General features: G+C 58.5%; 55 protein-coding genes and 2 tRNA genes (2 of these 57 running past the window's edge). 23 read left to right on the top strand and 34 right to left on the bottom strand.

The features are described from left to right. On the bottom strand, window positions 1-40 hold the 5' end (the start) of the coding sequence (locus ACUY2Y_RS02545) for a DUF3052 domain-containing protein (protein ID WP_259900852.1). The gene continues 371 nt to the left of window position 1, outside the view; only the first 40 of its 411 coding nucleotides appear in the window; its start codon is at window positions 38-40; its stop codon lies beyond the left edge, outside the window. 200 nt (window positions 41-240) lie between these two features. Between ACUY2Y_RS02545 and aceE the strand changes: the two genes are divergently transcribed. The 3 genes from aceE (at window position 241) to ACUY2Y_RS02530 (ending at window position 4,239) form a co-directional block, all read left to right on the top strand. Continuing rightward, window positions 241-3,003 (top strand): pyruvate dehydrogenase (acetyl-transferring), homodimeric type, encoded by a 2,763-nt coding sequence (aceE, locus tag ACUY2Y_RS02540; RefSeq protein ID WP_448324677.1) that lies wholly within the window; start codon window positions 241-243, stop codon window positions 3,001-3,003. Window positions 3,004-3,216: 213 nt separating this feature from the next. Beyond that, window positions 3,217-3,804 (top strand): excalibur calcium-binding domain-containing protein, encoded by a 588-nt coding sequence (locus ACUY2Y_RS02535; RefSeq protein WP_448324676.1) that lies wholly within the window; start codon window positions 3,217-3,219, stop codon window positions 3,802-3,804. Window positions 3,805-3,903: 99 nt separating this feature from the next. After that, window positions 3,904-4,239, top strand: a complete 336-nt coding sequence (locus ACUY2Y_RS02530; protein ID WP_448324675.1) for an acyl carrier protein — start codon at window positions 3,904-3,906, stop codon at window positions 4,237-4,239. Here ACUY2Y_RS02530 and ACUY2Y_RS02525 read toward each other — a convergent pair. The 4 genes from ACUY2Y_RS02525 to ACUY2Y_RS02510 form a co-directional block, all read right to left on the bottom strand. After that, window positions 4,236-4,559 carry a hypothetical protein gene (locus ACUY2Y_RS02525; protein ID WP_448324674.1) on the bottom strand — a complete coding sequence of 108 codons (324 nt, stop codon included), beginning with the start codon at window positions 4,557-4,559 and terminating at the stop codon, window positions 4,236-4,238. The two genes, ACUY2Y_RS02530 and ACUY2Y_RS02525, sit on opposite strands and share 4 nt — an antisense overlap. Window positions 4,560-4,762: 203 nt before the next feature. Beyond that, window positions 4,763-5,722: a trimeric intracellular cation channel family protein gene (locus ACUY2Y_RS02520; protein ID WP_448324673.1), complete on the bottom strand. Its 960-nt coding sequence runs from the start codon at window positions 5,720-5,722 to the stop codon at window positions 4,763-4,765. 13 nt (window positions 5,723-5,735) lie between these two features. After that, on the bottom strand, window positions 5,736-6,572 hold the full coding sequence (locus ACUY2Y_RS02515; RefSeq protein ID WP_448324672.1) for a serine hydrolase domain-containing protein: 837 nt from the start codon (window positions 6,570-6,572) through the stop codon (window positions 5,736-5,738). 22 nt (window positions 6,573-6,594) lie between these two features. Continuing rightward, a complete protein-coding gene (locus ACUY2Y_RS02510) occupies window positions 6,595-7,275 on the bottom strand; it encodes a hypothetical protein (RefSeq protein WP_448324671.1) in 681 nt (226 codons plus the stop codon). An 81-nt stretch (window positions 7,276-7,356) separates the two neighbouring features. On the opposite strand from ACUY2Y_RS02510, the gene ACUY2Y_RS02505 reads away from it, so the two are divergent. Continuing rightward, complete coding sequence (locus ACUY2Y_RS02505) at window positions 7,357-8,997, top strand: AbgT family transporter (protein WP_448324670.1); 1,641 nt, start codon at window positions 7,357-7,359, stop codon at window positions 8,995-8,997. Window positions 8,998-9,066: 69 nt separating this feature from the next. Here ACUY2Y_RS02505 and ACUY2Y_RS02500 read toward each other — a convergent pair whose 3' ends face one another. Continuing rightward, window positions 9,067-9,330: a hypothetical protein gene (locus ACUY2Y_RS02500; RefSeq protein ID WP_448324669.1), complete on the bottom strand. Its 264-nt coding sequence runs from the start codon at window positions 9,328-9,330 to the stop codon at window positions 9,067-9,069. Window positions 9,331-9,457: 127 nt separating this feature from the next. Continuing rightward, window positions 9,458-10,063: a hypothetical protein gene (locus tag ACUY2Y_RS02495; RefSeq protein ID WP_448324668.1), complete on the bottom strand. Its 606-nt coding sequence runs from the start codon at window positions 10,061-10,063 to the stop codon at window positions 9,458-9,460. A 237-nt stretch (window positions 10,064-10,300) separates the two neighbouring features. Between ACUY2Y_RS02495 and ACUY2Y_RS02490 the strand changes: the two genes are divergently transcribed. After that, window positions 10,301-10,373, top strand: a tRNA-Asn gene (locus ACUY2Y_RS02490). A gap of 153 nt (window positions 10,374-10,526) precedes the next feature. Beyond that, window positions 10,527-11,525 (top strand): NADP-dependent oxidoreductase, encoded by a 999-nt coding sequence (locus ACUY2Y_RS02485; RefSeq protein WP_448324710.1) that lies wholly within the window; start codon window positions 10,527-10,529, stop codon window positions 11,523-11,525. A 15-nt stretch (window positions 11,526-11,540) separates the two neighbouring features. Here ACUY2Y_RS02485 and ACUY2Y_RS02480 read toward each other — a convergent pair. Next, window positions 11,541-11,614 (bottom strand) — tRNA-Ile (locus ACUY2Y_RS02480). 186 nt (window positions 11,615-11,800) lie between these two features. Between ACUY2Y_RS02480 and ACUY2Y_RS02475 the strand changes: the two genes are divergently transcribed. Next, a complete protein-coding gene (locus tag ACUY2Y_RS02475) occupies window positions 11,801-12,061 on the top strand; it encodes a hypothetical protein (RefSeq protein WP_210572769.1) in 261 nt (86 codons plus the stop codon). Window positions 12,062-12,070: 9 nt separating this feature from the next. On the opposite strand, the gene ACUY2Y_RS02470 is transcribed toward ACUY2Y_RS02475, so the two are convergent. The 6 genes from ACUY2Y_RS02470 to eno form a co-directional block, all read right to left on the bottom strand. Continuing rightward, window positions 12,071-13,012: a Ppx/GppA phosphatase family protein gene (locus ACUY2Y_RS02470; protein WP_448324667.1), complete on the bottom strand. Its 942-nt coding sequence runs from the start codon at window positions 13,010-13,012 to the stop codon at window positions 12,071-12,073. Continuing rightward, window positions 13,009-13,557, bottom strand: a complete 549-nt coding sequence (locus ACUY2Y_RS02465; protein WP_448324666.1) for a DUF501 domain-containing protein — start codon at window positions 13,555-13,557, stop codon at window positions 13,009-13,011. Before ACUY2Y_RS02465 ends, ACUY2Y_RS02470 begins: the two co-directional genes overlap by 4 nt. Window positions 13,558-13,594: 37 nt before the next feature. Then, a complete protein-coding gene (locus tag ACUY2Y_RS02460; RefSeq protein ID WP_448324665.1) occupies window positions 13,595-13,975 on the bottom strand; it encodes a type II toxin-antitoxin system death-on-curing family toxin in 381 nt (126 codons plus the stop codon). Continuing rightward, window positions 13,975-14,541 carry a Panacea domain-containing protein gene (locus ACUY2Y_RS02455; RefSeq protein WP_448324664.1) on the bottom strand — a complete coding sequence of 189 codons (567 nt, stop codon included), beginning with the start codon at window positions 14,539-14,541 and terminating at the stop codon, window positions 13,975-13,977. The genes ACUY2Y_RS02460 and ACUY2Y_RS02455 overlap by 1 nt, the downstream gene beginning before the upstream one ends. A gap of 127 nt (window positions 14,542-14,668) precedes the next feature. After that, a complete protein-coding gene (locus ACUY2Y_RS02450) occupies window positions 14,669-15,337 on the bottom strand; it encodes a septum formation initiator family protein (protein WP_448324663.1) in 669 nt (222 codons plus the stop codon). Window positions 15,338-15,386: 49 nt separating this feature from the next. Further along, window positions 15,387-16,664, bottom strand: coding sequence for a phosphopyruvate hydratase (gene eno / locus ACUY2Y_RS02445; RefSeq protein WP_448324662.1), 1,278 nt, complete (start codon window positions 16,662-16,664; stop codon window positions 15,387-15,389). 200 nt (window positions 16,665-16,864) lie between these two features. On the opposite strand from eno, the gene ACUY2Y_RS02440 reads away from it, so the two are divergent. After that, entirely contained in the window at window positions 16,865-17,452 is a 588-nt protein-coding gene (locus tag ACUY2Y_RS02440) for a hypothetical protein (RefSeq protein WP_448324661.1), read from the top strand. Window positions 17,453-17,570: 118 nt separating this feature from the next. Here ACUY2Y_RS02440 and ACUY2Y_RS02435 read toward each other — a convergent pair whose 3' ends face one another. Together ACUY2Y_RS02435 and ACUY2Y_RS02430 are read right to left on the bottom strand one after the other, a co-directional pair. After that, window positions 17,571-17,888, bottom strand: a complete 318-nt coding sequence (locus ACUY2Y_RS02435; RefSeq protein WP_448324660.1) for a hypothetical protein — start codon at window positions 17,886-17,888, stop codon at window positions 17,571-17,573. A gap of 61 nt (window positions 17,889-17,949) precedes the next feature. Beyond that, window positions 17,950-18,690, bottom strand: a complete 741-nt coding sequence (locus ACUY2Y_RS02430) for a lytic transglycosylase domain-containing protein (RefSeq protein ID WP_448324709.1) — start codon at window positions 18,688-18,690, stop codon at window positions 17,950-17,952. Between the two features lie 237 nt (window positions 18,691-18,927). Between ACUY2Y_RS02430 and ACUY2Y_RS02425 the strand changes: the two genes are divergently transcribed. After that, entirely contained in the window at window positions 18,928-19,359 is a 432-nt protein-coding gene (locus ACUY2Y_RS02425) for a hypothetical protein (RefSeq protein WP_448324659.1), read from the top strand. 450 nt (window positions 19,360-19,809) lie between these two features. Here the strand turns inward: ACUY2Y_RS02425 and ACUY2Y_RS02420 are convergent, their stop codons facing one another. The 3 genes from ACUY2Y_RS02420 to ACUY2Y_RS02410 form a co-directional block, all read right to left on the bottom strand. Further along, the gene (locus ACUY2Y_RS02420; RefSeq protein WP_448324658.1) at window positions 19,810-21,228 is read right to left on the bottom strand and encodes an APC family permease; all 1,419 of its coding nucleotides are present in this window, start codon (window positions 21,226-21,228) and stop codon (window positions 19,810-19,812) included. A gap of 40 nt (window positions 21,229-21,268) precedes the next feature. Beyond that, window positions 21,269-22,330 carry a hypothetical protein gene (locus tag ACUY2Y_RS02415; protein WP_448324657.1) on the bottom strand — a complete coding sequence of 354 codons (1,062 nt, stop codon included), beginning with the start codon at window positions 22,328-22,330 and terminating at the stop codon, window positions 21,269-21,271. Between the two features lie 471 nt (window positions 22,331-22,801). After that, entirely contained in the window at window positions 22,802-24,931 is a 2,130-nt protein-coding gene (locus tag ACUY2Y_RS02410; RefSeq protein WP_448324656.1) for a hypothetical protein, read from the bottom strand. Window positions 24,932-25,217: 286 nt separating this feature from the next. Here ACUY2Y_RS02410 and wecC point away from each other — a divergent pair, with 286 nt between their 5' ends. From wecC to ACUY2Y_RS02385, 5 genes are all read left to right on the top strand, one after another. Continuing rightward, window positions 25,218-26,480: a UDP-N-acetyl-D-mannosamine dehydrogenase gene (gene wecC / locus ACUY2Y_RS02405; protein WP_448324655.1), complete on the top strand. Its 1,263-nt coding sequence runs from the start codon at window positions 25,218-25,220 to the stop codon at window positions 26,478-26,480. Window positions 26,481-26,494: 14 nt separating this feature from the next. Further along, window positions 26,495-26,899 (top strand): hypothetical protein, encoded by a 405-nt coding sequence (locus ACUY2Y_RS02400; RefSeq protein WP_448324654.1) that lies wholly within the window; start codon window positions 26,495-26,497, stop codon window positions 26,897-26,899. A 290-nt stretch (window positions 26,900-27,189) separates the two neighbouring features. After that, complete coding sequence (locus ACUY2Y_RS02395) at window positions 27,190-28,533, top strand: hypothetical protein (protein ID WP_448324653.1); 1,344 nt, start codon at window positions 27,190-27,192, stop codon at window positions 28,531-28,533. A gap of 262 nt (window positions 28,534-28,795) precedes the next feature. Next, on the top strand, window positions 28,796-29,098 hold the full coding sequence (locus ACUY2Y_RS02390) for a hypothetical protein (protein WP_448324652.1): 303 nt from the start codon (window positions 28,796-28,798) through the stop codon (window positions 29,096-29,098). Then, a complete protein-coding gene (locus ACUY2Y_RS02385; RefSeq protein ID WP_448324651.1) occupies window positions 29,095-32,799 on the top strand; it encodes a glycosyltransferase family 4 protein in 3,705 nt (1,234 codons plus the stop codon). The genes ACUY2Y_RS02390 and ACUY2Y_RS02385 overlap by 4 nt, the downstream gene beginning before the upstream one ends. A gap of 64 nt (window positions 32,800-32,863) precedes the next feature. Here ACUY2Y_RS02385 and ACUY2Y_RS02380 read toward each other — a convergent pair whose 3' ends face one another. From ACUY2Y_RS02380 to ACUY2Y_RS02370, 3 genes are read right to left on the bottom strand one after another with little or no spacing between them, the layout of a single operon-like run. Continuing rightward, window positions 32,864-34,084 carry a glycosyltransferase gene (locus tag ACUY2Y_RS02380; RefSeq protein ID WP_448324650.1) on the bottom strand — a complete coding sequence of 407 codons (1,221 nt, stop codon included), beginning with the start codon at window positions 34,082-34,084 and terminating at the stop codon, window positions 32,864-32,866. A gap of 24 nt (window positions 34,085-34,108) precedes the next feature. Beyond that, window positions 34,109-34,954, bottom strand: a complete 846-nt coding sequence (locus ACUY2Y_RS02375) for an ABC transporter ATP-binding protein (protein WP_448324649.1) — start codon at window positions 34,952-34,954, stop codon at window positions 34,109-34,111. Continuing rightward, window positions 34,941-35,873 (bottom strand): ABC transporter permease, encoded by a 933-nt coding sequence (locus ACUY2Y_RS02370; protein ID WP_448324648.1) that lies wholly within the window; start codon window positions 35,871-35,873, stop codon window positions 34,941-34,943. Before ACUY2Y_RS02370 ends, ACUY2Y_RS02375 begins: the two co-directional genes overlap by 14 nt. Window positions 35,874-35,962: 89 nt before the next feature. On the opposite strand from ACUY2Y_RS02370, the gene ACUY2Y_RS02365 reads away from it, so the two are divergent. Both ACUY2Y_RS02365 and ACUY2Y_RS02360 read left to right on the top strand, forming a co-directional pair. After that, window positions 35,963-37,855, top strand: a complete 1,893-nt coding sequence (locus ACUY2Y_RS02365) for a glycosyltransferase family protein (protein WP_448324647.1) — start codon at window positions 35,963-35,965, stop codon at window positions 37,853-37,855. A gap of 89 nt (window positions 37,856-37,944) precedes the next feature. Beyond that, window positions 37,945-38,859: a hypothetical protein gene (locus ACUY2Y_RS02360; RefSeq protein WP_448324646.1), complete on the top strand. Its 915-nt coding sequence runs from the start codon at window positions 37,945-37,947 to the stop codon at window positions 38,857-38,859. Here the strand turns inward: ACUY2Y_RS02360 and ACUY2Y_RS02355 are convergent. The 5 genes from ACUY2Y_RS02355 to dnaG all read right to left on the bottom strand — a co-directional run bounded on the left by ACUY2Y_RS02355 (window position 38,832) and on the right by dnaG (window position 45,491). Further along, complete coding sequence (locus tag ACUY2Y_RS02355; protein ID WP_448324645.1) at window positions 38,832-39,977, bottom strand: glycosyltransferase family 4 protein; 1,146 nt, start codon at window positions 39,975-39,977, stop codon at window positions 38,832-38,834. The two genes, ACUY2Y_RS02360 and ACUY2Y_RS02355, sit on opposite strands and share 28 nt — an antisense overlap. Window positions 39,978-40,203: 226 nt before the next feature. After that, entirely contained in the window at window positions 40,204-41,478 is a 1,275-nt protein-coding gene (locus ACUY2Y_RS02350; protein WP_448324644.1) for a glycosyltransferase family 4 protein, read from the bottom strand. 132 nt (window positions 41,479-41,610) lie between these two features. Then, window positions 41,611-42,756 (bottom strand): non-hydrolyzing UDP-N-acetylglucosamine 2-epimerase, encoded by a 1,146-nt coding sequence (wecB, locus tag ACUY2Y_RS02345; protein WP_448324643.1) that lies wholly within the window; start codon window positions 42,754-42,756, stop codon window positions 41,611-41,613. Window positions 42,757-42,877: 121 nt separating this feature from the next. After that, window positions 42,878-43,489, bottom strand: coding sequence for a MazG nucleotide pyrophosphohydrolase domain-containing protein (locus ACUY2Y_RS02340; RefSeq protein WP_448324642.1), 612 nt, complete (start codon window positions 43,487-43,489; stop codon window positions 42,878-42,880). Between the two features lie 112 nt (window positions 43,490-43,601). Continuing rightward, window positions 43,602-45,491 carry a DNA primase gene (gene dnaG / locus ACUY2Y_RS02335; RefSeq protein WP_448324641.1) on the bottom strand — a complete coding sequence of 630 codons (1,890 nt, stop codon included), beginning with the start codon at window positions 45,489-45,491 and terminating at the stop codon, window positions 43,602-43,604. Between the two features lie 42 nt (window positions 45,492-45,533). On the opposite strand from dnaG, the gene ACUY2Y_RS02330 reads away from it, so the two are divergent. Genes ACUY2Y_RS02330 through ACUY2Y_RS02320 form a run of 3 tightly spaced genes read left to right on the top strand, consistent with a single transcriptional unit; the run spans window position 45,534 to window position 46,604 of the window. Continuing rightward, on the top strand, window positions 45,534-45,956 hold the full coding sequence (locus tag ACUY2Y_RS02330; protein WP_448324640.1) for a ribonuclease domain-containing protein: 423 nt from the start codon (window positions 45,534-45,536) through the stop codon (window positions 45,954-45,956). Next, complete coding sequence (locus ACUY2Y_RS02325) at window positions 45,956-46,201, top strand: hypothetical protein (RefSeq protein ID WP_210572637.1); 246 nt, start codon at window positions 45,956-45,958, stop codon at window positions 46,199-46,201. Before ACUY2Y_RS02330 ends, ACUY2Y_RS02325 begins: the two co-directional genes overlap by 1 nt. Before the next feature lie 10 nt (window positions 46,202-46,211). Beyond that, the gene (locus ACUY2Y_RS02320; protein ID WP_210572634.1) at window positions 46,212-46,604 is read left to right on the top strand and encodes a DUF3224 domain-containing protein; all 393 of its coding nucleotides are present in this window, start codon (window positions 46,212-46,214) and stop codon (window positions 46,602-46,604) included. Here ACUY2Y_RS02320 and ACUY2Y_RS02315 read toward each other — a convergent pair. Further along, window positions 46,601-47,866 carry a deoxyguanosinetriphosphate triphosphohydrolase gene (locus ACUY2Y_RS02315; RefSeq protein WP_448324639.1) on the bottom strand — a complete coding sequence of 422 codons (1,266 nt, stop codon included), beginning with the start codon at window positions 47,864-47,866 and terminating at the stop codon, window positions 46,601-46,603. The two genes, ACUY2Y_RS02320 and ACUY2Y_RS02315, sit on opposite strands and share 4 nt — an antisense overlap. Window positions 47,867-47,935: 69 nt before the next feature. Between ACUY2Y_RS02315 and ACUY2Y_RS02310 the strand changes: the two genes are divergently transcribed. Beyond that, window positions 47,936-49,966 carry a TPM domain-containing protein gene (locus ACUY2Y_RS02310; RefSeq protein ID WP_448324638.1) on the top strand — a complete coding sequence of 677 codons (2,031 nt, stop codon included), beginning with the start codon at window positions 47,936-47,938 and terminating at the stop codon, window positions 49,964-49,966. Here ACUY2Y_RS02310 and ACUY2Y_RS02305 read toward each other — a convergent pair. Genes ACUY2Y_RS02305 through ACUY2Y_RS02295 form a run of 3 tightly spaced genes read right to left on the bottom strand, consistent with a single transcriptional unit; the run spans window position 49,963 to window position 52,306 of the window. Continuing rightward, entirely contained in the window at window positions 49,963-50,391 is a 429-nt protein-coding gene (locus ACUY2Y_RS02305; protein ID WP_448324637.1) for a hypothetical protein, read from the bottom strand. The genes ACUY2Y_RS02310 and ACUY2Y_RS02305 overlap by 4 nt on opposite strands. A gap of 11 nt (window positions 50,392-50,402) precedes the next feature. Beyond that, entirely contained in the window at window positions 50,403-50,921 is a 519-nt protein-coding gene (locus ACUY2Y_RS02300) for a hypothetical protein (protein WP_448324636.1), read from the bottom strand. Between the two features lie 2 nt (window positions 50,922-50,923). Continuing rightward, a complete protein-coding gene (locus ACUY2Y_RS02295; protein ID WP_210572611.1) occupies window positions 50,924-52,306 on the bottom strand; it encodes a glycine--tRNA ligase in 1,383 nt (460 codons plus the stop codon). 125 nt (window positions 52,307-52,431) lie between these two features. Here ACUY2Y_RS02295 and ACUY2Y_RS02290 point away from each other — a divergent pair, with 125 nt between their 5' ends. From ACUY2Y_RS02290 to ACUY2Y_RS02280, 3 genes are all read left to right on the top strand, one after another. After that, window positions 52,432-52,725: a hypothetical protein gene (locus ACUY2Y_RS02290; protein WP_448324635.1), complete on the top strand. Its 294-nt coding sequence runs from the start codon at window positions 52,432-52,434 to the stop codon at window positions 52,723-52,725. A gap of 98 nt (window positions 52,726-52,823) precedes the next feature. Further along, window positions 52,824-53,294 carry an ArsR/SmtB family transcription factor gene (locus ACUY2Y_RS02285; protein ID WP_448324634.1) on the top strand — a complete coding sequence of 157 codons (471 nt, stop codon included), beginning with the start codon at window positions 52,824-52,826 and terminating at the stop codon, window positions 53,292-53,294. Between the two features lie 20 nt (window positions 53,295-53,314). Continuing rightward, window positions 53,315-53,740, top strand: coding sequence for a Fur family transcriptional regulator (locus ACUY2Y_RS02280; RefSeq protein WP_448324633.1), 426 nt, complete (start codon window positions 53,315-53,317; stop codon window positions 53,738-53,740). Here the strand turns inward: ACUY2Y_RS02280 and ACUY2Y_RS02275 are convergent. The 3 genes from ACUY2Y_RS02275 to recO all read right to left on the bottom strand — a co-directional run. Then, entirely contained in the window at window positions 53,737-54,816 is a 1,080-nt protein-coding gene (locus ACUY2Y_RS02275; protein ID WP_448324632.1) for a VIT1/CCC1 transporter family protein, read from the bottom strand. The two genes, ACUY2Y_RS02280 and ACUY2Y_RS02275, sit on opposite strands and share 4 nt — an antisense overlap. Next, window positions 54,813-55,490: an isoprenyl transferase gene (locus ACUY2Y_RS02270; RefSeq protein WP_396121742.1), complete on the bottom strand. Its 678-nt coding sequence runs from the start codon at window positions 55,488-55,490 to the stop codon at window positions 54,813-54,815. Before ACUY2Y_RS02270 ends, ACUY2Y_RS02275 begins: the two co-directional genes overlap by 4 nt. 65 nt (window positions 55,491-55,555) lie before the next feature. Beyond that, window positions 55,556-55,722, bottom strand: the end of a protein-coding gene (gene recO, locus ACUY2Y_RS02265; RefSeq protein WP_448324631.1) for a DNA repair protein RecO. The gene runs 571 nt beyond the window's last position; only the last 167 of its 738 coding nucleotides appear in the window; its start codon lies beyond the right edge, outside the window; the stop codon is at window positions 55,556-55,558.

Here is a 55,722-nt window from a genome sequence, read left to right as displayed (position 1 = left end):
CGAGCTTATCCACGTAGTTTGCGGCACCAGCGGCGCTCACTGTCTCCACTTCCTCCTTGAACGGCGAACAAGAATATAGCCAGGATACAGCCACACTTACCCCCGTGGGCGACAGTCCGAAAAAGAACGTATCCTTGAAATCTGTAGGCACCGGCGAGTTCGTGCCGGACGGGCATGTGAACAAACGTCCTGACGTGCGAAAAGCTGGTGGAAAACACACCACGAAATCGGAGGATGGTCTTGTCTGACCCTCAAAACCTGAACGATTCGAACATCCCAGTCATCCGTGACGGCGTCGCGTCGTATCTGCACGACGCCGACCCGGAAGAGACCCAGGAATGGATGGACTCCCTGGATGGTCTCCTCGAGACCTCCGACCCGGAGCGCGCCCGCTACCTCATGATGCGCCTCCTCGAGCGCGCATCCGCACAGCGCGTGCCGATGCCGGCTATGACGTCGACTGACTTCGTCAACACGATCCCGACCAAGCTCGAGCCGGACTTCCCCGGCGACGAGGCAATGGAGAAGCGCTACCGCCGCTGGATCCGCTGGAACGCAGCCATCATGGTGCACCGCGCACAGCGCCCGGGCATCAAGGCCGGCGGCCACATCTCCACCTACGCGTCCGCAGCGGCGCTCTACGAGGTCGGCTTCAACCACTTCTTCCACGGCAAGGACGCCCCGCAGGGCGGCGACCAGGTCTTCATGCAGGGCCACGCTTCCCCGGGTATGTACGCCCGCGCCTTCCTCGAAGGTCGCCTGTCCGAAGACCAGATGGACGCCTTCCGCCAGCAGCACTCCCGCCCGGAGCTGGGCATGCCGTCCTACCCGCACCCGCACGACATGCCGGGGTTCTGGGAGTTCCCGACCGTGTCCATGGGTCTCGGCCCGATGAACGCGATCTACCAGGCACGCTTCAACAAGTACCTGCAGCACCGCGGCATCAAGGACACCGACCAGCAGCACGTCTGGGCATTCCTCGGCGACGGCGAGATGGACGAGCCGGAATCCCGCGGCCTGCTCCAGATGGCGCGTCTGTACGAGCTGGACAACCTGACCTTCGTCGTGAACTGCAACCTGCAGCGTCTCGACGGACCGGTCCGCGGTAACGGCCAGATCGTCCAGGAGCTCGAGTCCTTCTTCAAGGGTGCCGGCTGGAACGTCATCAAGATCGCCTGGGGCCGCGAGTGGGACGAGCTGTTCGAGAAGGATATGGACGGCGCACTCGTCGACCTCATCAACAACACCACGGACGGCGACTTCCAGACCTTCAAGGCGAACGACGGCGCCTACGTCCGCGAGCACTTCTTCGGCCGCGACGAGCGCACCGCCAAGCTGGTCGAAGACTGGTCCGACGAGGAAATCTGGAACCTGCGCCGCGGCGGCCACGACTACCGCAAGGTCTACGCCGCATACAAGAAGGCGCTGGAGACCAAGAACGGCAAGCCGACCGTCATCCTCGCGCTCACCGTCAAGGGCTACGGCCTCGGCCACAGCTTCGAGGGCCGCAACGCGACCCACCAGATGAAGAACCTGACTCTGGATGACCTGAAGCTTTTCCGCGACATGCAGGAAATCCCGATCTCCGACGAAGAGCTGGAGAAGGATCCGTACCTGCCGCCGTACTTCAACCCGGGCCCCGAGTCCGAAGAGATCAAGTACATGCTCGAGCGTCGCAAGAAGCTCGGCGGCTACCTGCCGGAGCGCCGCGAGAACTACACGCCGCTCGAGGTGCCGGACCTGGAGAAGACCTACCGCCCGCTGTTCAAGGACTCCGGCAAGCAGAAGGTCGCCTCCACCATGGCGCTCGTCCGTGCCTTCAAGTCGCTCATGCGCGACAAGGAGATCGGCAAGCGCGTCGTCCCGATCATCCCGGACGAGGCCCGCACCTTCGGCCTGGACTCCTGGTTCCCGACCCTGAAGATCTACAACCCGAAGGGCCAGAACTACGTCCCGGTCGACCACGACCTGCAGCTCTCCTACCGCGAGGCGCCGGAGGGCCAGATCCTGCACGAGGGCATCAACGAGGACGGCTCGTCGGCAAGCTTCATCGCCGCCGCAACAAGCTATGCGACGCATGGTGAGCCGATGATCCCGATGTACATCTTCTACTCGATGTTCGGCTTCCAGCGCACCGGCGACAACTTCTGGGCTGCCGCTGACCAGATGGGTCGCGGCTTCATCATCGGCGCGACCGCCGGCCGCACCACCCTGACCGGTGAGGGCCTGCAGCACATGGACGGCCACTCCCACGTCATCGCGTCCACGAACCCGAGCATCGTCGCCTACGACCCGGCGTTTGCATACGAGATGCCGTACCTGGTCAACCGCGGTATCGAGCGCATGTACGGCCCGGAGGGCGGCGAGAACGTGATGTACTACCTCACCGTCTACAACGAGCCGATGCACCAGCCGGCCCGCCCGGAGAACCTGGACGTCGAGGGCCTGCACAAGGGCATCTACCTCTACGACCGCGGCGAGGAGAAGGAGAATAACGTCTCCCTGCTCGCTTCCGGTGTCGGTATGTCCTGGGCACTGCGCGCGCAGAAGATCCTCCAGGAGGAGTACAACGTCGGCGCTGCCGTCTACTCCGTCACCTCCTGGACCGAGCTGGCACGCGACGGCGCAGCCCGCAACAAGGCGCGCATCCAGAACCCGGCCGAGGATCAGGGCGAGCCGTTCGCTACCACGCAGCTGAAGCAGACGGAAGGCCCGTACATCGCGACGAGCGACTTCACGACCGAGCTGCAGGAGATGATCCGCCCGTACGTCCCGGGCCGTTACACGGTGCTCGGCGCAGACGGCTTCGGCTTCTCCGACACCCGCGAGGCCGCACGTCGCTACTTCAACATCGACGCTGAGTCCATGGTTGTCGCAGCGCTGACGTCGCTTGCCGACGAAGGCAAGATCGACATCTCCGTCGCCGCCCAGGCCGCCAAGGACCTCAAGGTCGACGACCCGACCGCTGCGGTTCCGGCGACCCCCAGCAAGAAAGACGACTAAGTCAAATGAGGTCGCGCGAGGAGATCTAACTCCGCGCTAGCACCCAATGAGCTCCCCGTCCCCACTGTGGGTCGGGGAGCTTTTCGCATGGTTGGGCACAGCCGACGTGTGCAGCGTCCAAACACATCTATTGGGGGGTATCGGCGAGGTTTTCGGGGGTAAAAACACGTCTGCGCTTGCGGTTTCGCCGCAGATACCGGATTGTTATCTCTTGTGAAGAAATACGTCATTTCCCTGGCGACCGCTGCCGCCGTATTCGCAGCCGGACTGTCCCCCGCCCACGCCACCGACGCCGAAAACACTAACGGCACAGACCCCGTGGCTATCTCCCCAGCGGCCAACACAGACGCGGGAAAGGAAACTCCCGCTGAAGATGGCAGCTCCGAAGATGGTCTGACCGACGGACAGATCGCCGGCATCGTCATCGGTGTCGTAGCTGCGGTCGCAGCTGTCGCTGGCGGCGCTCTCTGGGCGATCCAGCAGGGTCTTATCCCGAATCCGGCTCCTGGTCTCATCCCGGGACCCGCACCTAAGCCAGCCCCGAAGCCTGCACCCGCTCCAAAGCCCGCTCCAAAGCCCGCGCCTAAGCCAGCCCCGAAGCCTGCACCCGCTCCGAAGCCAGCGCCTAAGCCCGCACCCGCGCCTAAGCCGGCGCCGAGGCCGGCCCCGGCGAAGACCTACGCTAACTGCCGCGCCGTGTGGAATGACCTCGGTCGTCCGATCCGCAGCAACGAGCCAGGTTACGGTAGCCACCTTGACCGCGATGGCGACGGCGTGGGCTGCGAGAAGCGCCCCCGCTAAGGAACCCTGAATCTTCCCAAAGCCCTTGCCACGCCCAGTGTTCGCACGAACCTAAGCGCAGCAAGGGTTTTCGCTTTGCGTATCTCTAGAATGGGGCGCATGGAACTTTCGCAACGCCTCGACTTGGCCAAGCTCGGACTTGATCCGGACCTCGTCCCGGACGACGCGGAGAACGCCGACAAGACCGTCGCCGCCGAGGGCAGCACGATGGCTCAGCTGGCCAGCCTTTTCGCCAAGGTCGGCGCGGTCGAGGATGCAGAAGAGGTCGGTGCGGATGACACGCTCGACAGCTTGGGGGTCGACTCACTGACACGGATTGAGCTCGCGGTGCGCGCAGAAGAGCATTTCGGGGTGCGGGTGAGCGAGGAGGATGTCAGCCCGAGTTCGACGCTGGGCGAACTTGCCGAATACTTTGCGACGAACGACGCGCCCTAGGCGACCCGAGCGTCGAAGCGAAATGTTTGGGCGAGCTCGGTCAAGGCACTGCGGAATGTCGCGATCTCTTCTTCCGAGGCTTCGATGACTTCGCGACAGCTGACGGCTCCGTCGCGAGTTGGTTCCCGGCGCCAGCGGGTGAACCACGGAACGTCCCACACGCTGACCAACGAAGGAGCGGAAGAGGGTTCGCTGAGGTGCTCGTACATGAGGCCCTCGACACGCAGACGCAGGTGACGCGGCATGGAGCTGATCGACAGCACGCAACGGGTGCGGGAGGTAGCTGCGGCAGAGTCGGCGTGGGCCAAGGTGGCGGTCATGTCGGGAAGGTGTCCTTTCGCTGTTGAAACGCACCGCTCCCCCGCGACCAGGAGCTGGCCGGAGGTGTGGTGCGTCAGACGAGGCTCGTCTTCCCCAACGCCCTCATGTGACTCTCGGCAATTGTTGCTTCGCTTAAGCCACACGGGCAACCCTCAACAACCGCTTGATCCCCCCGATCATTCAAGGATGGCTTGAAGGTTGCTCAACTTCGTTTAACGGCCCACCCGTCGGCGGAGTCCTCGCCGCGCGAATCAACGAACACCCGATACAAGGCACCCAGGAACTCGTCGCGGGTGGCGGGGTGGGAGCTCGAATCGGAGCCGGGGCGTGCATCTGGACGGTAGGAAGGACCAGCAGCCCCGCGGAGAGCTTCGCGGACTTCGCCCTTGGTGGGCATCATGCCGTCGTCGGCAAGCGGATCGTCGGAGGGGAGGGAGGTTTTGGTGAGGCGCCAGCGTCGTAAAGCTTTTGGCTCGAGCTTGCCGATGGGCGTGAACATGAAGCGCGCCCACGTGTTTATCGGCGCATTCTTCATGGTGACCGGGACGTACCAGCCGGCCCAGTACGCGGCGGTGCCGAGCGTGAACCCGACGAGCGGCGCGGCGGCGATGGCGGCGGTGGCGTGCCCGGCGTTGTAGAGGACCATGGCGGTGATCGACCCGGCGATGGCGGGGACGACATACATCTGTTGGTCGTTGAGGATGCGGGGGATCCGCCCGATGAGAACCTCGCGGATGACCATCCCACCGGTCGCGGTGAGAACGCCCATAAGGATGCAGCCGGGCCACGCGACGCCGGCTCCGATCGCGGTGATAGTGCCGGTGGTGCACCAGACGCCGAGGATGATCATGTCCCCGTGGAAGCGCGCTAGCTCCCACACATAACCGTGGAGGTTAGCGAAGAAAGCGGTGGCGGCGCCGAGGACGGCGACGGAGATGTACCAGGGGTCGGCAAGCGCGGCGACGGGGGTGTTGCCGATCAAGGCATCGCGCATCATGCCGCCAGCCATGCCCGAAATGATGGCGATGAGCATGAAGCCCACCGCGTCGAATCTCATTCGCCGAGCTACGGTCCCGCCGATAATCGCGTTGAGAAACACACCGATCAAGTCGAGGAGAGCAATGGCTTGGCCTACTGCATTGTCAATGCCACCGAAGTACATTCACGTATCGTAGCTAATCTAGCTCGGCAAATATGCGGGTATTGGTTTCTTGCCACAGGGGTTTGGCCCAGTCGCCGAATTCGCGGTCGGTGAGCGCGACCATGGCTGAGCCAGCGGCGCGCGACTCGGACCAGGCGGGCACGACCCACAGGTAGGTGCCTGCCATGCCGAAGTGGCCGACGGTGTCTTCGGGCATGCCGTCGCCGGTCCAGTGGGGGTCTTTATCAGCCTTGATTTCAAAGCCTAAGCCCCAGGGACAAGGCTTTTGCATGCCGTAGCCGGGGACAATGCCGCGGACATCGCCGAACTGGTTGGTGAAGGCGTCGCGGAGGGTGGTTTCGTCGATAAGCGTGGGTGCGAGGAGTTCGCGCGCAAAAGAGAGCAAATTATCGACGTTCGACCTCCCCCCGTGCCCCGCCGAACCGTAGATCTCGGTCGAACTCATGCCGAGGGGCTCGAAGACACCTTGGGCGGTGTATTCGGCGAATGTCATGCCGGTCTCCTCCTCGAGGCGCTCCGCGAGAATCTCGTAGCCGGCCGACGAATAGATGCGGCGCTCCCCCACCGGCTTTTGCAGCTCGCGGGTATCGAAGCCGACGCCCGACGTGTGCGCGAGCAGGTGCCGCACCGTCGCCCCCTCCGGCCCGCACGGGGTGTCCAGCTCGAAGACGCCCTCCTCGACGGCCATGAGGAACGCGTAGGCGGCGAGTAGCTTCGTCACGCTAGCGAGCTCGAAGACATGCTCCTGATCTCCGAAGGTGCTGGTCTCCTCGGCTGCTGCGCCTGGCGCGATCAGCGCGGCGGCTACGGTGTCGGCGGGCCAGTTTTCAAGGTGCGGGGCGAGTTCCATGCCCGCCAGCCTAGCGCGGGATTTACGGCAGCTGCGGCAGCGAAGGAAGCTGCGGGAGCTTCGCCAACTGGGTCAGCTGCGGCGCGACTGCGATGCCCCCTGCGATGAGACCGAGCAGGGCGAGAACGCCGACGAGGGCGCCCTGCCACTCCTTCGGCGCGACGGCGGATCCTTCGGGGACGGTCACCTCGCGAACTTCCTCGGGAGGTGCGGGGCGCTCGTCGGCATCAGGGCAACCGGCTTCGACGACCTTGGTGCGCCAGTCGTCGGCGTTGTACATGAACGCGAGGGCGTCATAAGGCACGTGGCCGGTGCGCTCGGGGGATAAGGAGCTGGTGCCGTCGAAAAGCTTGCCGAAAACGGACGAACCCGTCGCGGTCTCACCTTCGTCCTTCAGAGGCAGAGTGCCGACGAGCTCAGCCGTGGCCAAACCGCTGTCGAGGTTGCGGGACAGCTCAGCTTTGCGGGAGTTGTACTCCCTCAACGCGTCGCGCCACGTCGCGTCGTTGTAGTGCGCCAACCAGAGCTTCTCGGCGGCGATCGCGGGGATCTCGGCGGCGGTGTACGTAATCGAGCAGGTGCCGGTCTCACTGGCCGGGGCGCCGGAGGGAGTCTCGGCGGCAGCGGCGGTGGACGCTGCAGAAACGGGGACGACAACAGAGAAGGTCAGGGCGGCAACGAGGAAGGCGGAAGGGAGTTTCATGGGGGAAACGATACGTCGATAAGCAATGCCATGTGGACGCTTTTCCGAAACTGACGCGCATGCTCTTGTAAGCTGCCGTCCATGAGCGCAACGACGACGACCAAGCGCAAGAATGACTCAGCGGGCTTCCTCGGCTGGATCGAAAAGATCGGCAATAAGCTGCCCGACCCGTTCTGGCTATTCGTGATTCTGTCGGGCTTTGTGGCGGCGTCGTCGTGGCTGGCGAGCCACGCGGGACTGAGCGCGGTCGACCCGTCATCCGGCGAAGAAATCCACGTGGAGAACCTGCTGACGGCTGATAATCTGTCGCGCATGGTGTCGGACGCGGTGGAGAATTTCATCTCGTTCCCGCCGCTCGGCGTGATTCTCGCGGTCATGCTCGGCGTCTCCATCGCCGAAAAAGCGGGCCTCTTGTCTGCACTGGTGCGCCGCATGGTGGTGCGTGTGAGCCCGAAGATGCTCACGTTCATGGTGGCGCTCGCGGGCGTCACCGGGTCCGTTGCATCCGACGCGATTTACGTGATCGTCATTCCGCTCGGCGCGATGGCGTTCTACGCGGTCGGCCGCTCCCCCATCGTGGGCGCAATGGTCGCGTTCGCGGCATCGTCGGCGGGCTTCAACGCGTCGCTGATCCTCAACATCACTGACTTGCTGCTCGCCGGCATCTCCACCTCCGCGGCACAGCTTGTCGACGAAAACTACGTCGTCTCGCCCCTCGCCAACATCTTCTTCGTCATCCCGTCCGCCGTGGTCCTGTCGCTGATCATCACGGCAGTCACCGAGTTCTACGTGGACAAAAAAGCCAAGCAGCTTATCGACGACGACCACATCGACCCCTCCGAGCTCGCCTTCGACGACGACACGGAGCCGGATGACGCTGACTCCGATGCTTCTTCGGACTCTGACAGCGACTCTGACAGTGACTCCGAGGGCGCCTCACAAGAGGACCTCGCCCTGTCACCCCTGGAGCAAAAGGGTCTGATCTGGTCCGGCGTCGCGCTGCTCGCGTTCTTCGCCGTCTACTTTGCCCTGCTGTTCGCGCCCGCCTCTCCCTTCGCGCGCCCTGAAGAGGGCTTCATGCAGTCCCCGCTCATCCAAGCCATCGCTGTGCCGATCGCCCTGGCGTTTTTCATCACCGGCCTCGTTTACGGACTCATCGTGGGCACCGTGAAATCGCCGTCCGACATCCCGTCGTTCATGGCCAAGGGGCTTGAGTCCCTGCTGCCCATGATGGTGCTCTTCTTCGCCGTCTCCCAGTTCCTCGCGTGGTTCCAGTGGTCGAACCTCGGATCGTGGACGGCGATCCGCGGCGCTGAGCTCCTCCAGACGTGGAACCTGCCGAACGTTCTGCTTTTCGCCGCATTCGTGCTCATGGTCGCACTGCTCAACCTCTTCATTACCTCTGGCTCCGCCCAGTGGGCACTCATGGCGCCCGTGGTCGTGCCGATGATGATGTACGTCGGCGTTTCCCCCGAAGTCAGCCAGATGCTGTTCCGCATCGGTGACTCCCCGTCCAACATCATCACCCCGATGTCCCCGTACTTCGCCGTCGCCCTGACGTTCCTGCAGAAGTACTACAAGAAGGCCGGCGTAGGCACCCTGATGTCCCTCGCCCTGCCCTATTCCATCGCCATGTGCGCTGGCTGGTTCCTGTTCTTCCTCGCCTGGTACTTCCTCGGCATCCCGCTCGGCCCCGGCGCGCCGATGGGTTACCAGGTGTAGTCACACCTGCACGACAAAAGGCGCTGGGATCTCCTCCCAGCGCCTTTTCGCTTGGCGACGAGCGCGTGGCTACCACACTCGCGGTGTGCCGATAACCAGACCGCCGTGGGCATTCATACGAGAACCATTGGCTTCCATGCCGACGATTTCAACCTCGACTTTGCTGCCACGCTCCGTGAACTTGTGCTCGACGTACTGTGGCTTCCCAGCCTGAATTTCCACGCTCTCGACAGATTTGCCATCCACACGGAATACAAGCGTTGCCTTTGCGGGCAGCGGGCCCGAACGGCCATTGCCCTGGTCTTGGATACCGACGACCGCACGAGACTTCATCGAAGCGGTCCTTGCACAGAGACATCTACGGCCATTTACAAGATACTCTAAGCAAGGTGACTTCGTCCCGCATTTTCCCTGGAAGTACCGAGGTGGAGGAGCTGCCCACCTGCTGGGAAAGCCCCCCCTACTTCCCAATCTCCGCCGGCGTGCAGATCGGTGCCTGACGGATGAACTCTTCGGGTGCCCCTTGCTCGCGCAAGGTGATGCCGTTGTAGCACCCGCGCTGCATGCCTCCCTGCTTAGTCCCCGCGGTGGGGAGCACGGCCCACTTGCCGTTGGAGTTTTTGAAGTAAAGGATCCAGTCCGTCTGGTTCGCGCCCGCGATGGCCCACTTGCCGTCACAGAACCTCACCGTTGTTCCCGTGAAGTGCGGCCATTCCGGCACCACTGCGTCGAATGCCTGTGGCGCGCACGAGCCCTTCGCCTCAGGCTTTTTCGCCAGCCCCGGAAGCAGGTCGCCCAGCCCCTTGGCCGGGTCAATCCCTTCCGGCAGCTTCAGCCAACCTTGCTGCAACGCGAAGTAGCCGCCGGCGCCAACAGCGGCCAGCACGCCGAGAGTGATGCCCACAATCGCGCCCGTGCTTAGCGACGACCCTTCGGCTTCCACCGAATTCGACGAAGAGCCAGTTTCAGTAGTCTGCTCGGCCTCCTCAGCAGAGGTGGTAGGGGCAACAACAGCGGACGTGGTGACGGCGGCGGCGACACTGAGAGCAAGCAACGGTTTCTTCATAGCCACCACCCTATCCCAGTAACCCCGGTCATTTCGGGGCAAATAGCGCGACTCCCCGCGCCCCAAGCGCGACTGCTGCGCCAACCCCAAAAACGTCAGCGCCCGTCAGTCCATCAACCGGAATCAACATGTCCGCTCGGCTACCCTAATACCACCATCAACCTGGCGATTTGGGCATTGCGAACAACCCGCGCTATATTTACATCTCGTTGCACAGCGCAAGCAACGCAACGATATTCCTCCATAGCTCAGTTGGCAGAGCATTCGACTGTTAATCGAAGGGTCACTGGTTCGAGCCCAGTTGGAGGAGCAAATCGCGAACACCCCGCTTCCAGGACGACTCTGGAGCGGGGTGTTTGCCGTCGGCACCAAACAGTCGTGGTTGCGCGGGAAGGTGGCCCCACAGCATTGATCGGACCTAGAGTCGCCATGGCAAGGAATATCCACAATGAAGGAGTACACCATGGCCACGACGAAGCAATGGGTCCTCGCATCCCGCCCGGAAGGCACACCGACCAGCGAGAACTTCCGGCTCGAGACAATAGAGCTGCCAGAGCTTAGCGACGGCCAGATCCTCGTCGAGAACACCCACGCCAGCGTCGACCCCTATATGCGCGGTCGAATGAACGACGTGAAGTCTTATATCCCGCCGTTCCAGATCGACGAACCGCTGACAGGCACCGCGGTCGGGACTGTCACGGAATCCCGCTCTGACGCGTTCAAGGTGGGCGACACGGTTCGTCATTTCGCGGGGTGGCGCACGCACGCAGTTGTCGACGAGGGCGAAGCGGAACGGATCGACACGAGCATCGCTCCCGCTGAGGCTTATTTGGGCATCCTCGGATTGACGGGCCTGACCGCTTATGTCGGGTTGACCGCCGTCGGCGAGATGAAGGAGGGCGACGTCGTGTTCATCTCGGGTGCGGCGGGTGCTGTGGGCTCAGCGGCTGGGCAGATCGCTAAGCACCTCGACGCGGCGAAAGTGATCGGGTCTGCGGGTTCCGCAGAGAAGATCGATTACATCACGAGTCTCGGTTTCGACGAGGCGTTCAACTACAAGGACGGCGACGTCACCGGCCAGCTCGCCAAGGCTGCACCGGAAGGCATCGACGTCTATTTCGACAACGTCGGTGGGGACCACCTCGAAGCGGCAATCGCCAACGCCAATACATTCGGCCGGATCGCAATGTGCGGGGCGATCGCGCAGTACAACGACACCGAGCCGGCGCCGGGGCCGCGCAATCTGGGACTATCCATCGGCAAATGCCTCACGCTGCGCGGCTTCGTGGTGGGCCAGTATTCTCACCTGGCCAAAGAATTTCAGGAGAAGATCGCGCCGCTCGTCGTCGATGGCTCCATCAGCTATGAAACGACGGTGCGCGAGAGCATCGAGAAGATGCCGGATGCGTTCCTCGAGCTTTTCGAGGGCGGCAATACCGGCAAGATGATCATCAAACTCTAACGAGGTAGTTGTGTGTGGGGCCAGCGGGGCTCGAACCCGCGACCAACGGATTATGAGTCCGCGGCTCTAACCGACTGAGCTATAGCCCCTCGCTGCGCCTGAACTACAGTGCACACGAATGTCGTGGGCACGGTGGTTCAGGCGCGTCGTCAAAGTATAACTTCAGGGCGCGGGCGGCTAACAATCTCCCTACGTCACCTCGGCGAGGCGGGTTCGCTACAGTGAAAAGGTACTGGCACGGAGCTCGACAAGGAGGCTTAAACACCATGGGACGTTTGACCCAGCTGGCGATTGGAGCCGCTGCCGGATATGTCATGGGCTCGAAGGCTGGGCGCAAGCGCTACCACCAGATCGTGGACACCACGCAGAAGGTGGTCAATTCGCCGCTGACGCGGCAGATAGTGCGCTCGGCACGCAAGACGGTCGCGAACCAGCTCGACCCGGACCCGCGTATGCGCGAGGTCAAGGACCTGCGCCGGGGCCGCGGTAAAAAGGGCGGCGAGATCGACACGATCTACGAGCCCGACGAGGATTAAAGACGCAGGCTAAAGCAGACCGGCGACGATGCCGTCGAGGATATCCTTCTCACTGATCACGAAGGATGTCACGGCACCGCCGGTCTCTTTCTCGATGGCAATCATCAGTTGCTCGACGACGGTGGCGCCGGAGCCGATGACATCGGCACGCCCGGCGTGCATGACGGGGTCCTCGAGGCGCTGCGCGGCGGTTTGAGCGCGCAGCTTCGCAGTGACTTCGCGCATCTCGTCGAAGGTGATCTCCGAGCAGTGGATGGCTTCGGGGTCATACGCATCGAGTCCCTGGGCGAGGGCGCTCAGCGTCGTGAAGGTGCCAGCGCAGCCGACGAAGGTCGCGGCACGGTTGAGGGGGACGGAGGTGCGGGCGTCGTCGATAAGCGAATCGATGTACTCACGCGCGGCCGCTGTCTCGTGCTCGGTGGGCGGATCGGTGCGCATGAAGCGCTCGGTGACGCGGACGCAGCCCATCTGAGTGGAATGGGCGCCGAGGATCTCGGAACCGCCGGTGCCGACGATGAACTCGGTGGAACCGCCGCCTAGGTCGATGACGCAGAAGGGGGCGCGCGCATCGTCGAGGTCGGTGGTGGCGCCGCGGAAAGACAGCGCGGCTTCCTCCTCGCCTGAGATGACCTCGGCGACGGCGCCGGGCTGGATGCGGCCGAGGAGCTCGCGGGTCATGTCGAAGAACTCATCGCGGTTCTCAGCGTCGCGGGTAGCAGAAGTCGCGACCATGCGGACGGCCTCGACCCCCTCGTCCGACATCCGCTCGACATAAGTTTCCAGCGCGTCGCGGGTGCGGGCGATCGCGTCCGGGTTGAAACGCCCGGTAGCGTCGACGCCTTCGCCGAGACGCACGATGGTCATCTCACGGCAGATCTCGCCGGCGGAAGAATCGTGGATGAGCAGGCGAATGGAGTTCGTGCCGCAGTCGACGGCAGCGACGCGGGTCATGCCAGCCCCTCCCCTGCTTGATCGAGGGTGATGCCGAGATCGGAAAGCGTCGGCCAGTCGGCGGGAATCGCGGTGCCGCGCAGGTCGCCGTGCTCAGCGGCCAGCGCGACAGCTTCGGTGCCGAGGCGCACACGCCCCGGGCCTTCAGCGAGCGCGTACGCGATCAGGACGTGAAGGCACTTCACACGGTCGGGCATGCCCCCACCAGAGAAATCAGTGCCCAAATCCTCGATGGAATTGCGCTTGTCCAGATAGTAGCGGTGCGCGGCCTCATAATCGGCCTTCAGCTCAGGATCAGTGCCCAGCCGAGCTTCCATCCACTTCATCACCTGCGCGACCTCGAGGCGGGACGCTTCCGCGGTGAGGCGAGGATCGGTGAGGTAATAGAGGGTGGGGAACGGAGTGCCTTCGTCAAGCTTGGGCGTTGTTGTGACGACCGCGGGTTGCGCGTCTGGCGTCGTGTACGCGATCTCGAGCACGCCGCGCGGGGTGCGGCCGAGTTGCTTTTCGACGACCGCGAGCTGTTCCTCAGTTGGTGTTTCCATGGCGCTCATTGTCGCACATGCGCCCGGTGGCTGACTTTCACCAACAGATGTGCTCGTATAGCCAGGTCCGAACCTGATCGGTGTCAAACCTGTCGATAGCAACTGCCTCGACAAAATCCGCCACCTCAGAACCCGGGATGTCTTTCAAGTGCAGTCCTTCTAGAGATACATAGGTCGCGGTACATACCCATGCAGTACGCTTGTTGCCGTCAGAAAATGCGTGGGCCTTCACCAGCCCTGTAAGAAGTACTGCTGCCTGCTCAACCGTAGACGGATTCAAGAGGCGCCCTCCGAAAGTGTGCAGCGGAGCTGCAAGAGCAGCCTCTAACTTCCCGCGGTCTAAAACATTGAAATCATCTTCAATGAGACGCGCATTAAGGGCCACCACTCCGTCCGGATCGAGACAAAAATGGTTCATCAACGGTCAGCTAATAGCTCTATAGCTTCAGCCCAACGTTGGATATTGTGGGCGAAACCGGACTGCAGATCTGCTCCTGCCCAGGTATTAACGGCCTCTACAGGTCGAACCGGCACGGGAGAACCAGAAGCTTCTTGCTGCCTATAAAAGCGCATCATCGTTTCTTGAGAGATCGTTTGGCTAGAGTACTCGTGCACATCGAGCTCACCGCGAGCTTCTAACCAAGGCAGCTCGCCATGAGTCTTATCGATCAAGTCTTGCTTAGTCCATTTACCGTAGAACTCGATCACCGATCTCACGGTGCCCCACTGCTCCGTTGTTAAGACAGACGCATTAGCCTTAGCCAGCTCAGTCGAGGTACGTGCTTCCCGGTGCTTATTTTCCCGATAGAGATCAGGAGAAACCGGCCCATCAACCCACGCCTGAAAATCTTCATCTACTAAGCGCTTGCCGAACCAAGCGAGGTGCCATGCCTCCGCGTAATAGGTAAGTTTTTGCAGCCGCCAGGAGTCGACCCAGCCGAGTTCGTCATATACGGCTTGTGCGACGTCGAGTACCGAAGGCATTGTCCCTCCCTTGGCGTGCTTTCTAATGGTTGAATACCTTTAAATAGAAAGACTAACAGCCCTGGTAACCCATAGGGGTAGTGCAAAGCGCTTTCACCTCGCTGCCCTATCCGCGAGCACACTGTACTTACGGCTGCTCAGGTGCCTCCGCAGGAGGATCAACAGGCTGCCCAGCCGACTCTGGCGCAGGCTGATCGCCCGGTGCTAGTGCAGGCTGATCGGCAGGCTCCGCCGGCTTGGCCTCGTCCTTCTCGTCCTCATTGGGCACCTCCCGCAGGGAGTTCCAGAGGACCTCGTTCCACGGCGCGTCCGCGTCTGGGTCCTCGGCGTGCTCGCTGGTGATCGTGGTGCCTTCCATGCGGGGATCGATGATGCGCCAGGCGGTCTCACCGGGCTCGGTCATGCCGAGGCGGCGGCGCGCTTCCTGCTTGGCGTAGTCCTCGTCGCTGTAGCGCTCCAAGTCCTCCTCGAGCTGCGCCTTCTCGTCCTCTTTTGCGGAGATGGACTCGTTGAGGCGGGCGATTTCAGCTCTGCCTGCGTAGTAATTGCGCAACGGAACCGCAATGGCGATGAGAACGACGAGGACGACGGTGATGAGCACCGCGACGCCCACGATGTCGCCTTTGAGCACGTCCGTGCGCGGGCGCTTCCGCTTCTTCGCGGCGCGCTCGGCGTCGCGGCTAGCCACAGGCACCGTCGTCGGTCGACGACGTGAACCCCCAGCACCTCCGGACATGCCGGTGCGCTGGGGGTTGGAGTCGCTGCGACGCGCGCCGCGTGCGGATGATGTGGCCATAGTGACTGTGTAGTCTACGTGGCCCCGCTACCCGCGTGCGGAAGGCGCGCTACTTGTCGAAGCGCGGGAAGGCATCGCGGCCGGCGTAGACCGCTGCCGGGCCGAGTTCCTCCTCGATGCGGATGAGACGGTTGTACTTGGCTACGCGCTCGGAGCGTGCCGGCGCGCCCGTCTTGATCTGGCCGCAGGACAGAGCCACTGCCAGGTCCGCGATGGTGGTGTCCTCGGTCTCGCCGGAGCGGTGGGACATCATGGTGCGGTAGCCATTGCGGTGCGCGAGCTCGACAGCATCGAAGGTCTCGGTCAGGGTGCCGATCTGGTTGACCTTGACCAGCAGGGCATTCGCTGCCTTCTCCTCGATGCCGCGGGCGAGGCGCTCCGGGTTGGTGACGAAGAAGTCGTCGCCGACGATCTGCACCTTGTCGCCGATCTCGGCGGTGAGCTTGGTGTAGCCTTCCCAGTCGTTCTCGTCCAGCGGGTCCTCGATGGACACGATCGGGTAGTTCTCGACGAGGTCGGCGTAGACCTTTGCCATGTCCTCGGCGGAGTGCTGGCCGCCCTCGAAGTTGTAGGAGCCGTTCTCGAAGAACTCGGAGGATGCGACGTCCAGCGCCAGAGCAATGTCGGTGCCCGGCTTGTAGCCAGCCTTCTCGATCGCCTCGACGATCAGGTCGAGCGCTGCCTTCGTGGAGTCGACGGACGGGGCGAAGCCGCCCTCGTCGCCAAGACCCGTGGACAGTCCCTTGTCCTTGATGACGGACTTGAGCGCGTGGTAGACCTCCGTGCCCTGGCGCAGTGCCTCGGTAAAGGTCTCTGCGCCAATCGGAGCGATCATGAACTCCTGGACATCCACACCGGAGTCAGCGTGCGCGCCGCCGTTGAGGATGTTCATCATCGGCACCGGCAGAACATGAGCGTTCGGGCCGCCGATGTAGCGGTAGAGCGGCAGACCAGCGGAATCAGCGGCAGCCTTCGCGGCAGCCATGGACACGCCGAGGATGGCGTTGGCGCCGAGGTTCTTCTTATTGTCGGAGCCGTCGACCTCGATCATGGTGGCGTCCAGCACGCGCTGATCGTCAGCCTCGATGCCGGCGATCGCGTCGGCGATGGTCTCGTTGACGTTGCGTACGGCGTTGCGCACGCCTTTGCCTTGGTAGCGATCATCGCCGTCGCGCAGCTCGTGCGCCTCGTGCTCGCCGGTGGACGCACCGGACGGAACGGCGGCCAGGCCGTGGGAGCCGTCGTCGAGGAAGACCTCGACCTCGACGGTCGGGTTACCGCGGGAATCCAGGATTTCACGGGCGTACGTCAACATGATGTCAGCCACTGACATTCTCCTTGCATCGAAGTTGGCTTTTCCTCCTCCAATTGTTCCAGAAAACCTCCCTGCCGGTCAGGGGTTCCACGGCCCGCTTCGCCAACCATGACCCTAAGCACCATGCGCACCACCTTCCCCATGCGTAACACTCTGCTATGCTTTTGGCCGTTCAACCGTCCAGCCCCATCCCCGCCATGAAAGGATCCACCATGCGCTTTACCCCCGCCAAGATCGCCGCAGCCGCCGCTGCCGTGACTGTGTCCGCTGGCCTGCTTACCGCCGCGCCGGCCCAGTCCCAGACCGCGAACATGGAGACCCTGATGAAGGTCGCCGCCCAGGCCGACTCCATTTCCTGCCCCGACCTGAAGAAGCAGCTGGACAAGACCGGCCGCGTCAACGCCAACACCACTCGCGCCGACCTGGTGAACATGGCTAACGCCGAACTCGCCTCCAAGCCGGCACTGCGCGCCGCTGCCGGCGGCACCATCAACAAGGTCGCCGACCGCGCCGTCGCCTGCGGCCTGGTCAAGACCCACAACAGCGGCGGCAACCGCGCCCCTGCCCCGGCACCCGCCCCGGACAACCGCAAGCCCGCACCGGCACGCCCGGCAGCTCCGGCACCGGCCCCCGCACCGGCACGCCCGGCTAACCCGGTCGACCAGATCGTCCAGCAGGTGAACCAGGCCATCGGCAACCCGGCCCAGATGTCCTCCGACGCCCAGGCGCAGATCATGAACCAGATCAACGCCTACCGCGCGCAGGTCAACGCTGCTCTGCCGGCCGGCTCGAGCATCTAGGCCCAGCCAAAAAGCTCGAATACCGAATTCGCTCCCCACCGGTCGAACCAAAAATGGTTACGAATGGCGGGGAGCTTTTCCATGCCCGCTCAGGGTCAGTATCTGCACCCGAAGACGCTTAAGCTTCTTCCGGCCAATCTCCGACAACGGCCCTCACGTCGCTCACGCAATGACGGGTCACCCCGCCAGACGCGCCCGGAAGAGCATTCTCATGCTTCGACTCCAGAAGTCTCCGCGCCCTATCAAGCGATTTATCACCCGAAAGACCCGGAAAACTGAACGACCAGGCAACAATTTGCTCGTGCAGATCAGCAAGGTAGTCCACCTCGACGCCGTCTTCAATAAACGAATCGAGGATGGAATCGAGCACGCCTTCCAAAGACTCCTCGGTCTCCCCTGCCCGCACGTACTGCTTCTCAATAATCGCCGTAGCCATCTCTCGCCCTCGTTTTATCCTTAACGCGACCTAGCTTCGAGATTACTGCCCTCAGCGCCCCCTACCGGTGCGCCGGCTGCCCGACGGCATAATTCGCGGCCGCGTCACGGACCCGAATCACATAGTCATTCGACTGGTTGTACCCGAGGATCGCGTCCTGCCAGTCTTCCGGTTCCGATAGATCCCGCCCGCCAGCGCACAACAGGTTCGCCGCACCGAGCGCCGCATCGTCGATCTGCTGCGGGTCGGCGTACCCGTCGCCGTTGGCGTCGCGCCCGTACCGCGACCAAGATTCGGGAATGAACTGCATCGGTCCCACAGCACGGTCGAATTCCGCATCATCATCGAATTCTCCACCGTCCGTGTCGGGCACATGCGCGAAGCCATCGCCGTTCAACGCCGGCCCGATGATCGGCGGAAAGGCACGGCCGTTCTCATCCAGCCGCGCACCTGCAGCGATTTTGCCGCTGTACGTTCCATGGCGCGTTTCCACCCAGCCCACGCCGGCAAGCGTGTTCCAGTGCAGGTTGCAATCCGGCCACGCCTCGCGCGCGATCAGTTCTGCATTGCCGTAGGCACGCACCGCCTGCGGGGCAATTTCGATTCCCTCCGCGATCGGCGCTGCCCACTCCTCAAGCAAGTCAGACGTCCGGCCCGGCCCGTGCACATCAATGTCCGGCGGACTCACCGCGGCAGCCGGCGGAACATCTGCGGGAACCGGCACGCGCTTTTTCGTACTCAGAGGCGTGTCGAGAACGCTGAAAAGCCACATCAGCAGCGAGATGATCAGCACGATTGCCATTACTACGGCCAGCATCGCCCCGCAACCGCAGCCCGCGCCATCGCGCGGGCGTCCGGAGGTTTTACGAGACGTAGTCACGGTCGCTCACTCTACCGCGCTCGCCTTCGCCCCCAGTTAGTCGGCCGACTTTTTCCATTCAAGTCACAATTTTCACTTCAGTCACTGTAGTATCAACGTTCGTCTGGAAAAACAGATACACAACCACCAGCCTCACTTTCCCGAAAGGACTTCCCCACCATGCGTTTCCGCACCGCCGCCATCGCCGCAACCGTCGCTGCCGTTGCCACCACCGGCGTCATCAACGGCAACCAGGCCGACGCCCAGAACAACACCCTCGAACTCGTCCGCGCGCTCAACGGCGGCATCGCCACCATGGACTGCAACTCCGTGGGCACCTTGCTCCGCGGCGCCAAGCTTGTCGACGACACCACCACCCGCTCCCAGCTCACCTCCAAGCTGAACAAGCAGTTCGGCGCCGATGCCTCCCTCACGCTCATCGCCGCCCCCACCATCAACGCAGTCGGCGACCGCGCCCTTGCCTGCGGCGTCGTCAAAGCCGACCCCGCCACCCCGCAAAACCAGGCCGTCGAGATCGCCTCGCAGCTCTCCTCCCAGGCCGGCCTGCCGGAGCTGCGCAACGTGCTGCCGGCGCTGTCTTCTCAGGGCTGAACCCGTACACCGCCCATTATGGGACGCGTGCGCCAATAGGAGCCTGGGTTCTCATCACCTAAAAAGCCCCTTAGATCGACTACATTGATCACCGATTTAATGCCGTTTGCTGCAGCAGCTTGGTGCCGTTGCAGCATCCTTGCTGGCCGAAGTCATTCACACCGACCACATGAACGAAGGTCCCCACAGACAATTGAATCGAAAATCATGTCGACTTGACCCGCAGAGTTACTCCCTTGCGCAACTCAGATAAGTTGGCCGACCCGATGCCCAAATAGAAAGCACAACGAAGCGGGGGCAATCTCTCCGGAAGCACCTTATCGCCAAAGACACAGTCCTGATCGGAATCAGATAAAAACCCTTTAGGATGCTTTGAGTTGCATACTCCGAAGATATTGCATGGCGCCTTCACACTCTCACTCGTGCGAGCAACCTGGTCGCGTGCTGGACTCACGGTTCAAGGATCTGCCGCACCAAATATGCATCCGACTTTCGCTCCAACTCATTACGCCGGATCCACGATAAAACCGCAGCAACTGCGAACCAAACTATCAGCGCGTAAAGCGCAGGACGGTCTAAGTTGCCAGGTGAGCCTGGTACAAAGATCAATGCCAGAAAAATCAACCCGATTACAACACCGCTTACACCAACTAGCACTAGACGAGGTCGCCTCGGGGTAGACGTACTCTGCCCCAAAACAGGCGAACCTCTACCAATTTTGACCACTGAGGCGCACGTATATAAATACGAAATCGTGATTCCTACGCTCGCCATATCAACCACCCACGAAAGTGCTGCCCTGCCAAACCACGGGGTGATGAGACATACAGACATCACGGCGAAGACCGCCTTCCGCGGTACGCCCGTCTTAACTTCAAGCTCAGTCAGCCGGGTAGGCAAAGCGCCTAGCTTTCCCATAGTCAGGAGCACTCGACTCGCGGCGGTATAGAAACCATTTAGACCGGTTACAACGCCCGCAAACACGGCAAGCAGCATTGCTAACGTACCAAGGGAGCCAAGCCTCAACGACACAATGTCTGCAATTGCCCACGATGATTGGGAAAAAGCCTGCAAATCAGAGCCGACCAGCAACGCGGTCGCAAGCACCATCAGAACATAAATGAGTGTAGCGCCACATACTCCCCACAGAAGCAACCCAGTTGCCTTCCTAGGTGAGAAGGAAAACTCACCTGCGAGCTGCGGAATTGTATCGAAACCCACATAAGCCCAAGGAACGATGGCAACTATAGAAGCCATAGCTACAAGTGGCCCCGTTCCTGTTGGCAACAGCTGGAGATCGGAATACTTCCCACCGCCAACAACGCAAATTGCCCCAAGCGTTAGAAAAGCGACCGCAAAGAACATTACGATTACAGTTACGAGTTGAAAACGACCCGACCACTGCTTGCGACTTCCCGAGAGAAACGCAAAACCAACAAGGAAAAAAGAGGCTATTAAAACTTCAGAAAGGTAAATGTCCCAACCAGCTACCGAATAAAGTCGTCCTCGCATGGAAAAGTCCGGTGCCACGTTGCGAAACATCAAGGTAACGGCCGATGCATTGAGCGCAACAATTGACGTGTATCCGAGAGCCAACGACCAGCCCGCTACTACAGCATGTTTCCGCCCAAATGCGGCAAGTGCGTACGCTACCGCCCCTCCTGCGACAGGGAAACGGTTAATTGCGGCACCGTAGCTGAGTCCTACTAGTGTCACCATCGTAGCGCCCAGCGCGAACCCCAGAAGCGATCCAAGCAACCCACCCGATTGCAGCCAGTCAAACGGTAAGACAAAAGCTCCCCACCCAATAGCTGCACCAACAGCCATTGAGAACACCCAACTTGGGCGATATCCAATGCCACTAGTCATGCTTATACCTACCCACGAAACAGCCTGCCACTAACGTTGCCTACCCTCCGATTGATTCCGAATAATATTTGACGATTTGCTGAACCACAGGCCTCGGATCCCCGAACGCTGGAAATAAATGCTGACTGAGAGCGGGCGCGGTGTTCATCTCAATCACTTTTCCGCCTGCCGCTGTGAAGTCCTCGGTCAGAAAATCTACAGCAGCCACTTCCAACCCCGGTACCGCACGCACTGCGCGCACCGCGTTTTTTAAGATTGTGGGATTGAGTCGATCAAGCACCTCGACCGTCACGCTTCCAAGCTTGAATAGGTGAAACGGGTTGAGGATTACCACTTCCCCGTCTTTGGGCGTACTAGTCAAATTTAACCCGTAATGAGCCAGAAATTCTTCATCCGGAATGGGGCGCGCTCGGTCATACCAAGCATTAGCTGACCTGTGATTGGCAACGCCCTCGATCAGTTGTGCAATCTCTGTAGTTCCATCACCAACTACAAACGGCTGCACCCTTAAGATTGCGCTTACCACCTCTTGCCCTACTACGTAACAACGAACCTCAATACCAGGAACCTGTTCTTCCACAACAATTTTGCGACCAGGTTTACGTATCGATTTGGCGCGATTCCAAGCTTCCCGGAATGTGACGCCATCGGTGACTCCAACAGTTACGCCTGCCGACCCTCCAGCATTAGAAGGTTTAACGACCACGCTCGAACCTAAGGCCGGACGAATCGCATCGGCCAACTCTAGAGCGTCTTCATCGAAAGACATTCCTCTAGGAACCGGAACACCCTTTAGCTCTAAAAGCCGGCGGGTGAGGTCCTTTTCCTTACAGATCATCTCGGTGGAGGCAGGGTGACGCCAAACTTTCCCTTGTTGCCGCTTCAGCTCCGTTGTACCGTCGGGTGATACAAGCCTCAAAGGTGGAGTACCGGGCGTTTTCTCAACAGCCCATCCTGCTTTACGAAACCCTCTCGTAAGTCTCCTTGCTGGATCCTCCACCGAGTCAAGGCGATTGATTCTTCGAATATCCAGATCGAGCTCTACTACCGCCTGTTTAACCGAGTTTAAATAGTCGAAACTCGAGCTTTCCATACTGTCCATTTCCTGTTTCTACAGTTAAAATTAACAACTAGAGACCCTGAAGGCACCTTAGATCCTTATCAAGGGTAGCCGAAGGTCTAGTATCAAGAAGCGAGATACCGCAAACTTCGTGGCCCCCTGGCTTCCAAACGGGTGCTAGCTGTTACAGGACGCCGACCTCTCGCCACGACCACGACATTCCGATATCCCTAACGCCTCCGAGTAAATCGTTGCAAGGGCAGACAACATCTACAACGAGTCACACTCCACGCCGGACCCGCTTCCCAAACTCCCCTACCGCGGGGCACTTCTCGCTCAACTATGATTGCCGAGCTCGAACAATCCAAAATGAGTTCAAAAAGTTGCGCCACAAAAGGTCCGGGCCGCCGTGACAATCGCCTGCCCTCTCCTACAGCTTGATCCTACGGAACGCGCACGCCCGAAAGCTTCCCATGTTTGGCCAATTGGAAAACCAACCTTTAGCCTAACCCCCTACTGTTCAAGCTTAGCCAGTTTGAAGTACCGGCTATAGAACTTGAAGGGCACCATCTGCATTCGACGGTAATAAGCCAAAACCTGAATACGGTGCTCGCGCCCCGCTTCTAGTCCTTCAAAGCGAGCTTCCCCAGAACGGCCGGATGCAACTTTGTCAAGGATCTTTCCATCACGCAAGAGCAGGAACTCGTAACTTAAAGGCCCTCTAACGTTTCCATACGCAGATACAAAGACATCTACGCTGCCTGGCCCAGTGGATAGATTCACTCGGAATGTCGGCTGGGATTCTCCAACGGCGACTTGTGCGAAATTGGGTAGTGCTAGCTCTAAACTTTCCCGCATCGATTTTGGAGGCTCAACCACGACAGCGTCGTGTCCACCGAACTCACCCAAGCTTTCTTCGATAGAACGTAGTTTTCCCAAGATCGTGAAAGGATTTAATCTCTTTCCTTCGATCTCCTGAAGCAGCTTTACCTGACTATTATAGGGAAACAGGGAGTGGCTATCCTGCAATTTCACCAGGATCTCCTTGATCAGGTTCAACGACTTGAACCGCGCGTCGAAAACGCTAGCACCGGGTTGTCCAGAACGTGCTTTGAGCTTAGCCTGAAACTCGCTCTGAACTTCGAAAAACTCGTCCAGACCAACCCCACTGTCCTTGACGGACCATGTACGTTTTGAAGTCGGAATAAAGCGTGGCGTAGTTGGCCAAGCTCCAGAATCAAATTCAAGGGTTGTCAAATCAGGGGAGGTACGCTCAATCAGATCGAAAGCGACTGTGTTGTCGTACCGCTCGCTTTCGCACAACAAAGATGCTGCCTGTACAAACTCGGGTTGACTAAGCGGAAATACGGGAATCTGCCCGAGCGCCATCGAAGCTCTCACATGACCGAAGTGGCTCCTGTTTCTAAAGATCGAGTAGCGACGGTGCAGAGCTTCGGTAATGGTTTCACCGCCAAGCCGCCCAAGAAGCCCTCGGACCTCCGCTTTAGCCGCGTCCGAGTAAAACGTAGATAGTGGCCTGTCATCGTATAGCTCTTGACATAAGAGGTCGACATCATTTTCGAAACTGGAAGACGTGTCTTCGAAACCGGGATAGGACCGCAAAGAGCGAACAGCCTGAAAACCGCGAAATGTTTCGCCCGCTGCCCCTCTCACCTCAATGTTAGTGCCGATCTGACCGTCAATAAACTTCGAAGCCCGAAACCGGAAATTTTTATGTGATCGATACGATTGCCAAAACTCCAATGAGTGCTCGAAATCAAGCCAGATCCGGTTTGAATCCATCGGATCCGACCACTTCAGCCCATAAGCCTCCCGAATGGTATTCGAAACGTGGAGGTCGCGGTAGAGTCCTGGCCGCGCGCCAGCCGGAGTCCAGGTAGCAGGATTAACTGTCGTGACCGAGAAGAAGTCTGTCACGCCTGCGGCATCCATCAACGCCATGGCCATTCTTGAATCTCGGCCACCCGAGAGGTTGATGCGTCGTTGGTCAACGGGCATTTCGACTGCCCGTCTCAACTGAGCTACTGCCTTTTTGATCCCTTTTTCTAGCAAAGCATCATAAGACAAACTCCTGCTCTCGAACATTCCGAAGTCAGCTATTTCCCATTTCCCATTCGAAATCACGATCTCTTGGCCCGGCAAAAGCGCACGCGTTTCCTGCTCAAATGTAGAGTCAGACTGCATTGTGATTCCCCACGCATGATCTGTGCCTAGAACTGCGGCCACCTGCCCTGCGTTTGGCTCGTTCTCGTCACCCATTTTCTTTGCCTGATTACATAGAGCTCGGAACGAGTTGGAAATGATAAGCGCTGGTTCATGGCTTCCTCCCGAAATTACCTGCCGGTAAAAAACCAGTTGGTAACCGAACGGGTCACTTGCGACACGATAATCATCGCTTTCCTCTCCCGCGGCAAAAACCCCCAGCCATTCACCGGAAGAGTCCCTCGCCTCCAACAGGCTGACTGGTTCGGCGTTGCGCACGCGCCCATCCGCAACAATTGCACGCTCTCCCGAAATGAAGAGCCCATCCAAGTAACGGGAATTAAACCGGTGATCTGCGGCAACAGAAGAGGTGTTGCCAGCTTCGACTCCATAGAAGATGTATGTAATCTCTCGTGCCACAACAACATCCTACCCATTTCGCCGAAGACCAGATCAAAGTCTCCACCACCAACCATGGGGCAGTTAGCCCGTTCAGGGCCAAAGTTCTGGTGACACCTCAGCGGTTGCGGGCAGTGTCCTAGCCCGCAACCGCCCTCCACTGCGACGTCGACGTAGGCCTTCACCAAGTTTTCGCGTTCCTCCTCGCGATCCCCATCGCGTGAAGTTGTCTCGGTCAGGACGAACAACCATACGCAAGCTGCTAAGCTTAGAAAGTCGCTGTATAAAATACTGGAGGGATCACAGAATGAACCGCATTGCTTTTATCGGCCTTGGCTACATTGGCCTCCCCACTGCTGTTGCGATGGCTCAAAGCGGTTCCGAAGTAGTGGGCATAGATGTCTCGCGCGAGAAAATCGAGCAGATCAATAACGGTCGGTCCCCCATTGTCGAAGACGGCTTAGAACAAGCACTCAGGGAAGTACTATCTAAGGGCGTTTTCGAGGCAACTGCCGAGCCGCCCACTGCAGACGCATTCGTGGTAGCGGTTCCCACACCTTTCCAAAGCAATCACGAAGTGGACATGTCGTTCATCCTTTCGGCGGCAGAATCGATCGCCCCCAAACTGCAGCCCGGTAATCTAGTGATTCTAGAATCCACCTCTCCTCCCGGCACAACTCGCAAGATGGCTGAGCATGTCATGAAGCTGCGACCAGATCTGCAGGTAGACAACGACACCGACCCCTCCGATCCGACTAAGACAATCTATTTCGCGCACTGCCCCGAAAGAATCCTCCCAGGCAATGCATTGGAAGAACTCCGCACAAACGACCGCATTATCGGAGGAATGAGCAAGCAAGCTACTACGCTTGCCACTGAGGTATACAGGACGTTCTGCGAGGGAGAGTTACTTGCTACCAACGATGTGACTGCAGAAATGGCAAAGCTCACGGAGAACTCTTTCCGCGATGTCAATATTGCTTTCGCTAATGAGCTATCTGTCATCTGTGACGGACTCGGGATTAATGTTTGGGAGCTCATTAACCTCGCAAACCACCATCCCCGCGTGAACATTCTGGAACCCGGCCCCGGAGTGGGCGGTCACTGCATCGCAGTTGACCCCTGGTTCATCGTTTCCGCTGATCGAGAGAACTCCACGCTCATTCGTACGGCCAGAGAAGTAAACGACAGCAAGCCCGAGTGGGTTCTTAAAAAAGTAAAAGAATCTGTCACCCTAAATGACACCAAGATCGGAGTCTTGGGCCTCGCATTCAAAGCTGACATTGATGATCTTCGTGAATCACCCTCCCTTAAGATCGCCCGCGAGATCGTGGAGAGCTTCCCGAACAACCAAGTACTCATTGTTGAACCGAATATCGAGCAGCTACCCCAAGAATTAGCTAACTTTGACAATGTCTTGCTGACACCTCTTGATGAAGTACTTCAAGAATGCGAGACAATCGCACTACTGGTCGACCATTCCGAGTTCAAGGCAATTCCATCTGAAAAGGTCACGTCGAAGCATTTGATCGACTCGAAAGGGATCTGGACAGGCAAGCAAGCCGGCTAGCTTAGGAGCTCTTCATGGATAAGAACAAACTCGTTTACCGGACGCTTTTGGCCCTTCTCGTGGTCTCTTTACTTAGTGCCGCTCTTTTATTTGCGCTGGGGTTCCTAAGGGCAGGTGGCGCAGTGGCGACCGTGTCTATTGCGTTCTTTCCGTTTCTCGGGCACCTCAGAATGCGCGAGGCATTGGCCGCGGTACGTCGCCTGCCCCGTTCAGTCGCCTCCGAGCCAACACCCCATTTCCAGGAGAAGCTGACAGCCATCGAACTCAACACCTCTGAAATGATCGACGAGATCTCAAAGTTGAACACCAAGAAGGAAACTGAGATTGGAAATAGCGATCTTGTTGGATTGGTAAGTGAGATTCGACGGGAGTCGCGCTTGGCCCGCATTGCGGCAGCTAAAATCAACGGAGCCCTCTAGTGGCAAGCACGTTATTAAGCCTGAGCAATGCTGGTCCAGCCTTGGCCGCGGCAGTAACTTCCCGACACGAATCGGTGCGAAGGTCCGCGGCGTCTCTCCAGGACCTCCTTTCACAAGTCGGTCCAAAGATTCAACTTGACAGAACCAGTTCTGAGCCAAATGAGTTAGGCACGACGTGTGACCTAATCAATTTATCTCAAACCCTTAAAACCTGCACTAAGGAACCTGGCGAGAGAGCTCTGTTAGATCAGATTCAGCGAGATCTAGCAGCTTGGCTTCCGCAACACTTCATGGAACATCCCGGAGACCGTGTTCCATTCTCTGATTTTATACAGAGCGCAAGCGCTGGCTCATTCCCTTGGCAAGAAGCCCGACCTCCCGCTCAAGCTCTCGCACTCCTCTACAACTTCTCCCCTTTCCAAGACACGGGTGCCACCGTTGCTTCGAAACGCCTGCGGGACTTCAACATGACATTTGATGTTGTAGCCTGCTCTTTCCTTCACAAGAAAAAACAGGACTCAACAATCGAGCGTATTGCCGAGCCGTACGTCTCGTCCAAGTATTTCCTTCCGCTTCCTGCGTCTTGGGCCTCGTGGGAACCTTTCAAAGCGTATGCTGTACGCGCCTCTCGTGTGGCCGGCGAAATGCATGCTTTGTCTAATTACAAAATGGTTTACTCCCGCGCGATGTGGGCTCCCTCTATTTATGCAGGTTTTTTGTTTAAACAGGCCCACCCCGAGGTCGAATGGGTTGCAGAGTTTTCAGATCCTCTTTCACTCGACGTGGAAGGGTTGCCGCGCGGCACCGTGGTACCTTCCGACTCAACAAGTGCTCAGATGATTGATTCGGTAACGCGGTCGTATCCCGATCTCAATAACCTAGAATTCACTGTTTTTTCGCTGGCTGAGTACCTTGCCTACACCTTCGCGGATCGAATCATCTTCACAAACTCGAATCAGAAGCTGACCATGCTCAACCACCTTGAGTCAGAAAGCCTCCGGGCGCGCGTCGAACGGGTGGGAGAGGTTAGTAACCATCCCACTCTGCCCCGGTGCTATTACGGCATGGAGAACCCTAACTTCGTCCCGGACCCGCAAAAACTAAATCTGGGGTACTTTGGAGAGTTCTATTCGTCTCGATCAATCCGAGAGGTCACTTCCGCAATCCGTACTCTTCCGGATCGACTTTCCGAAAAGGTTCATCTTCACGTATTCACAAACTATATCCCTACATCCGAAGGGAATCGTCGACCTCGGAACTTTTCAAAGAGACAATACGATGAACTAGTAAAACGAGCCTATGACGGGGTAGGTGCCCAAGGGATCGAAGATCGGGTTACTTTTAATGCTTCATTGCCTTACCTCAAGTTTCTTGCCACAACCGATACCCTCGATTACTTAATTGTGAATGATGCTGTGTCCGGTGAGCACCACAGCATCAACCCGTACCTTCCTTCCAAATGGAGTGACTATGCCGGTTCTCGCGCTCACACATGGGCGTTCGTGGAACAAGGCTCCATTCTGTCTAGTAAGCCGGCAACTGTGAAGACTCCTGTTGGAGATGCGCATCAGGCTCGTTCTACCCTCTGGGACTTGGTTTTAGACAAGTTTCCCGAGCTGGCCAAGGAGGTATGATTCCATGCGAGTGCCTTCCGGAAATGTGGCGGAATTGTTGGAACGAATGGGAAGAGCATCCACTCCCCCGGTGCCCGCTGCGAAGAGCGGTATCACACTGGCAGAGCTTCTCAACGTAGAGTGCGCTGTCGGGGATGAACCGAAGATCCTTTTCGTTGGCAGCAAACAACTCTTCTCAGCACTTATTCAAGCTGGGTTCCCGGTAGTCTGGGCCGTCCCAGGCGCTGCAGTTACTCAAGCGCAACCGCGGACTATCCACACGATGATTATTGAGAACGCTGCCTTCGATGAAGGGCCATGGCTAAACGCCGATTCGGGAGGAAAAAGACCTCTCGCGCAAGAGATTTTCGACGCGGGACGCCTACTTCGCGCTCGCGGAGCGCTGGTGTTCTATCTGCCAACGTTCAAACGCCCTATCGGGATCGATGAAGCCTTCATTAAGTCCACCGCCACAGTCGATCTTGCAAAAATTCCAGCCGAAGACCTTGAAGAAGGTGCATCCCAATCCAGTCTCTGGAGTTTTTTGGTTGGTTTCTTAGATAGGACGAGGGAGAATACACGATGACTGATGATCGTCTCCGACTACTTTTTTGCCCGGACCTAACTCTGCTGAAGGAACCGGCACAAAAAGCTTGGATTTTGTCTTTCGTACGTTATTTGAACGATTCCGGAGTCGAACTTACCGTCCTTCTGAACGATCATCGCGCCACGGAGATTGCGGCGGACTTGGAAGATCAGGCGGACGATTTGATCCTTCGCATAGCATCGCACGGTAGCGAAGACTCTCACTTGTCTGAGCCTCGTTTCCATGCGCGAGCTGTAATAGCCCAAGCGATTGAAGGTCGACAGATACTCTACGATGCAGTGATCACCCAAGGTCTCAGCCTTAGCCGTTACGTAGCTGGGAGCAAAAAACTCCAACCTGCTCATTGGGCAATTCTTGACGACAACCCGCTTCAGACTTCAGATCCAAGAGGACTCGACCAACGAGAACTCGAAATCGTGGCGAAGAGTGCCAAACTGGTGCTAACCCACTTTCCTACCACCCGTTCTTTCATTGAGTCTCGATACCCTGCGGCGACAGCCAAAACGAGACTTCTGACATCGCCCCGTTTGAAGCTTCTTCCCGGCATCACGAAAGGAGAGCCGCTGCCGGTTCTGGATTTCAAAAGTTTTGGCCCTCATTGGGAACTTCACGATTTCACAACTGCGATCCAAGAAGCACGCAGCTTGAAGAATCCGCCTGAAATGGCCATCATCGAGGATCCTTCAAATTCGAGCGGGTATGGGAACGAACTTCTATCTTCCTACCCCGGAGCCCGCTCCGCTAATGACCTCGACTCGATCAATGGACAACGGCCAAGACTTTACCTCGTGCCTCTCGGAGTTCCGGAACAATCATTGGCGCACGCTCTTGCTCCATTGCGTCCTGGAGACCTCGTCAAGACTGCTAGTGACTACACAATCCGACTTGAGGACCTATCGACGGTGGGTGCGTCCCATCCGGAGATACCAAATCGGAACTTTCTCGTGGACTTCTCGCAGGATTTGCCAGATTACGCGAGGACTCCGCACCGAGACGGCCCACCGGTTCGCGTTCTCTTAGCTGGCGCAGACTTTAAATTCGCAGGCGAACTGGTAGACGCGTTAATCCAACGCAGCGATGTGAGCTTTAGCGTCGATCTATTTGAAGCGAATGCGAAGCCTCAACCCGCCAAAAGCAATGCGGCCTTACGCACTGCAGACGTAATCATTGCTGAATTCGCATCCCGCAACGCAATTTGGTACTCCCAGAATGTGCGATCAAATCAGCGGCTGATCGTGCATCTCCACGGTTATGAGCTGTTGCAGGACTGGATCACCGAGCTGAGGGTCGAGAACTGCGACGCTATTGTGGTAGCTTCCAATTTCTACAGAGACAAAGCTATCGAGATGAGGGGTTGGCCTCCAGAAAAAATCATAGTAATTCCAAATAGCGTCAACTTCGGGGACCTATCTCGCCCTAAGCACGAAGACGCTAGGTTTCATCTGGGGCTGGTTGGAATCGTTCCAATTCTCAAACGACCTGACCGCGCGATCGATTTGTTGGAAAGACTAGTAGGAATCGATGAGCGATTCGTACTTCACATCCGAGGTCACGCACCATGGAATTACGCGTGGGAATGGAAGAAGTCAGCACACCAAGATGCATATCGTCGATTCTATTCAGAAATCGGGGCAAGACCCGAGCTTCACCGTCACATTGCATTCGAATCGTTCGGGCCTGACATGGGGAACTGGCTCCAGGACATAGGGTGGCTGTTATCTCCATCAACGAGAGAAACATTTCACCTCTCTGCAATCGAGGGGGCCGCAAGTGGTGCTGTTCCAGTCGCTTGGCGCCGTGAGGGATCCGAAGAGATTATCGGCGAAGCCTTCAACGTAGACTCAGTGGACGAAGCGGCGAATTTCATTTCAACTCATGCCTTGACTTTGGGCGACTTCGAACGAGTTTCCGCTAAGGCTCGGCAGCATGCTCAGCGCTACGGTTCCGAGAATGTCCGAGCGCTTTGGCTTGATTTGATTTTCAAACTTAGCGATCAAGCCCATTCAAGTTTTGTCCCTTGCAGCGAAGAAACTTCAGTGCTTGAGCGCGTAGACGCAGCATGGCTTAGCGAGGACCCAGAAACGGCCGTGGCCATTCTCGATGAGAACATTCCCCTAACCCGGGACAACCGAGGAGAACTCAAAGACGCGGAAATGTTCTTCCGAGGCATTGCTTCTGCAGATGAGAAAAGATTCACCCAATTCCTGCCTCTTTCGAAGACAGAGAACTCCGCTGAGGGGTCTACTGCGATGATTCGTCCCACCGGGGCGAGCTTCGATGGAGCAGAATCGAACGCAGTGATCGATACTTTCGTGGGCGTCACCCCGCCCCGATATGTGAGCCGCTTGGGCTACGAGCCACTTTCGTATTCGAGGGTACGGCTTCCTGCCCCGAACAACTACGAGATCACGCTCAATGGCTTCTACCGGTTGGATCGATGGTTTGAATCCGTCAAAGTTCGCCTAATGCCTGTGGCGCTACGACATGCTGTTTTTGCCGTACAAGGCCCATGGTGGGTGGCTTTGCCTGCGTTACAGGCTGCGGACCAAGCCGGTATCCCGTGCGCCTGGTTCATCGACGATGAGGAAACTCTCCAATGGATTGGACGAGCGTGGCAAGGTGATCTCGGTACTCACTTTGCCGCGCAAATCGCCCTGAACTGTTTTAAACGTGCATCCGCTCGTACAGTTCTCGCCAACGTTCGTTTGCCCGATGGCTTCCCCACAGAATTGCTGGATAGTGTTGTTCTCGAGTGTGATGACTCGTACGAGTTGGAAAGCTTGTCGCGATGGGAACCGAATTGTCTTTTAGACAACCGTGTTTCTTCTTCCCTTGAATATGTCAATGCTCCCACTGTTATCCAAAAGGATTTGGCGTCTTTGAGAATCGGAACTATCGCTAACTCGGAGTTCAACTCATCGATCAGCGACTTCGTCCATACCTTGGAGTTGCTCGAGGATGATTTCATGTCTCAGATCGATGCTGAACTGGACATAGTTTTGGTCCATGGTTCAGCCGATAGCACGCCATGTTGGAAAGATAAGCTCTCAAGTGCGAGCATTTCCGCTCAAACACCTACTGCAAAACTGCTAGATCGCGCTCGTCTGTTAGGCGCCATCACCTGTTTCATCTGGGATCTTCCTGCGCCGCTCCCGAAGAACCTTTGGGCCACCGCACGTAAAGCTGATGCAATCGCAGCAACAGATCCGGATAGCCTTCGTCGGTTCTTAGAATTGAATCCTTCCGCGGTGAGGGCACTCGCACCTTGGGATTTACAACTTCCGTTGCGAGAGCGTCTCACACTGGCCCTACGCAGCGCTTATTTCCCTGTTACGCTCGAAAGAGCACTTTCACTTTCCGAAACTCAGGAAAACGAACACAACTTCGATACTCGGATTACTGAGTATGACGTGGAAGAGTTACCGCCCTTGGAACGAATTGCGGTGTTTACCGATGATACGAAAGCAAACTGGGACGCACAGACTCTTCCCCATTCCCTTTTCCAACTCTATCCGAAGAGTGAGCTTAACCAGCGCGAAGCTCTTTCCGATGAGCTTTTTGTGATCAGCCCGGATACCGCACCTGCCGACAAAGATTACCTATTGGATCTCTGGATTAATGGGCCTTTGCGATCAGATGCCCACGATGAAGTGAAACCAGATGTTCTTTACAGAAAATGAAGTAGAGCTAACCGCGATCCAGGAGTCCACAAACTAGGCGCGGTTAGAAATACCCGACTTTCGCCTAGTGTCCGTCCTTCTTAGGGGTGAAATTCAAGACAATCTTTCTAATCTTTACGCTGTTGAGCCTGTTACCAGCTCCCGATGCTCGTGATTGCCAGAAGCTAGCCGATTCGATTGTTTTTCCCTCAGGCAGGTAGAGGGGTACTCTCTCCACCCCCGTAGTGCTGTACGGAACCCCAACTACCATCGCGGTCGATTGAAAGGGAGTCCAAGGCCACTGTACTTGCTCTTGGAATGGAACCGACATGAAAAAGCGCTTATCAGCACCTACCTCGTTGCTCGAGTAACGCAACTCGATCTCCAGAAAAAGTGGACCAGTTAATTTGAAGCGTACTGCCTGTGGGTCTGTCCCCAGGACGAAGTTAACCTGTTCATCAACGAAAATCGCTCCTTTGTCTTCAGAGTGAATAGAACTCAGACAGTGAAAGTCTTCGGCGACAGTAGCGAAATCCACGGGCGGTTCAAGTTCCATCAACCTTGTCAGTTTTTGTTTTTCGTCCCCATCAGCCCGGCCGGCGAATGAGTCCTGTCCTGCGTGTTTTATAGACATAACGATGGGCACTCGTGAATCCACAATCGTGGGAACCTCTACGTCGCACCGAGCATGGTTCGAGTAATATCCCTTTTCAATGGCCCCCCCAGGTCGCACTCGACCGATCTGCGCAAGGCCCATTGAGTTGCGTGGTTGATATAAAGACCTGAAGTTGAAAATGGCTTCATTCGCCATAACTGCTTGATATCCGCGCCCAAACGAGACAGCGAATCCAACGTAGGGTTCTGCCATGTAGCGTGAAAGTTCCACGAAGTACTTGTCTCCCAGCAGATCATCATCGTCGAGCCGGAACTGGGCGAAAATGCCGTCAGAGTTTTCACACGTAAACTCGCGTATGAACTTCTCTAAGCGAGCAGCATGTGCGCCCAGCGAGTCTTCTTCGACGATCTCCAAGAACTCGTAATCATCAGCGAGCGACTCGAGGGTTCGTTTAGCGTAATCCGGTAGCTCTTTGGAAATCTGCAGAACGTGCTTGTAATCGTAACCGGCGGACGCATAAGCAAGTTGCGGGACGGATAGCTCGGAAAAGATCTTCAGACGGGGGTCAAGGCGCTCCGGAGCGTACAATTTTTCACGGTATTCGTCGTGAGATAGACCGGCACGGGTCAAGTTCCAGCCAGACACTCCTGGCTGAAAGAGCGAGAAGCGCGTTACACCGAGAAAAAACAAGAAAATAACCTCCGCTATGAGAAACTATCCGCGTTGCAAGTCCATCGAGGGTGCCGGATGCCTGCACTCGCCCAGGAACTTCGCCGCGCCAACCGAGTCGTCCCGTTTCAAGATTTCCGAGAACTCCGCGTAAGCCGCTGTGACATCATCCACAGGACCGTCGAGAATCTGGTCGCCCTGATGTATCCAAATTGCCCGTGTGCAATTCGCCTTGATCGTGGGAAGGGAATGCGACACCAAGAATATGTTCCCGGCGCTTTCGAGCAGCCCATCCATTCGGGCTTTTGCTTTCGAACCGAAGGCTGCGTCACCGGTTGACAATGTCTCATCAACCAAAAGTATCTCGGGCCTAACCGCCGTGGAAATAGCGAAGCTCAATTTCGCCCCCATACCTGAGGAGTAGGTGCTCATCGGCCGATTTGCTGCTTCCCCCAATTCTGCCCATTCCACTATTTCCGGGATAGATGCTCGGGCTTCTTCCGGCTGCATTCCGAGTGCCAACAATCCTAGGTAGATGTTTTGCTCGCCTGTTAGCCAACTCTGAAGGGCCGGCGAAACCCCAAGCAACGATGGCTGATGGGATACCAAAACTGAGCCAGAGGTTGGCGCTTCACCACCAGCCACAATCCGCAACAGCGTCGACTTTCCAGACCCGTTGCGCCCAATAATGCCAATCGACTCACCCTGCCGCGCAACAAATGACACCCCTCTTAGGGCATCGACGTATTTTTGTGAAAAGCGACCCCGGAGGCCCTTTCCACGCTTAGAAGCGTCCTTGAGCGGATACTTCTTCCCCACGTTAATTGCGACCACCGCAGGATCTTCGATAACAGGGTCCTGTGCTAACCCGAAGTTTCTAGTGTCGGACATTTACATACCTATCCTCGGCTTGCCAGAAGAACAAGAATCCCAAAAGCAGGGCACCAACGGACCAAGCTAATAGATACAGCCACGTTTCAACTGACGGAACCGTACTGTAGATGACGCAATCTCTAACGGCCGTGAGAAATACGTACCCAGGATTCAGTTTGAAAATCTCGTGGAGAAAAGGGGTGTGGGAAAAACGGTCGAGTGAGAAAAAGACCCCAGAGGCGAAGAACCAAGCTCGGGTGGCCAAGTTGATGAACACACGGATATCTGGGACAAAGCCAGTCAATCTAGCTACGAAAAACATCATGCCCGTCCCGAAAGTCCACATCATCAAAGTGAGTGGCACGACGAGAATAATGGTCCAAGAGAGAGCCTTCTCCCACTGAGCACCGATAGCAAAAAGAATTGCGATGATCAAAGCAGGCAGATTGTCAATCATGTACCGCAGCGATTGAGAGAAAACCAACGAAGCTCGCGGAAACGCAAACGTCTGCATCAAATTCTTTGACGTCTGGAGCAACGAGATACCCCCGTTGACCAAAGACGTCATAAGACCGAAGAACGTCACACCGAGAATCAAAAATCCTAGAAAGTTCTCGATTCCGCGAGAAGTCCGTAGAAGAAATCCAAAAATGAAGCCGTACATTGCTGCATCGATCAGCGGCTGCGCAACCAGCCAAAATCTCCACAGTTTGTAGCTCTTAGCAGTACGAAAAGCCCTGAGTTTCGCATCTGCGATTGTGAAGTGGCGTCGCGCCCATAACTGGCTTACATAGATGGGAAGCGACGGCCTCACGTTTAACTTCCGCAATCTTGAAACATCTACAACGAGGTCAGCTCGATCCGTCGGGCCAAGGGATCCCTCGTCAGAAGCCTCCGTTTCGCTTTTGAGTTGTTCGCGAAGCCTATGGCGCCCCATGATTCAACCTCCTTAGGCCACGCGTACTAGGCGTACCCGTCTCTCAACCTATTATCGGAATGGTACCTATGAGTAAGGACTGAGCATAAATGAAACGCAGTGACTTCCCCCTAAGCGGAGCTTCGCGGTTCGCGGTGACGAAACTGAAGCGCCTGTTTCTCAAGTACGCCCCTGCGCCCGTAGAGACTCGCGTACGGCAGCTCCAGAGGGTTATTCGGACATCTAACTCACCGTCAACCACTACTGGCTTCCCTCCCGTCGACTCCCGGCCTCTTGCAACACCTCGTGAGTCCAGTGATCACAAAATCAAGGTGGGCTGCATCTTCGACGAGTTTTCCTACACTGCTTGGGAACCAGAATTTGATCTGGTTCCCATCAACCCCGGTGACTGGGATTCGAGCACGCTCTCAACTTTAGATCTGCTCATGGTGGAGTCAGCCTGGAACGGCAACGATGGCGCATGGAAGTACCAACTAGTAGGGAAAAATGCACCATCTGAGGAGTTACGAAGGCTACTGGCAAATTGCAAAGAAAGTGGTATTCCGACCCTATTTTGGAACAAGGAAGATCCACCTCACTTCGAGGATTTCCTATCCACAGCAAAACTTTTTGATTACATTGCCACATCCGACTCGAACAAAATTCCCGCTTACGAGAAGGCAATACCCGGCGCGACAATCTTCGCTCTACCTTTTGGAGCGCAGCCAGTAATCCATAATCCTGCAAGAAATAACCTCGCCGGATACGCAGACGACATCGCATTCGCAGGAACCTACTTCAGAGACAAATTCGAAAACCGCAAACAGCAAATGGACCTACTACTCGGCGCGGCCCACAACGTCTCCGAGCGCTATGGCCTCAGCTTCCGTATTTTCTCGCGCCACTTCGGCGGCGCCACCAAATACCAGTTCCCCGCTAAATGGCAAGCCCACGTTGTAGGTTCGCTTCCGTACGAACAAATGTTGACTGCGTACCGCTGCTTCAAATTGTTCCTCAATGTGAATTCAGTCACGGAGAGCCCCAGCATGTGCGCGCGACGAATTTTCGAGATAGGTGCCTCCGGAACGCCGGTTGTAACAACAAAGTCTGCAGCGCTTCCTTATTTCTTCGACAACGACGAAGTGATTTCTGTGAATGATCAATCCGAAGCAGAATTCGCGCTCAGGGCCCTTGTCAATTCCGAGCACATTCGTCGCAGAACCTCTCATAAAGCTTTACGCCGAATCTGGGAAGAACACACTTACCGCCACCGAGCAATTGAAATCTCGAAGACCCTAGGTCTACCTCTCAATAACGCCCCCCTTCCTAAAGTTTCAATTTTGTGCTCCACTAACCGGGATTCTGAACTATCGCACCTATTATCACAGGTCGAGACTCAAACTTTTAAGAACATCGAGCTTTGTGTTTTGGGGCACGGGATCGAAATCAGCCCCAACTTTCGAAAACGCGTCGAGAGCGTAGGTTTTTCTGTTCGAATACTGCACGAAAGCGCTGACGTTTCGCTAGGAGAGTGTCTTAATCGGCTAGTAGCGAACTCTAGCGGAGATATTATCGCTAAATTCGATGATGATGATTACTACCTTCCCAACTACATCCGGGACCAAGTCAATACACTCATCAACATGCGAGCTGATCTCGTAGGTAAAGCATCCATCTACTTCTATCTCTCCGACTCCGACTCTTTGGTCCGCCGTTGGAAGCACCAAGAACACACATGGCGAAACTTTGTCTCGGGGTCAACGCTTGTAGGATGGCGTTGCCTTTTTGAAGAAATCCCTTTTTCGGACCGGTCTAAAGGGGAAGACAGTGATTTTCTCGCGCGCCTAGAGCTAAAGGGAAAATCCGTTTACTCAGCCGATAGCTTCAACTACATTGCTGTCCGCGGCGGTTCTTCACATACCTGGAGCATCTCGGATGCCGAAATTTTGGCAAACTCTGAACTTGAAACGCGTGGCCTAAACTTCAAGCACGTGGAGGTTTAATGGTCTGGGACCTACACGCGACGCTACGTGAACTTCGAAAGACTTCTCGGCGAGCATACCGCGCTGGTGTTACACAAATAGCCTCTCGGATGACACCGGAGGTGCTATGGGAACCAAACAACTCTCTCGTCTCTCGTGAACGCGCCATCGGATTCTTCCCTACGAGGCAATTCATTTGGAAATCTTTTGCTAGCTTTCAAGCAAGTGAGGCGGTAGGCAAAGGCGTTCATTCCATTTGGGATCGCGGACTTCCTTTGGAGTTTTGCCTCACCGCCGCAGAAGCAGAAACTCTCCTCGTAATCTTTCATGGGGCGTTGGGGCTCGATGCCCACCTACCAATCTTTGCCGGTGCAAACATTGCTAGGCATCTCGATGTGGCGAGGTTGTCATTCACAGATCCAAGCCTCTACCTGACACCGGATCTTGTTCTAGCCTGGTATGCGGGGAGCTACGCTCAGCCTGACCTGCAGAATCAGATTTCCCGGGTGATCCAAAGCACCGCCAAGTCCATAGGCGCGAAGCGAATTATTCTCTTTGGAGCATCCGGCGGTGGGTATGCTTCGCTTATCCAAGCAACGAAAATCCCGGACACGACCGTTGTCATAGCCAATGCTCAGACCGACGTACTGAAGTATCGGAGAAATCACGTCGATAACTACATCGACTTGGCTTGGGACGGGGACCGAAAACCATTCATCGAACAATCGCTGTATTCGGCTGTAGTTGCTCTGCGGGAGAACGACAGCTTCCCAAAGTTGTACTATATGCAGAATTCAACGGATCGGTTCCATATTTTTGGACACCTTAAGCCTTTGGCCGACGAGTTTGATAAATACCCACAGTTTCAATTGCTTTTCGGAGATTGGGGGAAAGGCCATGTAGCTCCGCCCAAAGCTCTTCTCCAGAACGTGCTTCAGCAGGTCGTTTCGTTCGACGAAGCCGGACTATCCGAAACAGGATTTCGCCAAGCCAGTGTCTACAAGGATCCATATAAGGACCTATAAACTTCAGCTGAATCCGCCCAAGTCGGAAGATGCATACAGCTGGTGGAAGACTTAGTTTCGCTGAGTACTTCGTTGATGGCCCGAGCCAAATCTTTCGAATCCTCAGCTTTTGCGTAAACGGCTTTATTTTGCGTGACTTCGCGCAAAGCAGGAAGATCCGATGCAACCACAGGTGTACCATGCATTTGTGCACGCACCGTTTTCATTGGTGTTACTAACCTCGTTAGTTGATTGTTTTTTCTTGGCGCTACGAAGACATCAAGTGCCGAATACCAGTTTGCAATCTCGGAGCTCGTTTTTCGCCCCGCAAATACCACTCTGTCAGCAACTTCCAATTCCTGCGCAAGCGCGCGAAGACTCGGCAAGGCAAGGCCATCCCCTACCAACAACACTCGGACATCGCGCGGAAGAAACGAGATGGCTCGGATTAAGCAGTCGAAACCCTCGTAATCCACTAGGGAACTCACTGCACCAACGTATCGGCCCGCGGGAAGCCCGAGAAGAGATTGCGCTGTTCGTGGATTCTTGGCTTCGTTTCGCCACGCTTGGTCAGCTGAGTTTGGAACGATGACAATCTTGTTATTGATACCCCTAGACTTTAGATTCCGCTCAACCGTCTGACTCAATGCGACAATGGCGCTCGCTGCGGTCATCGCCTGCATTTCCTTCTGCCGAGAGTTGCGGTAAAACAAAGAATCGAACGCGCGATTCGCGTCTGGTTGGCTCACCGCCCACGTGATCTCAGGTACACCTCGAACCTCATATACCCAGGGAATATTCAGCCATTTGGCGGCAAGTGATGTCGCGGCCGCATTGGGCCAGGGCGTAGTCGTATGAAGCACACTCGCTGACTGCCGCTCGGCCTCCTCCGCGATCAAGCGGGCGAAAAGACGCGTTTGGTTAACGGCAGTCAATGGGTATAACCGTGGTAACGCTCGCGCATAGGTAACATCAGCAACCACGTCTCGATCTGCCTGTGGAAACCTCCCGACATTCACCGGATATGCGAGCCGAGTGATTGCGGTGCTGTGGAGATCAATCTGATTTTGGGCCCGCAGTATTTCTTGGCTGCGAACGGCATACCCACCAACGGAATACGGAAAAGAATTCGTCAACACGTGCAGAACGTTGCCATTCCATTTCGATGAAGGCGCAGATGAATGAATTGGGATTTGGAACCCGTTGAACCGCCCATCTGAGACCGACAAAGGGGCCCGACCAAACAGAGAGTGGCCACATAGTCTCAAAGTCACTTTCGAAAGGAAACCACGTGGGTTCTCAATTGCCTGCGCGGCGAAGTTTGTGGCCGCCAAAGGCAACAGTGTTATTTTCATGTCTAAGACATCACTTCTCGACGGTGGATAGAAACGCTTGAGGAGCTACTCGCGTTCGTTGTTCCCTTACCCACTCTCGCGCATATTGTGGAACCTGTAGCCTCGCCCTGTCTCGTGCTAACTCCTCCCAAAGCGAGGCAAGTTGATGCGGCTCTTCGGGGGCGACCACATCTCCAGCAGTGAGGGACCTTACAAGGTCAGCAGTCTCTCCGGCTACCACAGCGGAAATATGGAGCCCTTGGTCCATTAACTCATAAGTTTTTGAGGGCACTGCGCGTCGTAGTGGCTCCCAATCTGTAAGGTGAACTAAGGCGGTATCCGCCCATTCGTACAACTCTTCAAGCTGCTCCGGACCTCGCCTTTCCTCGAAGACTGCGTTCAATCCCATTCTTGCCGCGTTTGAAATCAGTTCTTGTTTTGCGGCTCCAGCACCTACGAAACGAAGCTTTACTTCGACACCATTTACCTGAGCGATCTTGGCGGCTTGCAAAGCGTTATCCAGATTCTGAGCTCTACCGAGTGTTCCGGCATATAGAACATTTAGCGAGTGAGCCTTCCGGTCCAAATCAATTTCTTTATCAATCAAGGTCTCAGGTGGAAAGACATTTCGCACAGTTACCGCCCGATTCCACTCCTTGAAGCGTTGATTGAGGTCTACGCACAAGTTTTCTGACGTCGCAATCACGGACTCTGCACGCCGTAGAGTAGTACTGAGGACAAAATCAGTTAGTTTAACCACAAATTGAAGCGGCCCCTTGGAAAGCACTCTCTGCCGCAACGACGGCGTACCAGTAGCTATGTTCCACTTACCGGTCACCTGTAAGAGTTCCGGCCAAGCGTCTCGCAGATCGATTACATAGGGGACTCGAAATCGTCGTGAGGCTACAAACGTAACTAACGCAGTCGGAAGTGCTGGAACGGTGCCAATGACGAGATCTGGTGCAAAATCGGCGACCACTCCTTTTCTCTGAAAAAGGACCATCAGACTTCCCGCGGCCACCGCACACTGATTGAGAACCTTCTCGGTAATTGACGTACCGCCGGGAAAGTACCCAGACCGCACAACCTGTAGCTTCGGACGATGCGCGTGCTCATCGACGTAGGATCGAAACCCTCTTTCTCTCGCCCATTCCTTAAGACTCAGCTTGCGAAGATAATGAGCGGGAGGTGCAACGACCATGATTTCGTGGCCGTTCTCAAGCAGAAGTTCAGTCAGCCAGTTCCAGCGCCTTTGTGGAACTCCGTTTTCCGGCGCCCAGTACTGGGTGATGAGAAGAATTCGCACTTAAATCCCCTCTCATCAATGCTTCCCAGAGTCGCCGATTACTCTTTCACTGAGCGCATACATGCTCAATCCTAATCTCAGCTCCAACGATACTCTGCCACTTCTGAACGTGGCGAATTCTTTAAGAAGCCCTCAGCCACCAATGCCGACATCAGGTTGAAATTCAGCGACGCGGTCTCCAACGGACGTAAGTTCAGCGATAGCGGCCACTGCCCTAGCTGAAGCCCTGCCATCGCCGTATGGGTTAACCGCGTTAGCCATTGAGTTATAGGCAGCTTCCTGTTCAAGCAGGTTAGTCGCTTCAGCCACGATCAGCTGACGGTTGGTGCCCACCAGCTTGACGGTGCCGGCGACGACAGCCTCTGGGCGCTCAGTGTTGTCGCGCATGACCAGGACCGGCTTACCCAAGGACGGCGCTTCTTCCTGCACTCCACCGGAATCGGTGAGCACCAGGTAGGAGCGGTTCATGAGCGCGGTGAACTGATCGTACGGGAGCGGATCGCTGACGATCACATTCGGCAGGTTTTCTACCTCGGGAAGGACCTGATCGCGAACCTTAGGATTGAGGTGGAGCGGCAGCGCGAAGATAACGTCTGGGTAAGTCTTCGCCAGATCCTGCAGGGCTCCACCGATTTCTTTCATAGCGTCGAGGTTTTCGCGGCGGTGGGTAGTGACCAAAACAAGCCGCTCATCAGTATCTGAGATGGCACGTAACCGCTCATCTTCAAACTCGACGTCCCAGGTGGTCGAGATGTGAAGCGAATCAATCACGGTGTTTCCGGTGACAACAATATCCTTGGAGCGAACATTCTCGCGACGAAGATTCTCTTTCGACTCGTTCGTCGGAGCGAGGTGGAGGCTAGAGACCTGGCCGATGATCTTGCGGTTAGCCTCCTCCGGGAACGGGGAGAAGATGTTGCCCGTTCGGAGGCCGGCTTCTAGGTGAACGACCTTCACGCCGCGGTGGAAGCCAGCAAGGGCTGCCGCCATAGCTGTGGAGGTATCTCCCTGGGAGATGATCACGTCCGGCTGCTCGTCTTCGATGATCGGATCCAGGCCAGCGATCGCGCGGGATACAAGCTCATTGAGCCCCTGGCCCGGCTTCATCAACCCAAGGTCGTAATCCGGAGTGATGCCGAAACGGTTATTCACCTGCTCGAGCATCTCGCGGTGCTGGCCAGTCGAGACAACGACGGTTTCAAACCTGTCGTCTCTCGCGAACGCTGTAATGACAGGGGCCACTTTAATGGCCTCTGGACGAGTGCCATAAACCGTCATGACCTTAGGTTTCGCTGAACTCAGGACCACTTTTGTTAAAACTCCCTCGAAGACGGTTGAATCTCCCGTAAATTCTAGGGGACGCGTTCAAATATTTCTTCCAAAGAGTCACGAGGGTCTTCTACTTACCCTTCTCCCTCGCCTTTCCCTCCGCCCACAGACGGTCCTGCTCGTCTTTTTCCACGGTGCCGGTGGAGCCATCGAAGAGGTACGGGGCGCGGTTGCGCATCTTGTCCACGAAGGCCTGGGCGACATCGGGGAAGCTGAAAGCGCCGCGGCGGGACGCGATCTCAGCGTGGAAGAGGATCTGGAGGAGGAGGTCGGAGAGTTCCTTCTTGAGGGCGTCGTCGGGGTGGTGGTTGCGGATGGCGTCGATAAGCTCGCGCGATTCTTGTTCGAGGTACTCGATGAGCGTCTCGTGTGTTTGGGCCATCTCCCACTCGCCGCGGGTGCGGGCCGCGCGCATGACGGACTGGGCTTGGAAGAGCGGGTCCGCAAGCGAGGGCGCCTCAATGAGCTGCTCCCCCGCTGCGACGCGTTTCTGCGCCTCGGGGTCAGTGATATCGGTAGTGACCAGGGTGCCCTGCGCGGATTCGGTGGTGGAAATGTCACCCAAGTTCCAGCGGACGGAGACAGGCACCTCGTCGGTGTACGCGATCGGGCCTTCAAGGCTGGTGGCAGCGGCCAACGGGATCATGTCGGGCCAGCGGGGGTCCAGGACGAGGATGGTCATGGGACCACATGATAGTGGGTGCGAAAGCACGTCACCCCTCGCGCGTGGCGAGGGGTGCGGCGGGTTTGGTTCACCTCGGAGGTGAGAGCCTGATTCCGATACTACCTCAGGCTCATCCCCGAAACGCCCGGTCGTTCAACTCCCGCCGCGCCTGCTCGAGGGCGACGAGGTCGGAGAAGAGGGCGTTGTAGGCCATCTCGTCGTCGCTGGGGCGCATGCGCTGGAGCTGGGACTTGAGCTGGGCGATCTGGTTGCCCACGCGGACTTCTTGCAAGCGGGATAGGACGGAGTCGGCGTAGGAGGCGGGGTCCTCGGCGAGGATCTCCTCGACGGCGAGTTCAGAGACGAAATTGCGGCCGGCGGCGTCGGTCATCTCGTCGGAGACGTGCGAAATCCAGCTTGAACCGGCATTGGAGGCGCCGCCGACTGTGCCCATGGCGTCGCGGACAGCGCGGTAGGCGGGGTGGGTGAATGCGTCGGGGTTGATGCCATCGAAATAGCTGCCCGCGGCCTCCGGATATTGGAGCGCCACCTTGAGGGCTTCGCGTTGGGCCCACAGCAGCGGGTCCTGCGGGTCGGGTAGCTCAAATGCCGGTTGGTTGGGAGCAGGCTGGTTCGACTGTGTCGGGGTGGCCATCTCCCAGGCGGAGCGCTTGACCTGCTTCGGCTTCTTGGCCTCTTGGCGGACCTGGCGGATCACCTCGTTGGGGTCAGGCCAGCCGACCCAGCCGGCGAGCTGGCGGGCGTATTCGGTCTGCAGAGGAGTGTCGCGAATCTGGGCGACGACGGGCACTGTTCGACGAAGCGCCTGCAAACGTCCTTCGGCGGTATCGAGAGAGAAGTCCTGGAGGAGAGACTCGATGACGAACTCGAACATCGGAACGCGACTGGCCACCAGATCGCGGACGGCCGAATCGCCCTTAGCCATGCGCAGATCGCACGGGTCCATACCGTCGGGGGCAACGGAGACAAAAGACTGGCCGGTGAATTGCTGGTCGCCCTCGAAGGCGCGCATCGCTGCCTTCTGACCGGCCTCGTCGCCGTCGAAGGTGTAGATCAGCTCGCCGCGGAAGTAATTGTCATCCAGCATGAGACGGCGGATGATGCTCATGTGGTCCTTGCCGAAGGCGGTGCCGCAGGCAGCGACAGCTGTTTTCACGCCTGCGGCGTGCAAGGCCATGACGTCGGTGTAGCCCTCCACGACCACGCACTGGTGGCCGGCGGCGATATTCTTCTTCGCCAGGTCAAGACCGAAGAGCACCTTGGACTTGTGGTACAGCATCGTGTCCGAGGTGTTCATGTACTTGCCCATCGGGTCATCGTCGAAGAGCTTCCGGGCACCGAACCCGATCACGTTGCCCGCGACATCCTTGATCGGCCATAGCAGGCGGCGCCGGAACTTGTCGATGGGACCGCGCCGCCCCATTGTCGACAGACCCGCATCGACGAGCTCTTCGACCTCGAAGCCTTTGCGCAGCAGATGCTTCGTCAGCGTGTCCCAGCCATCGGGGGCGTACCCGCACTCGAAGTGGTGGATGATGTCGCGGTCGAAGCCGCGGTCGAGGAGGAAACGCCGGCCCACATCGGCCTCTGGCTGCTCGAGTTTGTCGCGGTAGAACTCATGCGCGGCCTTATTCGCCGCGATGAGACGGGCGCGTGTGCCGGGCTTCACATCGCGGGCGCCTGTGGATCCGCCCTGGTAGTTGATGTGGTAGCCGATCTCCTCCGCGACGGCTTCGACCGCTTCGGGGAAGCTCAGCTGCTCCATCTCCATCATGAAGGAAAAGACATCGCCGCCTTTGCCCGTGGAGAAGCAGTGATAATAACCGCGAACCGGACGCACGTGGAACGACGGCGTCTTCTCGTCCTTGAACGGGCTCAGCCCCTTCAACGAGTCGTGTCCGGCGGGCTTGAGCTGGACGTACTCCCCCACAATGTCCGCGATATTGGCGCGCTCGCGGATAGCCTCGATGTCACTATCCGGAATTCTGCCCCTAGCCATGGCGCACATCCTACCGCGCGGGGGTGTGTTTAAAATGAACCCATGTCTACTGAAGGAGACAGTTCGAGCCATTCAGTGGCTCTGCCGTTGATCCTCATCATCGGCCTCATCACGCTCGTTGCCACCGTGTACTCAATCGTGCACGATCCGGACGCGCCACAAACCCCCGACGGGATCCGCGAGTGCACGTCGGTGCCGCAAGAAGCAACAGAGCTTATCGACGACATCCACTCCGGCGGCCCCTTCTCCTACCCCTCCAACGACGGCAAACACTTTGGCAATTACGAGCAGATCCTGCCGGCGGAGAACTCCGATTATTACCGCGAGTACACCGTGGAAACCCCTGGCGTGAATCATCGCGGCGCCCGCCGCATTGTCACCGGCGGCGGCACCGAAACCGACCCGGACGTGTACTACTACACCGACGACCATTACGAGTCCTTCTGCGAAATGGTGGTGGAGTAATGCCCGTGAACACCATCGTCATCGCCCGCCCCGTCCACTCCATCGAGGACCTCGGCGCCGGCATCATCGATGCCGTCTACGCCTCCGACGAGCGTCCCATCCCGCGCAACCTCGATTCACTCGCCGACCTCCTGCGCGAAACCCGGGCGAGCCGCCTCGTGGTCTCGGATTGGCGGGTCCCCGAAGAACTGACCGGAAAGCTACACAACGTGTTCTCCCGCGAAAGCATCATACTGGTGCGGTAGCATCAGGATCATGCAACCCACTTCTGTCCGTGGCACTTTCGACGTTTCCCTGACCCCCGCTGAAGCTAGCGGCCAGTTGGGCCGATTCCAATTCACCAAACAATGGCATGGATCACTGTCCGGTGCGAGCTCCGGCGAGATGCTCTCCGTGGGCGATCCGAGCACCGGCACTGCGTCGTACACTGCGCTCGAGGTATTTGAGGGCGAGCTCGACGGGCGCAGTGGCGGCTTCGCGTTCCACCAGTACGGCACGATGGTCGATGGCGCCGACGAGCTGCGTTACACCATCGTGCCGGCGTCCGGCTTCGGCGACCTAGAGGGTATCTCCGGTGCACTTGAGCTAGACGTCGATGCTGACGGGACGCATTCCTACACCTTGAGCTACGAGCTGACCGCGTCCTAGAGGTAGCCCTCGAAAGAGGCGGTCTTTTTCGCCGTGCGCTCCAGACGGGACTCCGTCATAGACGCGATCTGGTCGATAATCACGCGCTCGCGCTCGGCGTCCGTACTGGCCTCGTGCCACCAGGCTGCGAACATGGTGTCCAACGATCCCGGGGCACCAGCGCTCAGGTAGTCGTAGACGCGGACGATGCGGTCACGCTGACGGTCCTGGCGGGCAATGTGGGCAGGCATGTCCATTACGTAGAGAACCGCGACGGTCTTCAGCAGGCGAACCTCGGCTTCGGCCTCAGGCGGAATCACGAGCGTGCCGTGCATGCGGCCGACGGGGAAAGGATTCGCAGCTTCCGTAGCGGTGATCACGGCGCCGACATATCGCCCGACCAGCTCAGACGTCATCTTCTTCAAGGTGACGTAGCCGGAAAGCGAGAAGTCGAAATCAGCGGCGGCGGCGACGATGGGAAGGGAACGGAGGCGGGCGGCGGCGTCGATAAGCTCGTCTGCTGTGCCCCCGAATGCCGCCGCTCCTTTGGCTGCGAGCGCGGCGAGCTCGACGAGATCCCACAGCACCTTCAAATCCACGCGGCCAGAAACGATGCCGTCCTCGACATCGTGGACGCTGTAGGCGATGTCGTCGGAGCAGTCCATCACCTGCGCCTCCATGGGCGGCATCTCGTCGGTGTGCCCCTCGCGCAGCCATGCCAGGATGTCAGCGTCCTCGTCGTACGCACCGTATTTGCGGTTCACCGACCCGTCCGGGTTCGTGCGTGTGCGCGGGTACTTGCACGCGGCATCCAGCGCCGCGCGTGTGAGGTTGAGGCCAAAAGATGCGCCGTCGTGGAGAATCTTCGGCTCCAGGCGCGACAAGATCCGCAGGGTCTGCGCATTGCCTTCGAAGCCGCCACATTCACGGGCGAGCTCATTGAGCGCCACTTCACCGTTGTGCCCGTAGGGCGGGTGGCCGATGTCGTGGGTCAGACCGGCCATCTCGCACAGGTCGGGGTTCAAACCCAGCCCCATGCCGATGCTGCGGGAGATCTGCGCGACCTCCAGCGAGTGCGTCAGGCGCGTGCGCGGGGTGTCTCCGTCGCGCGGGCCGACCACCTGGGTCTTGTCCGCCAGGCGGCGTAGTGCCGCGGAGTGCAGGACGCGGGCGCGGTCGCGGGCGAATGCGTCGCGGTGCTCCTCCATATTGGCGAGCTGCGAGCCTTTCTCCCCCTCCGCCGTGCGGCGAGCAAGGTCCGCGGAATCATACTGGTACGTCATAGCGTCATCGAGCCTAGACGTGTTTGTTTCTTGTCCCCGGTCACCACGCGCACGGGTACCCTAGTGGGCATGACTTCGCGCTACCTCCGTATTGCTCTGGCCGCCCCGGCGCTCGCCGGTGGCATTGCTCTTTCCGCCGCTCCCCTGGCGCTCGCTGCCACTGATTTCGTGGATGCCCAAGCCACCACAACGGCAGAGGCGTCACTGGCACCGACGGAGTTGAAGGACAAGGTCACCGACGAAGCCGGCGTGCTCTCCGGCGGGGAGAAGGCGGAGATCGAGGACGCGATCGCGCAGCTGCAGCAGTCCAAGCAGCTCAACGCCTATGTGGTGTATCTGAGCACCTTCGGCGGCGAGGACCCCGCCGAGTGGGTGCGTGCAGCGATCACGGACAAGGGCCCGAACACCGCTGTGATCGCGATTTCGCCGGATGACGGAAAATACAACGTCAACGCCGGCTCCCAGTGGTCCAGCGGCGACGTGGACGCAATGTCGAACGCCGCTTTCGACCAGCTGACCACGAAGAACTACGGCGCGGCGGGCCTGGAGGCGATCAATGCAGTCAACGGCTCCTCCAGTGGCGATGGTGCTGGCCTTGTCGCCGGCGGTCTCGGCGCGGCGGCACTCGCCGGCGGCGGCTTCTGGCTCTACGGGCGCAACCGCAACAAGAAGCGGGACAGGGAACAGTTGGCCTCGGCACGCGAGCTCAATCCGGGGGATGCCGATTCGCTGGGCCGCCTGCCCACGCCGACCTTGGAACAACTGGCCCAGGACACGCTGGTCAACACCGACGAGTCCATCCGCGAGGGCAAAGACCAGCTGGAGGTGGCTACCTCTGAATTCGGAGCCGAGCGCGTCCGCCCGTTCACGTCCGCGATGAATGAAGCGACCTCCGCATTGCAGCGCGCATTCGGTATTCATCACCGCCTCTACGACGCGATCCCGGAGACCGAGCCGGAAAAGCGCGCGATGCTGATCGACATCATCACCTCCTGTGGCAAGGCCGACCAGGCACTGGCCGACAAGAGCCAGGAGTACGAGGATATGCGCAATGTGCTCATGAACGCCGACAGCGAAATCAACTCGATCTTCCAGCGCACGGTCGATCTGCGCGCACGCGTCGAACCTGCGCGCAACACGTTGGAAGGCCTGCAGTCCCGCTATTCGGAGCAGATTCTGAGCTCGATCACGAACAATGTCGACATCGCTTCCGAGTCCATTGACGAAGCGGAAAAGCAGTTGGAGGAGGCACGAGAGCTCTCCTCGCAACCTGCCGGCAAGCAGGGCGCACTCGTGGACATTCTGCGTGGGGCACAGCGCACAGTCGAAGTCGCGGATAAGAACCTCGGCGCGATCGAGCACGCCGACACCAATATCCGTACGGCAAAGACGAACCTGCCCGCGCTCATTCAAGAAATCGAGGACGAGCTGCGCGAGATCGAGCAGCTCAAGAACGAGCGCGAGCACGGCGCACGCATCGATATCGCTGCCCTTGATTCGATCTCGGCACGAGCCCGCGAGGAATTGGGCGCAGTCGGCAACCGGGGTGAGACCGATCCTTTGGCTGTCTTCACGGAACTGACGGAGCTAGACGCGGATATCGACGACGAGATCGACAAGGCCCGCGGCGCCGCCACCGACCAGCAACGTAAACTCCAGCTCCTCGACCAGCAGCTGCAGGTCGCAGCAGCTCAGCTGCAGAGTGCCCAGGACCTCATCGAGTCCCGTGGCCGCATCATCGAGTCTCAGGCGCGCGCCCTATTGGCTGAAGGCTCCCGCCAGTACGCGGAAGCCCAGAACAACCGCACAAAGAACACGTCGAGCGCGATCGATTCAGCACGCAAGGCAACCGACACTGCCCGTCGCGCCGCGCAGGCAGCCGAGAACGATATCGACGGCTACCGCCGCCAGCAGACCGCCCGCACCACCAATTCCATGGCGAATGCCATCATCTGGGGTTCCCTGCTGTCCGGAAGTGGCGGATTCGGTGGCGGAGGCTTCAGCGGTGGCGGCGGCTTCAGCGGTGGCGGCGGCTTCAGCGGTGGTGGCGGCGGAGGTGGCTTCGCCGGCGGTATGAGTGGCCGCGGAGGCAGCTTCTAGATCTTCGTGGTGCGCCCGGGCGTGTCCATGAAGGTCAGCGCCCAGGTGATGAAGGCGAGGTCGGAGAGAGGGGCGGCGTCGTCAAGCTCGACGTGCAATTGAGTGCCTCGGCGCGGACGCGTGCGCGCAACGACGACCCCTTCTTCGTCGACGATGGTGCGGGACGTGCTGAATGCCCCCTCGCGTTGTGCGCGGTAGCTGCGCGGGCCGCAATGGGCGACGAGGTTGCTTGTTCCAAGGCCGCGCATGCGGATTGAGAAATTCTCGTCTGCGCTTTCACCGCTGACCTGCCAACGAAGAGCGCCGGCGGTGTGGGAAACTGCGATGCGCTTCCCGTCAACAGTCAGTTCGTTATCCGCGGTGACTGCGGCGACGACATTTCCGTTGGCGACGAGGCTCGCGCCTTCCCACACTGCGTTGATCATGCTGCTCCTGCTTAGCTCGGTCCAATGAACCACACGGCGACGATGAACACGCTGAGCAACACCATGAAAGCGATGAGCGCGGTGGAATTGATCATCTTCCGTGCTTCGAGCACGAGCCGGCTGACCCATGCAAGCGCCACGATATCGATGTCGGCGAGGTCTGTCTCGCCCTCGAATTCGAGGATTGCGCGGCGCACCCCGTTGTGGTCGGAGGTGAATTGGGCGATTTTCTGCCCGTCGGCATTGTCGATGATCCAATTCTTGGAGGTCTCCGCCACCATCACGTACCGGCGGTTTTCGATGATGACCGGGATCTGCTTGTCCCGGCGCAGGGAACCGTCGGCGCGGACGATATCGCGGCCGTCGCGACGCGCAATGGCGCCGCCCTCCGGGGTGGTGATGAGCTCCCACACCTCGCCCGAGGTGAGCTCGGCGCGCTCGTGCGTGAATTTCGCGAGCGCGTTCGGCCCCTCTTCGGCCAGTAGCACAGGCGCATCGCGGTCCGCGCGGTCCCAGCTGATGTAATGCATGGCTAGCAGCCGATCAGACGAGCGGCCAGGTAAGCCTCGAGCTCGTCGAGCTTGACGCGCTCCTGCTCCATCGTGTCGCGCTCACGGACCGTCACGGCATTGTCCTCGAGGCTGTCGAAGTCGTAGGTGACGCAGAACGGAGTGCCGATCTCGTCCTGGCGGCGGTAGCGGCGGCCGATCGCGCCGGAGGTATCAAAGTCGACATTCCAGTGCTGGCGCAGCGAATCAGCCAGTTCCTGTGCCGGCCCGGACAGCTCCGGCTTCTTCGACAGCGGAAGCACGGCCACCTTGACCGGGGCGAGGCGGCGGTCGAGCTTGAGCACGACGCGCTTGTCCACGCCGCCCTTCGCATTCGGGGCCTCATCCTCGTGGTACGCGTCGATCAGGAAGGCCATCATCGCGCGGCCCAGGCCGGCGGCCGGCTCGATGCAGTATGGGATCCAGCGCTCATTCGTCTCTTGGTCGAAGAAGCTCAGGTCCTCGCCGGAGGCCTCCGCGTGCGTCTTCAGGTCGTAGTCGGTGCGGTTGGCCACGCCCTCCAGCTCGCCCCACTTGGAGCCCTGGAAGCCGTAGGCGTACTCAATATCGACGGTGCGCTTGGAGTAGTGCGACAGCTTCTCCTGCGGGTGCTCGTAGAGGCGCAGGTTATCCGGGTTGATGCCCAGGTCGATGTACCACTGGTGGCGGTCGTCGATCCAGTACTGGTGCCAGGTCTCGTCCTCGCCCGGCTTGACGAAGAATTCCATCTCCATCTGCTCGAATTCGCGGGTGCGGAAGATGAAGTTGCCCGGGGTGATCTCGTTGCGGAAAGACTTACCGGTGTTGGCGATGCCGAACGGCGGCTTCATGCGCGACGAGGTCATGACGTTCTTGAAGTTCACGAAGATGCCCTGCGCCGTCTCCGGGCGCATGTAGTGCAGGCCCTCCTTGTCATCGACCGGGCCCAGGTAGGTCTTCATCAGGCCGGAGAATTCGCGCGGCTCAGTCCAGTTGCCCGGCTGGCCGGTCTCCGGGTCGTTGATGTCGGCCAGGCCGTTTGCTGGCGGGTGGCCGTGCTTTTCCTCGTAGGCCTCGAGCAGGTGGTCCGCGCGGTAGCGCTTGTGGGTGTACAGGGACTCCACCAGCGGGTCCGTGAACACGTCAACGTGGCCGGAGGCGACCCACACCTGGCGGGGCAGGATGATGGAGGTGTCCACGCCCACGACGTCATTACGCGATTGCACCATGTGCTTCCACCACTGGCGCTTCAGGTTCTCCTTGAGCTCGACGCCCAAGGGACCGTAATCCCATGCGGAACGGGTGCCGCCGTAAATCTCTCCGGCTGGGTAGACCAAGCCGCGGCGCTTGCACAGGTTCACAACGGTATCGATCACGGTCGAAGCCATGGGTAGTTCAACTCTCCTGAAAACGGTTTCTTTACGTCAACGGGAACAAGTGTAGCGCCTTGCCAGAAGCGCAGGTACGGCGGTATCGCGTTAACATTCGCGGAGGAAGTTGCGATGAGAAAAGTATGAAGATCTCTAAGAAGCTCATCGCCGCTGCGACCGCGGCAGCACTCACTGTCGGCACCCTTACCCCCGTTGCTTCCGCTCAGGAGCCTGCTCCCCAAGGCGGCAGCGCGATGGCGTTGTACGCCACCATCATGAACGGCGCAAGCAACGTAATCGAAGGATTGCGCGGGGACCGCCACCCAACTGAAACGTTCATGTTGGACATATTGCTGGGCGGGCCGTTGGTCATTCTGCTCTTCCCTCTGCAGATGATCGGCGAAGCCGAAATCAACTTGTCGAGCAAACTCGGTTAGAAATTGCTCGAATCCTGGGGCTTAGCCAACACTGGGACACTTTCTTATTAAACTGAAGCAGCAACTATCTTTCACAAATTCCTGGAGTGACCCGGACGATGAGCGACCCAACGATCTGGCCTGCGGAAAAGCTCGAGCACACCGCAGGGATCATTGGCGCCCTCGACTCCCCCATGCGCTTGCAGATTCTTCTTCTGCTGCACGCCCGGGACCACGTCGTCCACGAGCTCGTGCGGGTGCTTGGTAAATCGCAGCCCCTGGTCAGTCAACATCTTCGCGTTCTCAAAAACGCTGGTTTAGTCGGTTCGTCCCGCTCCGGCCGCGAGGTGGTCTATCGCCTCGCGGTGCCCGGTGTCATCGCCACCTTAGAATCCCTCTCCTTGCTCGCTGAGCGGACGAAAGAGACTGAAGATGAGGTTGACGAATTGGCTGCGCGCAGGAAGAAGGGCCCGGATTTCATCGACGCATCGAAGAGCGCCGGCGCCGCCGCTGCTTTCGGGCCACTGCCGGATGTGACTCCGGACAAAGATCCGGGCTTGAAACCGAACACCCCAGTCCCGCCGGCCTGAGAACCAATAAGGTGTAGGGCATGACTACTCGGCCGGATAAGACTGACACATTGAAAATCGGCGCGCGGAATACCCGCCAGCGTGCCGCAGTGGTCGATATTCTCCAGGACATCGACCGCTTCGCGTCCGCCCAGTCAATTCACCGCGAGCTGACTGACCGCGGTCAAAAGGTCGGCCTGACCACTGTTTACCGCACGCTGCAGACACTCACCGAGGTCGGCGCGGTCGACGCGCTCAATTCTGAGACCGGCGAGACGCTCTACCGGCACTGCATCACTGACCGGCACCACCACCATTTGGTGTGCACCAATTGCGGCCGCAGCGAGGAGATCGACGGCGGCCCCGTCGAGGAGTGGGCGAAAGAGACCGCCGAGAAATATGGCTTCCAGCTCAGCGGGCACGATGCAGAAGTATTCGGCGTCTGCCAGACGTGCCAGAAGCTCTAGGCTCCCACGAACGCGCCGAATACGACGCCGAGCAGGTACGTCACCAACGCAGCGCCGAGCCCGATCGCGAGCTGCCTGAACGCCCGCAACGCCGGCTTCTTGCCGGAGAGCAGACCGGTGATGCCGCCAGTGATCAACAGCGCCCCAGAGACCAGAACAAGCGCGATGATCGCACCCAGACGCGGAGATGCCCCGAACAAGAACGGGATGATCGGCACGAAAGCGCCCGTGGCGAAGAAGATGAATGACGCGATCGCGGCCGACCACGCACCGCTGGCATCGGAATCCTCCGGCTCGAGCCCATCCTCGACGTGGTGGTGCTGGTGTCCGGTCATCATGGACCAGAACACTTTCTTCGCCTGAGCGTCGGCTTCCTCCGCACTCATTCCGCGTGCGCGATACACCAACGCGAGCTCGTTTTGATTCACATCCAGTTTCGGCAACAGGTCACGGGCTTCGGGGGCGGGCGTCGATGCGTCGAGAAGCTCTGCCTGCGATTTCACCGACACGTATTCGCCCGCCGCCATCGACAGCGCACCGGCAAGCAATCCGGAAATGCCGGTGAGGAGAATGAAATTCGAGGACACGCCCGAGCCCATCACCCCGAGCACGAGCGCCACATTAGACACCAGCCCGTCGTTCGCACCGAACACAGCCGCGCGGAAAGAGCCGGAGAGTTTCTCGCGGCCTTGCGTGGCCAACGCTCGCACGACCTCCGCGTGCATCGCCTCGTCCGCCGCGATCTCGTCCGGCGCGTCATCGTCCTCGAGGTACGGCGATCTTTGCTCCGCGGTCTGCATCAACGCCAGCGCGAACACGGGCGAGACAGTCCGCGCCAGAAACGACATGAACCGCGTGTGCAGGTCCGGCTTGATGGGCATGCCCACCTCAGGCCCGAGCTTGTCGCGCCAGTATTCCTCGTGGCGTGATTCGGCATCGGCGATCTCCTCGAGAATCTCCCGCTCGTCGCCCTCGCGTTTCTTCGCCAGCTCACGGTACGTCGCGGCCTCCGCGCGCTCATTGGCCAGATACTGGCGCCATTTGCGGATTTGGCTGCGGGTGGGAGCCTCCGTCATTTCTTCACGCCTCCGAACCGACGGTCGCGCTGCGCGTATTCCAGCACCGCATCGTAGAGATCATCCGCGGTGAAATCCGGCCAGAGAATATCGCGGTAGACCATCTCCGCATACGCCGACTGCCACAGCAGGAAATTCGACGTGCGCTGCTCGCCCGACGGCCGCAGGAACAGGTCGACGTCGGGCATATCGGGACGGTACAAGAATTCGCTTATCGACGCCTCGTTGATCTCCCCCGGCTTCAACTCCCCCTTCTTCACTGCCGTGGCCATTCGCTTCATCGCATCGGCGATCTCTGCCCGGCCGCCGTAATTGATGCACATGGCCAAAGTGAGACCGGTATTGTTCTTGGTCATCTCTTCGGCTGCTTCGAGCTCGCGGATCACTGAGCGCCACAGGCGCGGGCGACGCCCTGCCCACACGATGCGCACATTCTTCGCGTGCAGCTGGTCGCGTTCCGCCCGCATGATGTCGCGGGAGAACCCCATGAGGAAGCGGACCTCGTCCGCGCTGCGCCGCCAGTTCTCCGTGGAGAAGGTGTAGGCGGACAACCATTCGACGCCGCCGAGCTCGATCGCCGCGTCCACCATGTTCATCAGCACTTTCTCGCCGACTCGGTGGCCTTCGGTGCGCGGCAGCCCGCGCTCTTGCGCCCAGCGGCCGTTGCCGTCCATGACGAGCGCGATGTGGCGCGGAATGAATTCGTGGGGGATCTCGGGGATGGTGCTCACCCCGTCTATTATGCCTGCTCCATGATCTTCAACGACGAAACGGCCGATTCCACGTTGAACTGCAGGTGAGCGACAGAGAGGCGGTGCACCTGCGCCGCCGTCGTCTCCGTCAGCTTGTCCTGCGCGGCATCGAAATAGCCTTCCGTGAGCAACCACATGATGTGCAGGGTGTCTT

The organism is Corynebacterium sp. 20-84, assembly GCF_053479455.1.
This window is presented reverse-complemented; position numbering and strand designations above follow the sequence as displayed.

Coding starts and splice junctions, on each gene's coding strand:
- ACUY2Y_RS02530 (WP_448324675.1), top strand. CDS start 3,904: ATGGAACTTTCGCAACGCCTCGACTTGGCCAAGCTCGGACTTGATCCG.
- ACUY2Y_RS02525 (WP_448324674.1), bottom strand. CDS start 4,559: ATGACCGCCACCTTGGCCCACGCCGACTCTGCCGCAGCTACCTCCCGC.
- ACUY2Y_RS02520 (WP_448324673.1), bottom strand. CDS start 5,722: ATGTACTTCGGTGGCATTGACAATGCAGTAGGCCAAGCCATTGCTCTC.
- ACUY2Y_RS02515 (WP_448324672.1), bottom strand. CDS start 6,572: ATGGAACTCGCCCCGCACCTTGAAAACTGGCCCGCCGACACCGTAGCC.
- ACUY2Y_RS02510 (WP_448324671.1), bottom strand. CDS start 7,275: ATGAAACTCCCTTCCGCCTTCCTCGTTGCCGCCCTGACCTTCTCTGTT.
- ACUY2Y_RS02505 (WP_448324670.1), top strand. CDS start 7,357: ATGAGCGCAACGACGACGACCAAGCGCAAGAATGACTCAGCGGGCTTC.
- ACUY2Y_RS02500 (WP_448324669.1), bottom strand. CDS start 9,330: ATGAAGTCTCGTGCGGTCGTCGGTATCCAAGACCAGGGCAATGGCCGT.
- ACUY2Y_RS02495 (WP_448324668.1), bottom strand. CDS start 10,063: ATGAAGAAACCGTTGCTTGCTCTCAGTGTCGCCGCCGCCGTCACCACG.
- ACUY2Y_RS02485 (WP_448324710.1), top strand. CDS start 10,527: ATGGCCACGACGAAGCAATGGGTCCTCGCATCCCGCCCGGAAGGCACA.
- ACUY2Y_RS02470 (WP_448324667.1), bottom strand. CDS start 13,012: ATGACCCGCGTCGCTGCCGTCGACTGCGGCACGAACTCCATTCGCCTG.
- ACUY2Y_RS02465 (WP_448324666.1), bottom strand. CDS start 13,557: ATGGAAACACCAACTGAGGAACAGCTCGCGGTCGTCGAAAAGCAACTC.
- ACUY2Y_RS02460 (WP_448324665.1), bottom strand. CDS start 13,975: ATGAACCATTTTTGTCTCGATCCGGACGGAGTGGTGGCCCTTAATGCG.
- ACUY2Y_RS02455 (WP_448324664.1), bottom strand. CDS start 14,541: ATGCCTTCGGTACTCGACGTCGCACAAGCCGTATATGACGAACTCGGC.
- ACUY2Y_RS02450 (WP_448324663.1), bottom strand. CDS start 15,337: ATGGCCACATCATCCGCACGCGGCGCGCGTCGCAGCGACTCCAACCCC.
- ACUY2Y_RS02440 (WP_448324661.1), top strand. CDS start 16,865: ATGCGCTTTACCCCCGCCAAGATCGCCGCAGCCGCCGCTGCCGTGACT.
- ACUY2Y_RS02435 (WP_448324660.1), bottom strand. CDS start 17,888: ATGGCTACGGCGATTATTGAGAAGCAGTACGTGCGGGCAGGGGAGACC.
- ACUY2Y_RS02430 (WP_448324709.1), bottom strand. CDS start 18,690: ATGGCAATCGTGCTGATCATCTCGCTGCTGATGTGGCTTTTCAGCGTT.
- ACUY2Y_RS02425 (WP_448324659.1), top strand. CDS start 18,928: ATGCGTTTCCGCACCGCCGCCATCGCCGCAACCGTCGCTGCCGTTGCC.
- ACUY2Y_RS02420 (WP_448324658.1), bottom strand. CDS start 21,228: ATGACTAGTGGCATTGGATATCGCCCAAGTTGGGTGTTCTCAATGGCT.
- ACUY2Y_RS02415 (WP_448324657.1), bottom strand. CDS start 22,330: ATGGACAGTATGGAAAGCTCGAGTTTCGACTATTTAAACTCGGTTAAA.
- wecC (WP_448324655.1), top strand. CDS start 25,218: ATGAACCGCATTGCTTTTATCGGCCTTGGCTACATTGGCCTCCCCACT.
- ACUY2Y_RS02400 (WP_448324654.1), top strand. CDS start 26,495: ATGGATAAGAACAAACTCGTTTACCGGACGCTTTTGGCCCTTCTCGTG.
- ACUY2Y_RS02395 (WP_448324653.1), top strand. CDS start 27,190: ATGGAACATCCCGGAGACCGTGTTCCATTCTCTGATTTTATACAGAGC.
- ACUY2Y_RS02390 (WP_448324652.1), top strand. CDS start 28,796: ATGATTATTGAGAACGCTGCCTTCGATGAAGGGCCATGGCTAAACGCC.
- ACUY2Y_RS02385 (WP_448324651.1), top strand. CDS start 29,095: ATGACTGATGATCGTCTCCGACTACTTTTTTGCCCGGACCTAACTCTG.
- ACUY2Y_RS02375 (WP_448324649.1), bottom strand. CDS start 34,954: ATGTCCGACACTAGAAACTTCGGGTTAGCACAGGACCCTGTTATCGAA.
- ACUY2Y_RS02370 (WP_448324648.1), bottom strand. CDS start 35,873: ATGGGGCGCCATAGGCTTCGCGAACAACTCAAAAGCGAAACGGAGGCT.
- ACUY2Y_RS02365 (WP_448324647.1), top strand. CDS start 35,963: ATGAAACGCAGTGACTTCCCCCTAAGCGGAGCTTCGCGGTTCGCGGTG.
- ACUY2Y_RS02360 (WP_448324646.1), top strand. CDS start 37,945: ATGACACCGGAGGTGCTATGGGAACCAAACAACTCTCTCGTCTCTCGT.
- wecB (WP_448324643.1), bottom strand. CDS start 42,756: ATGACGGTTTATGGCACTCGTCCAGAGGCCATTAAAGTGGCCCCTGTC.
- ACUY2Y_RS02340 (WP_448324642.1), bottom strand. CDS start 43,489: ATGACCATCCTCGTCCTGGACCCCCGCTGGCCCGACATGATCCCGTTG.
- dnaG (WP_448324641.1), bottom strand. CDS start 45,491: ATGGCTAGGGGCAGAATTCCGGATAGTGACATCGAGGCTATCCGCGAG.
- ACUY2Y_RS02330 (WP_448324640.1), top strand. CDS start 45,534: ATGTCTACTGAAGGAGACAGTTCGAGCCATTCAGTGGCTCTGCCGTTG.
- ACUY2Y_RS02325 (WP_210572637.1), top strand. CDS start 45,956: ATGCCCGTGAACACCATCGTCATCGCCCGCCCCGTCCACTCCATCGAG.
- ACUY2Y_RS02320 (WP_210572634.1), top strand. CDS start 46,212: ATGCAACCCACTTCTGTCCGTGGCACTTTCGACGTTTCCCTGACCCCC.
- ACUY2Y_RS02315 (WP_448324639.1), bottom strand. CDS start 47,866: ATGACGTACCAGTATGATTCCGCGGACCTTGCTCGCCGCACGGCGGAG.
- ACUY2Y_RS02310 (WP_448324638.1), top strand. CDS start 47,936: ATGACTTCGCGCTACCTCCGTATTGCTCTGGCCGCCCCGGCGCTCGCC.
- ACUY2Y_RS02305 (WP_448324637.1), bottom strand. CDS start 50,391: ATGATCAACGCAGTGTGGGAAGGCGCGAGCCTCGTCGCCAACGGAAAT.
- ACUY2Y_RS02300 (WP_448324636.1), bottom strand. CDS start 50,921: ATGCATTACATCAGCTGGGACCGCGCGGACCGCGATGCGCCTGTGCTA.
- ACUY2Y_RS02295 (WP_210572611.1), bottom strand. CDS start 52,306: ATGGCTTCGACCGTGATCGATACCGTTGTGAACCTGTGCAAGCGCCGC.
- ACUY2Y_RS02290 (WP_448324635.1), top strand. CDS start 52,432: ATGAAGATCTCTAAGAAGCTCATCGCCGCTGCGACCGCGGCAGCACTC.
- ACUY2Y_RS02285 (WP_448324634.1), top strand. CDS start 52,824: ATGAGCGACCCAACGATCTGGCCTGCGGAAAAGCTCGAGCACACCGCA.
- ACUY2Y_RS02280 (WP_448324633.1), top strand. CDS start 53,315: ATGACTACTCGGCCGGATAAGACTGACACATTGAAAATCGGCGCGCGG.
- ACUY2Y_RS02275 (WP_448324632.1), bottom strand. CDS start 54,816: ATGACGGAGGCTCCCACCCGCAGCCAAATCCGCAAATGGCGCCAGTAT.
- ACUY2Y_RS02270 (WP_396121742.1), bottom strand. CDS start 55,490: ATGGACGGCAACGGCCGCTGGGCGCAAGAGCGCGGGCTGCCGCGCACC.